Origin of the sequence: Haemophilus sp. HMSC066D02 (genome assembly GCF_001810545.1) — a bacterium.
Lineage (GTDB): Bacteria > Pseudomonadota > Gammaproteobacteria > Enterobacterales > Pasteurellaceae > Haemophilus_D.
The window spans coordinates 1-57,671 of the sequence record NZ_KV801828.1; the positions used below are offsets into that span (position 1 = coordinate 1).

A 57,671-nucleotide genomic window follows, 5' to 3' on the forward strand; every position below is an offset into this window, starting at 1 on the left:
GAAAACACTGTGCTTCATTTTGTGGAAAGCCAAGTGAGGCCTCTTTTTCCCCCTCTAAACGCACATTCGCGGATTGCGTTTGCTGGGCTAAAATAGCCGCATCTTGTTCCGCTTGCTGTTTTTGTTGTTGGGCATCGATTTGTTTTTCTACATTTGCATTTGGTGAGCTGGGTGCTGCCAAAGCGAAAGAGGAAATAAATAATAAACTAGAAAGAAAAGAGCGAGATAAGTTCTTCATTATACTTCAGAGATTAAGTTATTGATAAATTTGCAATATGATATCAAAAGTTGTTTTAAAATTCTATAAACTAATATTCTCAATACAAAAGTGCAGTCAGTTTTTAAGAGGTTTTAAAACTCTTTGAAAATTGACCGCACTTTATCTCCGCTTTTTAAATACTATTTCACCAAAACAGATATTTTAAAGTATATTATTAGAAACATTTCCCACTGGAAATAATGGACTCCCTAAATCTAGGGCTAAATTATTTTCTAAAAAAATATTATTTACTTTATCTATAAACATCACCCATCTGTGATCTTTTTCATTAAATTCTTCATATCCATATAAACCACATTCTTCGCATATTTTTACCAATTTAGCTGTACCATCAAAAAACTCACAACTCCATACCTTATGCTGTAATTGTGTACCCAAGCGCTTCCATTCATAAATACCAATAGGCGAATTAGCTAAAAAAGAAGCGTAATCTTCTAATGTACCTGGCTGTTCAGATAAAAAAATTGAACCATTTAAAAACATAATTAAATCACATTTTAAACATCTATAAATAAACTCAATACTTACTTGGTTATACATTATTTCTGCTTCATAGGATATACCTTGTCCATAAGGAAAAAAACTACTAATGGAAAAATCCTCTTGGCTACACCATTGCAACTGTTCATAAAGTCGATTTATATAATTATTCATATTATTACTTCACCTCACTTTTGACTGGAAACTTTAACTTCAATTGCTGATTCCTATTTATATCCCTTAACTCTTGACTATTTATTTCAACAGTTGCAGTTGTAGTAGTTGTCTTTCTGCTAGCATTTCCCGCTGGTCGGTATAAAATTGTCTCCCCCCATTCTTAGCCCCTCCATTAATATCATATCGATGGATTCCATTATCTATTTGAGGCTTGGGTACTTATACCTTTTAGATTCACCAGCATAATTCAGGATAAATAGAACAAATAAAATCAATCCTTACGGCTTCTTCAGGCATTATTGACCACAATAACTCCCCAATTTTCTGGTAAATTTCTTGTTCTTTCATTTTTAATTTCCTATTGGCATATTTTTATGATTCTTTCAAATTGCTTACCATCAACTGAATAAGGTAAAAATCCCAACACCAAAGAATATCACAGAAGTATTGTCTAACCATATCCTCCAAGCATTATAAGATTCACTTAAAGTAAAACACCATAGATAACCTGCCGTTTTTTACAATATATTTGCTATAAAAAATAAGCGGTTATAGAATACCTATAGCAAGCTGAAATTAATGAGATTAAATTGGTATGAATAACGTACAAAAGAAATATTTTATTGGCCTGACCCATTTTTTGGGAAATGTTCTCGGCCCTAAATACGAAGTCGTATTTCATTCTTTTGATAAGAATAAGGCTCATATGGAAGCCATTGCAAATAGCCATGTTAGCGGGCGGACCCTTTCCTCTCCACTTAGTTCTTTTGCTTCAAGTTTGTTGCAGGATAAAGTGTATTTAGATAAGGATTTTATCTTTAACTACAAAGCGGTGGCAGATTCCGAAAAGGTCATTCGAGGTGCAACTTATTTCATTAAAAATGGGGATAAATTAGAAGGCATCCTTTGTATTAATCATGATACCTCTGAGTTGGTTGATGTGATGACCAAATTAATTTCACTAGAAAACCTTGGAAACTTCGTCAATATTTTAGGTATTGATGCAGCCTTTGCTGAAGTGGAAGAAGCCGAAATAATTAATAAAGAAAAACTCGAAAACTCCATCGAAGATATCCTTTGTGAATACCTTGATTTCACCCTATTACATTCCGATAAACCACTCAGTTTAAGACAACGGGAAAACGCCATTAAAGTCTTATTTGATAAAGGTATTTTCAATATCAAAGGTGCCATTCCAATGGTGGCGAAATATTTGAAAATCTCAGAACCTAGCGTATATCGCTATCTTAAAGCAATTAAAGAGAAAGCATAAAAAAGTGCGGTTAAAAACACTCTGATTTTTAACCGCACTTTTTTATTTTAATCGTGTTATTAACCCACTACTTCAGGCAATATACCTAATTTAATTAGGAATGGGATACTCACGATAATAATCCCTAGAATTGAGACAAAGAGTAGGAGCCCTGAACCACCCGGCACACGATAAGGTAAGTTTGGATGTTGATGGCGAGCTTTCCAAACCAATGCTGCCGGCAATACCACTGCATAGAAAGCAAACATTTGTCCTGCATAACCTAATGCAAGGATGAAGCCTTCTGGATAGAAGAATGCAAAGAGCAATGGCGGAAGGAATGTTAAGAAACCTAAACTTAAACGGTTTGCTGAAATATTGAAGGCGCGTTTTAACAAGTCGTCAATACATTCTAGTAAGCCTAGTGCGACCCCTAGGAATGAGGTAATCAGTGCTAAGGCAGAGAAGATTTTCACGACAGCCGCAATAATGGTGCTGCCTGTAATCACTCGAACGGCTTCAATCAATCCATTTAATGTTGGATCTTGATTAAGGATTTCTAAGAATCGGCTTTGGCTTAACACACCGTGAGTAGAAAATTGCCATAAAAGATAACCCACTAATGTGATTGCAGAGCCCACAATAATAGAAAATCTTAAGGCTTTTACATCACCTTCTAAATATTTATTTAAGCAAGGAATTGAGCCGTGGAAACCAAAAGCGGTAAAGAAAACCGGACTAGCCGAAATCAATAGTGCTTTATCAATTGGCATGGCCATTAAGTTATCGATTTTAATTTCTGGAATCATCAATCCAAGCACAATGAATAGCGCTGCAATCATCGCGATAAATAAGAAGCGATTTAAGGCATCCACAAAGCTTGTGCCAATTGCTACGAAGATACCAAAGAAGATCGTAAATGCTAGGATAGAACCTTTCATTTTGAGATCAGGCGTCGCAAAATCAGGTAAAGTTGAAGCAAGAATTGCACCACCACCGGTTACATAGGCGGAAAGTAATGCATAAAGGAAAATCATTAATACGCTAGTTGCGACAATTCGTCCTGGTCGACCAAAATACTGTGCTGCAAGCGTGCCAATACCGGCATCATGTTCAGCGGTTTGATAAACCTCAACAAATAATAATGCGCTATAGGTGAGCAGAATCCATAAAAGAACAAGTAGAACAACTGTAAACGTGAAACCTATTCCTGCAGAGGTGAGAGGCATGGCAAGCATCCCTGCCCCAATCATCGTCCCTGAGGTAATCAAGGTACTTCCCAATGTTTTGTTCATAAGTTTTCTCCTTTCCGATTATCGTAGAAAGGCTAGTCACTTCCTTATTTGACAATACATCAAACTACAATGTCATTAGAATGTTTTCGCATTTTTCTCATTAACCAAATATTTTTTAGATACAAAAAGCCCTTACCCCGTTACTGAGGTAAGGGCGGTAGGCCTATTTTTGTTCAAAACGTGCAGTGAAGAAACGTAATTGTTTTGGTTCATACACGAAACGAAGCCCTTTAATATCCTCTTTATGTTTGAATAAATGGATAATACCATCAGCAACTAAATCCATGTGTGCATAGGTGTAAACACGACGCGGAATAGTAATACGTACAGTTTCAAGTTTTGGATGATGGTTTTCGCCAGTTTTGATATCACGACCAGCTGAAATAATACCACGTTCCATTGTACGCACACCGCATTCAACATAGATTGCTGCCGCTAATGCTTGTGCTGGGAAGTCTTCTTCTTGTTTCAAATGTGGACAGAAACGACGTGCATCTAAGAACACCGCATGACCACCAATTGGTTCAACAATCGGTACACCCGCTGCTTTTAATTTTTCACCGAGATAACGTACTTGTTTAACACGGTGTTCAATGTACTCTTCCTGAGTTGCTTCTTTCAAACCGATCGCCATTGCTTCCATATCACGACCAGCCATACCACCGTAAGACGGCATACCTTCGAACACAACAACCAATTCTTTCGCTTTCATGAACAATTCTTCATCATTCATACATAAGAAACCACCGATATTGGTTAAGCAGTCTTTTTTACCACTCATTGTACAACCATCTGCATAGCTGAACATTTCTTGAACGATAGATTTGATTGAGCGATCTTGATAGCCTGGTTCTTGTTCTTTAATGAAATAAGCATTTTCAATACAACGAGTTGCATCGTAGAACACTTTAATGCCGTGTTTTGCGGTTAATTCACGAACAGCTTTCATGTTTGCGATAGAAACCGGTTGACCACCCGCTAAGTTTACTGTTACCGCCAAGCACACATAAGCAATATTTTCAGCGCCTTTTTCGTTAATTAATTTTTCTAATTTTTTAACATCAATATCACCTTTGAATGGGATATCTAATGTCGCATCATGTGCTTCATCACGAATAATATCGTAGAAAATACCGCCATTGGCTTCTTGGTGGAAACGTGTAGTAGTGAAATACATATTACCTGGTACGTATTGACCCGGTTTAATCGCGATACGAGAAAGAATATTTTCAGCACCACGTCCTTGGTGAGTTGGCACAATATGTTTGAAACCAAATAAGTCTTGAACTGTTTCTTCTAAATGATAGAAGTTGCGGCTACCTGCATAAGCTTCATCACCCATCATAATACCGGCCCATTGACGGTCACTCATTGCATTTGTACCGCTATCGGTTAAAAGGTCGATATAAACATCTTTTGAATCAAGTAAGAAGGTATTGAAGCCTGCCGCTTTCATCGCTTTTTCACGTTCTGATTTTGGTAAGATTGAAACAGGTTCAACACTTTTAATACGGAACGGTTCTGCTGGATAGTATGCCATAATAAATCTCCTATTATGTTAGGTTTAAAGTCCATGATTATTAACCCGCTACTAAAAACATCTATCATCGAGTTGCAAGCATAGTACTGAATTTTTTTCTGTAATACTGTGATCAAAGTCACAAATCAATAAAAATTTATCAAATTTATGTAAAAATATTTCAATTTAATAATTTTATATCAAAAAATCATAAACATACTGATTCTTAGAGCGATTGAACAAGCCAGGTTGGACTATCCCGTTTTCTCAACAGAACAAGTGGACGTAAAAGGAATGGTATTGCAGGCGGGATTGCAATAGGAAGGAGATATTTGGCGGAAGAAGTATCAAAAATACAAAAGTGCGGTCAATTTTTGAGAGGTTTTAAAACTCTTTGAAAATTGACAGCACTTTATAGGTTTACGCTATCTTTAAAAAGAAATTCACATACCATTTTAACGTTATTTTGAACACTATCATTTTTTCATAGTGTGGATACAATCCATAACTTTCAAACTTATGACCTCTCGTTCCTCATTTGTCTTATCAGGAAGATTTTTATATTTCTCATAACATGATTCAAAAGTTTTTTGTTCCTCATATGTCCTTTTAGGTATCACATCCCCATTCCAGAATCGAACAAAATGACTATTAGAAGAAACACATGCTGTCAAAATACTACAAAGTAAAAAGAGACTGAGATTTATCTTTTTCATTTTTATCTCCAAAATATTTTTTCATTTCAACTACTCTAATCTCGCTTAAAAAAGAGAAGATATATCGGCAAAGCAACCACCTGAAATTTTAGAGACATAAGTAAAGCTTCTTTCATAAGAACTGCATATTGCAAATTATTCCTTCCCATATCGAACTGAACTATCACCATAAACAAGAAAAAAATGAATGCAACAGCTATAAAAAACTTTAATATTTTTAAAATCATTATGTTTATCTTCTGTTATACAGTACAACACCCGCAATAAATACACTAATAACTGACGATGAAATTAAAATAAATTCTACATCTTCAAAATTAATATAAAAGGAAATACCTAAATCAGTATGAATTAAAACATAAACATTTCTAACAACTAGAATAGATAAAAATAAAGCCATAGATATATAAATAAAAAATATAATAAAATTTATTAAAAACACCTTAATCATTTATATTTTCTCGCTTATTAAATTTTTTAGTAATAGTGCCGATAACTTATACTACAATCTAGTGATAATTAAACCACTCTCATTAAAAAATAGTTTTACTAATTTTAATGCTTTTTCCTGATAGAAACTCCTCCAACCATCCCATTCTTCAGGTCTTCCTACCATCTCCCACTCATCAAGGGCTAAGGCATTTAATATTTCCATATTAAGCCAGCTATCTAAATGACCATAATCTTTCTCCATTTTATGGACAAACTCGTTATAGAGAAAAATATGACTTGTAATATCTAATTCATTATCTTTCATAGGTAAAATTCATAAAAAATAAATATAAAACCACTACAACTTGGAATCACTAATTTTGTATTATTCATTTTTATTTTTCCTTGAGTATCAAGTTCTCTAAAACTAAAACAGAAAAAAGTCTGGAACTCTTTGTAAGATTTTTTCTGAAAAATCTATTAATTTAAGTTCAATGATCTATCTTCTCTTTAGCTAAAATCGCAAACACTGCAATAACAAAAGCATAAGGATAAACATCTTCTAGAAAATCTACAAAATTTTCTACATGCCCATACCAAACCCACTCGGTTATATATAAAATAATAACACAAGATAAGACAGCAATAGATAATTTAAATATTTCTATAATAAATTTCATTAAATATCCTTATTTTCTTCCTGTAAGAAGATAACTACCTAAAATTGCTGGTATGGGAATCAATAATGATAACAATATCTCAGCCTTTGAAGAAAAAACAACCTTTATAGAAAACTCACCATTGGCTAAAAAATCAAGTAACAAATTTATCGATAGTAATAGCAAAAAAATACAAGGAACTATTAATAAATAAAATTTTATTAGTTTCAATATCATTATTACTCTCCAATTTAATAGTATTCATCAGCAATCATACCAAAATTTGTTCATTCTTAAACCAATTAAACAAGGCATTTGAACTAACTAATTTTCCAAACAGTCAAAGCAATCGTAAAAGGAATGCTTTTACACGCCGGATTGCATAAGTGCTTAGGCAAGCAATCCCGACAAAAATAGAGGAGTAGATTTATGAAATCTAAATTGATGAAAGGGTTAGTGATTGTTGCATTAGCAGGAAGCTTAACCGCTTGTGAAATGGACAAACAACAACGTCATACTGCAACAGGTGCAGCAATCGGCGGTGTAGCCGGTGGTTTATTAGGTGGTGATATTGCCACAACACTCGGCGGCGCGGCATTAGGTGGTGTAATAGGTAGTCAAGTGAATAAAGGCGGAGACTACGATGACAGAGAATATCGCCATCATAAAAAACATAAAAAACATCACCATCACAGAAGACATCGTGATTGGGATGACGACTGGGATGATTAATTCAAAATACAGATAAAAATGACCGCACTTTTGAGATACAAATCAAAGTGCGGTCGTTTTTTAGGGATTATTTATGAATTAATAAGGATTACCACCAGCCAAGGAGTTTCATCCATAATCCACCCACACCAAACCAAATCACTAATGAAAGGATGGAAACAATAAAGCTCACGCCCCACCATTGACCGGTTGAGTTATAACCTGAACCGTATAAAGCAGGGCCAGGACCACCGGCGTATTGTGTTAAACTCATGGATAATGTTGAGGTGTAACCTAAACCAATTGCAGCAATGATTGGTGGTGTACCCACAGCAATAGCCGCAGCCACGAAAGCGAGATACATTGCGGAAATATGCGCCATGGCTGAAGCAAAGAAATAGCGGGTATAGAAGTACACCAACACTAAAATAGTAAAGGCAATTGGCCAGCTGAAACCACCCACAGATGAAGAAATGTGGGTAGAAATCCAAGTAATAGCACCGTATTTATTGAGTGCATTTGCCATCATGACCAATACTGCAAACCAGAACATCGTATCCCATGCGGTGGTTTCTGCTACGATATTTTTCCAGCTCATAATATTGGTTAATAATAAAATCACTAAACCAATAAACGCTGAAATTGTTGCTGGGATATGGAAGACTAAATCACCCACAGTCCATAGGAATAAAAGAAGAATAAAGTCTAGGGCAAGAATCCATTCCGCTTTGCTCATTGGGCCCATGCTTTTTAATTCTTCACGTGCCATTTCTGCCATTTTAGGCGTATCTTTTAATTCTGGCGGATAAATTAAATACACGAAATAAGGCAAGACGATCAAGCTCACAATACCCGGTACAATCGCCCCTAAGAACCATGTCATCCAAGTGATTTCCACACCTTGGCTTTTCGCGAGTTCTGCAATTAACGGGTTACCCGCCATGGCGGTTAAGAACATGGTACAAATAATGGTATCGATTTGAGAGACAGCAATCGCTAAGAAAGCACCTGCACGACGAGCAGTTGGACCCGGTTTGGACTCATATGCATCAGCAATAGATTGCATAATAGGGTACATAATACCGCCCCCACGCGCAGAAGCCGAAGGAATACCCGGACCGATAACGACATCAGCCAACGCCATACCATAGGCCACACCCATCATTTTTTTACCAAAACGACCAACGAAGTACAGCGCGATACGTTTACCTAAACCGGTTTTAATCACCGCGCGAGATAAAAACATAGCAATAGCAATCAACCAAATTGTGCCGTTTGCAAAACCGGATAACATGCCGACATCACCTTGTTTTGGCGAAATTGGCGTAAGCCCAGTCAAGCCACTAATCACTAAGGCAACGAGCGTTGCAGCACCCATAGGCATGGCTTTAGCGATAATAGCCACAATGGTTGCCACAAACAGTGATAGCATTCCCCATGCTTTTGCGGATAAGCCTTCTGGCGTTGGGATTAACCAAATCCCTAAACCAACGATGACGGCTATCAGCAGCCCTTGCCATTTAAAGCCAAGTTTGACTTCTACTGCTGGAATTTTACTTTCCATAGGATAACTCCTAGATAAATGAACAAAAAATAATTCATCACGTATAACGGCCGTGACGCAATCGATTAAATAAACGAGTATAAAGATACCACTTATTTAGTACGAGTAAAGATTTAAGCGCATTTTTTTAATAGAATTGAGTAAAAATTTGATATAAATAAAAAATAAACCGCACTTTGATGGATAAAATCAAAGTGCGGTTTATTTTTAGGTTAGAAAGTGAATGATTAATACATGCCTTCTCGCTCTTCACGGGTGCTGATGAAGATATTTTTCACCTGTGTATAAGCGTCAAGCATCATTTTATGGGTTTCACGACCTATACCAGAGGTTTTATAACCACCGAAAGGAGCTCCAGCTGGTAAACGGTTATAACAGTTCACCCAAACTCGACCAGTTTCAAGTGCACGTGCAACTCGTAGCGCACGGTTAATGTTATATGTCCACACCGCACCACCTAGGCCATAATCACTGTCATTTGCCATTTTAATTACATCTGCTTCATCCTTGAATTTGATTACCACAGCAACCGGACCAAAAATTTCTTCTTGTGCCACGCGTTTTTTGTTATCAGGCGCTAAAATTAAGGTTGGTTGGAAAAATTCGCCTCGAGCCAATGCAGGGTCGGTTGATTTACCTCCACCAAGGATGATTTGACACCCTTCTTCTTTAGCAATATCAACATACTTGCTAATAACCTTAACTTGATTTCCGTTTACTTGCGCCCCCATTTGCGTGTCATCTTCCCAAGGTAAGCCGACTTTAACTTTCTTAAATTCTTCTTTTAGTGCCGCGATAAATTTATCGTAAACGCTTTCTTGTACGAAAATACGTGAACCGGCACAACACACTTGCCCTTGGTTGAAGAGAATTCCTTTTTGTGCGCCCTCCAATGCTTTATCAAATGGCATATCGTCAAAGAAAATATTGGCTGATTTACCACCCAATTCCAAGGTGGATGGAATCAACATTTCAGCAGCAGCTATACCAATTTTTCTACCAATTTCGGTGGAACCGGTGAATGCCAGTTTGTTAAATCCAGTATGGTGCAACATGTATTCGCCAGATTTAGAACCCTTACCAGTAATGACATTGAAGACACCTTTCGGTAATAAATGATTAATTTTTTGAGCTAAGGAAAGTAAGCTCAATGAAGTAGAGGAAGATGGGTGAATCACGACGGTACAACCTGCTGCCAATGCAGGTGCTATTTTCCATGCAGCCATTAAGAACGGAAAGTTCCATGGAATAATTTGACCAACAACGCCAATAGGCTCGCGTAAAATCAACGACAAATCTTCGCTATCCAGTTGGTTTGCGACACCTTCTTCGGCGCGAATAACACTGGCAAAATAACGGAAATGATCTGATGCCAACGGAATATCTGCTGCGCGTGTTTCTCGAATCGGTTTACCGTTATCCAACGTTTCTTGTAAAGCGAATAATTCAGTATTTTCGTCAATAATATCTGCAATTTTATTCAAAATTGTAGCTCGTTCCGTTGCGCTGGTATTTTTCCAGGTTTTAAAAGCCTCTTTCGCAGCATTCACTGCAGCATCGACATCTGCATCCGTAGCGTCAATAAAGGTGGCTAAGGTTTCACCATTTGCAGGGTTATATGCTGTTAAGGTATTACCCTCAGAGCCATTTGTCCATTCGCCGTTGATCAATAAACCATAGTGTTTATCAAAGACATTAAGATCTTTTGTCATCTATTTTCTCCTTTTTTCTACGTTGTGAATCAAAGTAATACCTGATCTTTTTACACCATCAGGTCTTTAATATTTTGTCCGTAAAAGAGGACTATGGGTTGATTTTAGTACAAGACAAGACTTAAAACTGGGAGACAGATCACATTTTGGTGGTGAGAAGGAAAGGTAGAGAAAATTGATTTGATAGGTGAAAAAAAACAAAGTACAGAAAAACTTATTGAAAAAAGACCGCACCTGAATGGATAAAATCAAAGTGCGGTGGCGATTTTCTTCATTTTTGACATAGACACTCCAACTATACAAACGACAAAAGTATAACTATAAATAAGTATTATGGATTGTAGGGATATAGTGAGAAAGAAACTATGATCTTGCTCAATAAAAGGTTAAACAGTCATGAGATAAAAATAAAAAAACACTATATAAATAAATATATAATGTTTTAAATTTAATCTAATTAGGGAAGTTTAAGAATGAAGAAATTGATTCACGTGTTCAAGTACGGCTTTTCTCACGTTATCCTTTTCAAAAAGAATTTCATGTTTTGCTTGAGGTACAAGCATGGATTCTGCATGCGGAAAAAGTGCGGTCAATTTTTCAAGATTTTTGTTATCCACAATTTTTTCTTTTTCTGCTTGTAAAATAAGCACAGGTGTTTCCACTCTTGGAATGATTTTAGGGAGCGCTTTGATTGCATTTAAACACAAATGTACCCAACGGAATGTCGGGCCGCCTAAGTGAATAGCTGCGCGTTTTCGATTAACTCGGTTCATCCATTTCATTCGCGTTTTAGAATGGCTAAGTTCATTAAGGTTTAAATCTGCCGGTTTGTAATGTCCTTTACCAAAAACATATCGATGACCTTGACCAAATGCCATCATCGTTGCAATGATGACTTCATCTCGTAATGGGTGTTTCATGGGAACGCCAAAGAAAGGCGAAGAAAGCACAGCCTTTTTAATATGATGATCGTAATTGGCCAGATAATAGGTGGAAATCAAAGCGCCGAGTGAATGCGCAAGAATATATTGCGCTTGATAAGCATAAAGTGCGGTCGCTTTTTCAATGATTTTTGCCATATCATCGGTATAAAAACGAAACTCATCTAAATGCCCTTTTTGAGGAATAATACGCTGTGAATAGCCTTGTCCTCGGTGATCGAAAAGTAATACATCATAACCTTGTTGGTAAAAGTCGTAAGCTAACTCAGTCCATTTCAGCATATTTTCTGCTCGACCATTCACCAAAATCATCAATTTTCTGACAGTGCTTTCAGGCTGAACCAAATGGCGATAAGCCAATTTGATATTTCGTTCGCCAGAAAGATATTGCGTAGGAAATTGCTCAAAAAAAGGCAATAACTCTGCAAGAGCAAATTGATGAAAATGAGGTTCTCTGATCATAATTTTCTAATGAAAAGGGCGTAGTAAATACGCCCTTTGTAGTGAAAGTAAAACTTATGCCACCAATTGTTTTAAGATACGGCGAACTGGCTCTGCAGCACCCCATAATAATTGGTCACCTACAGTGAATGCCGCTAAGTATTCCGGACCCATTGCCAATTTACGTAAACGACCAACTGGTACGCTTAATGTACCTGTTACTTTAGCTGGGGTTAATTCACGTAATGTGGTTTCTTTGTCATTTGGAATCACTTTCACCCATTCGTTGTGAGACGCTAAAATTTGTTCAATTTCTTCTAATGGTAAGTCTTTTTTCAGTTTGATGGTGAACGCTTGGCTATGGCAACGTAATGCACCAATACGCACACATAAACCATCAACAGGAATTGGATTGTCGCTTAAACCTAAGATTTTATTGGTTTCTGCATAGCCTTTCCATTCTTCTTTAGTTTGTCCTGTTTCTGGAAGAAGTTTGTCAATCCAAGGGATTAAGCTACCACCTAATGCTGCGCCGAAGTTATCCGTTGGGAAACTATCAGAACGCATTTCTGCTGTCACTTTACGTTCAATATCTAAAATTGACGAAGCAGGGTCTTTTAATTCGCTTGAAACTGCTTGTTCTAATAAACCCATTTGTGAAAGTAATTCACGCATATTTTTTGCGCCTGCACCTGAAGCCGCTTGGTAAGTTGCGACAGATACCCATTCCACTAAATCTTTTTCAAATAAACCACCGATAGCCATTAACATTAAGCTCACGGTACAGTTACCACCCACGAAAGTTTTAATGCCTTTTTTCAAGCCTTCAGAAATCACGTGTTGGTTTACCGGATCAAGCACGATAATCGCATCATCTTTCATACGTAGTGCAGAAGCAGCATCAACCCAATAACCATCCCAACCTGTTGCTTTTAATTTTGGATAGACTTCATTGGTATAGTCGCCACCTTGGCAGGTCACGATAATATCTAATTTTTTAAGTTCTTCAATGTCGAATGCATTTTTAAGCTCACCTGCCTCTTTACCTGCAAATACAGGGGCTTTTTGACCTGCTTGAGAAGTGGTGAAGAAAACTGGATTAATATTGGCAAAATCTTGCTCTTGCACCATACGATCCATTAATACGGAACCGACCATTCCGCGCCAACCGATAAAACCGACGTTTTTCATGAGTTTTTCCTTATTTTATGTTGTGTTGAATGGGTCTATTAATTACAGGCTTTATGCCACAAAATCAAGTTTTTTTAAAAAAAATGAGGCTTTGTTTAATTTTTCTCAATAAAAAATCCCCTTTCGGGGATTTATTGATTATTTATCTGCTTTTTTCGTGGTTTTCTTTACCGTTTTTTTCGGCTCAGATTCACCTTCAGATTTGACCGCACTTTTCTTTGTTGTAGTAGACTTTGTAGTCTTCTCTTTTGTCGTTGCGGATTTAGTTGCTTTTTTCTTTGGCTTTTCAGCTAAATTTGCCGCTTTCCATTCCTCAAATTTTTCAAGTAATACTTTACCCATTGGGCTTGGATCGCCTGTAAACAAGGTTTGTAAACCATTATTTTCAATGATATGACGGCGAAGTTCTAAACGTTCTTGATGGTTTTCTGCTAAACGAATTGCACGTTCAACATATTCATCTACCGTATTTGCAATTAACCATTCCGGTAAACCTAAACGTTTAAATAACCCTTCATCAATATGTTCATGGACTTCTGCACCGGTTTTACATACCCCCACTAAACCTAATGTCACCATATCAATAATGCCATTCGTGTTACCGAATGGGAATGGGTTTACCATCATATCACAGTTATGCAAAATACGAAGATATTGATCATAAGGCGCATGTGGATGAGCTGTCGCATCATTGCCTAAATAAGACTTAATAAAACGCTCAACATAAGGATGTGTCACGCCACTAGATTGACCTAACGCAAAGTGGAAATGCACTTTCACGTTAGCACGATCACGAATAGCCTTTAATGCCGCCAAGAAATAGGGATTAAGCTTCATTGTAGTAGAAGCAATACCAATATTTACCACTTCAGGATTTTCACGTAAACGATACTCTACGTGTTGCGGTGCAAGAGCTGAAGGTACATAAGGAAGAGCATCTTTTGGTAAACGCAATAATTGCTCACTGAAGCATTTTTCAGAACCCACATAATCATCTTCTACAATCACATATTCAATAAAATCAGAATGTGTCGTAGCAGGGTGGCCTAAAGCAATTACTTGAACCGGTGCAAGACGCGTGTTACTTGCAAAAATAGTGGTTAAATCCATCCCAATACTTGGCATATAAAGAACCGCTGCACCATTTTTCTCACAAATCTCTTTTAATTCATTCAATTTACTAAAAATATTATCGCCTTTTAATAAATGGAATTCATCAAACACCGCTTGGCCTACTGCATCTACAGCTTCATTACCCACACCAATTAAATGAAAACGCTCACGCGCGGCAATCATTGAAGTAGAATGCGTACGATAAATTGAATGAGATGAATGGAAATGCTCCAATAATACAACCATGACAGGTTTGCCATTACGTTCACCTAATTTCGTAACATCGCGATCAATCCATCCACCTTGTAATAAATGACGGCGAATAACTTGGTTTAATGCTTTTTTCACCCAGTGTTTATTTTCAGCAATATCGTAGCTGCAATGCATATACACATCGTGTGAAATTGCGCTTGGCACATTATTTAAGTTTTCAATTGTTGCCAATTTTTCAGGGAACCATTGTAAAAGCGTACCACGCTTAGAGAACGCTTGATCGGTACCGATAAAACGGGGTGATTGTAATGCAAAACAAAGAGATGCACATAATTCAGGATCTAAATTCCATAAAGCATCAAGATTAACATTCACATTAGATTCTGGCAGATAGAAAATACAGAATTTAATTAATGATGATCTCGCATTATCTAAATGAAAATCGGATAAATTAGCCTTATCTGGATTGCGATTATAAGTCTGCAACACATGATCCGCATTTACAAATGGCGATGATGCGAAAATCATGTTAATCCAACGTTGTAAGGTAAAGAAACGTTGTGCTCCGCCTTCAGAAATATCTAATTTAGGATCAGAAAATAGCTCGCTCATTGCTACCGCTACACGGGTACAAAAATGCTCAACTTTCTCTTGTACTAATTCATCATTTAATTGACTAGGATAATCAATTTCAATGCCTTCAACGCCACCAAAATTAGTATCTATTTTGCTTAAAATATCGAGCAATTCTACGCAAGCTGCTTCATAATTTTTTGCTGCAACTTCTTGTTCAAAACGGATAACACTGGGTTGTTTTTGTGTTTCTGCCATTTCTAAATTCCTTTGGTAAAAAATAAATAAGATTAATAATTAACAGGTTCCCCATAGATCATATTCATCTGAATGGGTAATGGTTACTTTAATAAATTCGCCTACTTTCACTGGCGTGCCACTTAGATTTTCAATATAAACTAAGCCATCAACTTCTGGTGCATCAGCTTTTGTACGCCCGATAATACCTTCGTCATCAATTTCATCCACAATTACATCAAGCGTTTGACCAATTTTTTGTTTTAATCGTTCAGCCGAAATTTCTTGTTGTAACTGCATAAAGCGGTGGAAACGTTCTTCTTTTACATCTTCAGGCACTTGATCTGCCATTTCAGTTGCAGGAGCGCCTTCTACTGGGCTAAATTTGAAACAGCCCACACGATCAAGTTGTGCTTCTTTTAAGAAATCCAATAACATTTGGAAATCTTCTTCTGTTTCACCTGGGAAACCTACAATGAAAGTTGAACGCAAGGTTAAATCCGGACAAATTTCACGCCATTGCTTGATACGCTCTAAAGTGCGGTCAATTTTTCCTGGTCTTTTCATCGCTTTTAAAATTTTTGGACTCGCGTGTTGCAATGGAATATCCAAATAAGGCAACAATAGACCTTCCGCCATTAATGGAATTAAATCATCCACGTGCGGATAAGGATAAACGTAATGTAAACGCACCCAAATGCCTAATTTACCAAGCTGTTTGCACAAGGTCATTAAGTCATTTTTAATTGGCATACCATTCCAGAAAGCGGTTTTCACGCCACCTTCTTTGCGTTGTGTATCCATCGCATAAGCTGAAGTATCTTGTGAAACAACCAACAATTCCTTCACACCCGCATCAGAAAGGCGTTTTGCTTCATCCAATACTTGCGTGATAGAACGGCTTTCTAAATCCCCACGTAATGAAGGGATTATACAGAATGTACAACGATGATCACAGCCTTCTGAGATTTTCAAATAAGCATAGTGTTTTGGTGTTAATTTCACCCCTTGTTTTGGTACAAGGCTGGTGTATGGATTATGTTCTGGTTTTGGTACATATTTATGTACTTGTGCCATGACTGTTTCATAACTGTGCGGACCGCTCACTTCCAATACTTTCGGGTGAACTTGGCGAATTTGATCTTCTTTCGCCCCTAAACAGCCGGTCACAATCACGCGTCCGTTTTCTTCCAACGCCTCTCCAATGGCTTCTAGGGATTCCTGCACGGCACTATCAATAAAGCCGCAAGTATTCACAATGACCAAGTCTACATTTTCATAACTTGGCACAATGTTATATCCGTCAGTACGTAATTCAGTCAAAATACGTTCGGAATCCACTAAATTTTTAGGACAACCTAAACTTACAAAGCCAATATTCGGCGTTGATTTTTGCATACATTTATTCTCAGCTATCATCATCTTTCAAAACTTTAGATTTTACTCAATTTCAAGCAGAAAGGCGATAAATTAAAGGTAAATTGATTGTAAATTTGCCCATTAAAGTCCTTTTTTCAGGTAGAATAACGCCCGTTTTTTTATTTACTTATATTCATTATTAACATGGAAAATTCTTTTCTTTTTTCGACCGCTCTTGAACAGACGGCTTACTTACTTATCCTAGGGAAAATGCTACTCGCACTTGTACTTGGCGGGATTATTGGCTTAGAACGCGAACTTAAACACAAACCGGTTGGGGTCAAAACCTGTGCCATTATTGCGGTGACGACTTGTGTACTGACGATTGTCTCCATTCAAGCCGCAGAACATTATGCGCAAGTTTCAGATAATATTCGAACTGACCCTATGCGACTTGCCGCACAAGTAATCAGTGGCATTGGTTTCTTAGGTGCAGGGGTAATTTTACACAAGAAAAATGATGCCATTTCAGGCTTAACCACTGCAGCAATTATTTGGGCTGCAGCGGCTATCGGTGTGGCAACAGGTGCAGGCTTTATTTTTGATGCAATTATTGCCACTTTAATGATTTTAATCGCTATCCGTATCAGCCCTATTGTGCAACGTTATGTTCGTCGTAAAACCTATAAAAAACGTACTCGATTGGCTATTCAACTAAGTTCTGCGAACGGCATCAGTAAAGTGACAGATTTATTATTGAAACATGATTACCGCATTGAAAATATCTCAGTAAAAGACCAAGCAAGTGGCGAAGTTCGCTTGCAAGTGCGATGCTACAACATTGATAATGAAATGCTAAAAGATGTCTATACGCTGTTAAAAACAGAAGATGAAGTGCTGAGTGTGGATGTAGAAAATTAAAATCAGCTTAAAGTAACACATTACTTATATCGTAAAACCACTACTTGCTAGACAAAAAGTTAAATACTTAAACTGGATAACGTCATGAATTTACAAGATAATTTCGAGCAGCATACGCCGATGATGCAGCAATATCTCAAGTTAAAAGCAGAAAATCCTGATATTTTGTTATTTTATCGAATGGGGGATTTTTATGAGCTTTTTTATGATGATGCAAAAAAAGCGGCAGCATTGTTAGATATTTCTTTAACGAAACGTGGGCAATCAGCAGGTAATCCCATTCCCATGGCGGGTGTGCCTTATCATGCGGTAGAAGGTTATTTAGCAAAATTAGTGCAATTAGGTGAACCTGTAGCCATTTGTGAGCAAGTAGGTGATCCCGCTACATCAAAAGGGCCGGTTGAACGCAAAATTGTACGAATTGTGACACCAGGTACGGTAAGTGATGAAGCCCTTTTACCTGAACGCCAAGATAACTTAATTGTGGCGGTTTATCAGGAAAAAGAAAAATTCGGTCTAGCTACATTAGACATGACATCTGGACGCTTCCAGCTTTGTGAACCTCATTCAAAAGAAGCCTTGCAAGCTGAATTACAGCGTATTAATCCCGTAGAATTACTTTATTGTGAAGATTTTGCCGAAATGTCCATTATCGAACCTTATAAAGGTCTACGCCGTCGCCCAATTTGGGAATTTGAACTCAGTACGGCGATTTCAGAACTTAATCGTCAATTTGGTACGAAAGATTTACGTGCATTTGGTGTAGAAAAATCACCCCTTGGCTTGGCAGCAGCAGGTTGTTTATTGCAATATGCAAAAGAAACACAAAGGGCTTCTCTTCCACATATTCAAAGCATCAGTGTTATTCAAAATAACGATAATATTCAATTAGATGCCGCAACACGCCGAAATTTAGAACTTACTCAAAATCTTGCGGGTGGCACAGAAAATACACTTGCTTCGGTATTAGATAAATGTGTTACACCAATGGGTAGCCGTTTGTTAAAACGTTGGATTCATCAACCTATCCGTCAAACAGACATTCTATTAAAACGCCAAAAAACCATTGGTGAAATTATTGAGCAAGATTTGTATCACGAATTGCAGCCTTATTTGCAACAAGTGGGGGATATGGAACGAGTTCTTGCTCGTGTAGCACTGCGTTCTGCTCGTCCTCGTGATCTCACACGTTTACGAACTGCATTAGAACAAATTGAACCGATAAAATCGCTAATTCATACAAAAACATCGTCAAATTTGACCGCACTTTCCGCACAAATTGATGATTTTTCCGCGCAAATAGCGTTACTTCAAAAAGCAATTATTGAAACTCCTCCGTTATTAATTCGCGATGGTGGCGTTATTGCTGAAGGCTATAATGCAGAATTAGATGAATGGCGAACCCTTTCCGCTGATGCAACGCAATATTTAGAAAATTTAGAACAACGCGAACGAGAAAGTACGGGCATTGATACCTTAAAAATTGGCTTTAATGCGGTACATGGCTATTATATTCAAATCAGCCAAGGACAAGCCCATAAAGCACCGATTCATTATGTTCGCCGTCAAACCTTAAAAAATGCCGAGCGCTATATTATTCCTGAATTAAAAGAATACGAAGATAAGGTTTTAAAATCAAAAGGCGCGGCGCTTGCTTTAGAAAAGCAACTTTATGATGAATTATTTGATTTATTGCTGCCACATTTAGTCCAATTACAATTAGCCAGCTTGGCATTGTCTGAATTGGATGTGTTAGTTAACTTGGCAGAGCGAGCAGAAACCTTAAATTATGTTGCACCACAATTTAGCGATGAAATTGGCGTAAAAATTGAAAATGGTCGCCATCCTGTGGTGGAACAAGTCTTAAAAGACCCCTTTATTGCTAACCCTGTTAATCTCAATCAGCAGCGTCATTTACTGATTATTACTGGCCCCAATATGGGCGGTAAAAGTACCTATATGCGTCAAACGGCTTTAATTACGTTAATGGCGTATATAGGCAGTTTTGTGCCGGCTGATAGTGCGGTTATCGGGCAAATTGATCGTATTTTCACTCGAATTGGCGCCTCTGATGATTTAACTTCCGGTCGTTCTACATTTATGGTGGAAATGACAGAAATGGCGAACATTCTTCATCAAGCCACTTCACAAAGTTTGGTTCTGATTGATGAAATTGGACGAGGTACGTCTACTTATGATGGGCTTTCTTTAGCTTGGGCTTGTGCCGAATGGTTAGCAAAGAAAACCCGTTCACTTACATTATTTGCGACCCATTATTTTGAACTCACCGCACTGCCAGAACAAATTGAAGGTATTGCTAATATTCATTTAGATGCATTAGAACATAACAATACCATCGCCTTTATGCATGCGGTTCAAGACGGTGCAGCAAGTAAAAGTTATGGTCTTGCTGTTGCAGCGCTGGCTGGTGTGCCTCAATCCGTGATTAAACTGGCGAAGCAAAAATTACATCAGTTAGAAAAATTGTCGGCACAAAATGGTGATCAACAAATTCAACATTTAAGAGCGTTAAATAAACATCAAGGTGAATTGGCTTTTGAAGCGGAACCGGATGCTTTACGTGAAGCCATTGAGCAGCTTGATCCAGATGAATTAAGTCCAAAACAAGCCTTAGCTTATTTGTATCAATTGAAGAAAATGCTGTAAGAAATAAAAAAAGAGCGGTCAAAAAATTCATTGTTTTTTATGACCGCTCTTTTATTTTCACTAATTTCTTAAAATCTCATAGATTTCAGAATCTTTTCTATCAAGATAATGGATAGATTGGATTTTACGAATGGTGCGTGATTTACCACGAATTAATAAGGTTTCTGTGGTTGCCAAGTTGCCACGGCGAGAAATTCCTTTGAGTAATTCACCGTGCGTAATTCCCGTTGCGGCAAAAACAAGGTTATCATCACGTACTAAATCCTCTAATTTTAAGATTTCATTGACCTTCACACCTAAGGCTTCACAACGTTGAACTTCTTTTGCGGCAATTTTACGGTTTTCTTCTTTATCGCCTTTCACTTCATTACGTGGAATAAGGCGAGCTTGCATATCCCCACCTAATGCGCGAATTGCAGCGGCAGCTGCCACACCTTCAGGTGCACCACCAATGCCATAAACCATATCCACTTCAGCATCCGGTAAGCAACATAAAACCGAAGCAGCAACATCACCATCTGGAATAGCCATCACACGAATACCAAGATTATGCATTTGCTTAATCACTTCATCATGACGTGGTTTAGCGAGCACCATCACGGTTAAATCCGATAAGGATTTACCTAAACGAGAAGCCACACGGCGAAGATTTTGTTCAATAGGTAAACTTAAATCAATCATGCCTTTCACTTCAGGACCAACAACCAATTTTTCCATATACATATCTGGCGCTTTTAAGAAGGTTCGTTTACCGCCAGCAGCCAATACTGAAATCGCATTTGATTGGCCCATTGCTGTCATTCTTGTGCCATCAATTGGATCAACCGCAATAGAAACGAGTTCACCATTACCTGACCCTACTTTTTCGCCAATATAAAGCATTGGGGCTTCGTCAATTTCCCCTTCACCAATCACAATTTCACCGTCCATATGGATTAAATTCAGCATATAACGCATGGCTTTGACTGCCGCCTCATCTGCCGCATTTTTATTACCACGTCCAAGCCAAGTATAAGCCGCTAATGCAGCTGCTTCGGTTACTCTTGAAAATTCAATAGCTAATGCACGATTCATTTTTTTCTCCCAATGCAAAAAGTCTCGTTATTTTATCATTAAGCAAACGTTTGCATAATAAATTTTGACAAGAGGCTTTTAAAAATAGGATTAAGTGGGTAGAATAAAGCCGTTTCGGACTTATTTTAAAAAAGGAAATCACTATGTCTTTAGAAATTTTAGATCAGCTTGAAGAAAAAATTAGACAAGCAGTAGAAACCATTCAATTACTTCAACTTGAAGTGGAAGAATTAAAAGAACAAAAAAATCAATCTCAACAAGCGGTAGAAGCGTTGCAACATGAAAACGAGCAACTTAGAAATGAACACCGCAACTGGCAAGAACACATTCGTTCATTGTTGGGTAAATTTGACAACGTATAATGACTATAAAGGCTTAGAAAATCTAAGCCTTTTTTCTTATTAGGAAACAATATGAATATTTGCGTGATTTCAGGCAGCACATTAGGCAGCGCTGAATATGTGGCGGAGCATTTAGAAGAGGTGTTAAAAACACAAGATTTTTCTACCGCACTTTTCCACGGACCAGAACTTGATGATGTGATTGATGAAAATATTTGGTTGATTGTCACTTCAACACATGGTGCTGGTGAATTACCTGATAATTTGAAACCACTCTTTGAACAAATTGCGGCATCAGATAAAGATTTATCTTCCCTCCGCTTTGCCGTTGTAGGCTTAGGTAATTCAGATTACGATACATTCTGTCATGCCGTGAATAAAGTCGAAACACAATTAAGTGAAAAAAGTGCGGTCAAAATTTGTGAGAGTTTAAAAATTGATGTCTTACATATTAATGATCAAGAGCAATTTGCTGAAGATTGGCTACCACAATTTATTCATGCACTTTAGTCATAATAAAGCGATAATTTGAGTTATCGCTTTTTCTTTATCCATTATCCAAAAAAATTACCTGTGTATAACTTTGATAAAACCTGTCAAAAACTTGTTCTTTTCCACTGAGTAAATATGATGATTGTCTTAGCTGTGGATAAAATTAAAGGTTATCCACAAGAAAAAGCCTCCAAACTGATGACATTTCAACATAGTCTAAAATGATCTAACTTCTTCATTTAAAAAAGGAAAAGGATCTTATTAACAAGGTAAAAGGATCATAATAGTAACAATAATAAGATCTTTATATATAAATAGATCTTATCTTTATTACCTCTCAATCTTCTCTCATCACAGATTGAATTCTTACTTTCAAGCACACGTAATTTTCAGTAGAATAGCGCCTATTTTTAGATCGAAGATCAAATTGAAGACGAAGAGAGAGATATGTTTTACACCGAAAATTATGATGTGATCGTTGTTGGTGGCGGTCATGCCGGTACAGAAGCCGCATTGGCACCAGCACGTATGGGATTAAAAACCCTGTTATTGACACATAATGTTGATACCCTTGGACAAATGTCATGTAACCCTGCTATTGGTGGTATTGGTAAAGGCCATTTAGTGAAAGAAGTGGATGCGATGGGCGGCTTAATGGCGCATGCTGCAGATAAGGCGGGTATTCAATTTCGTACTTTAAACAGCAGTAAAGGGCCTGCTGTACGTGCAACTCGTGCTCAAGCTGACCGCGTGTTATATCGCCAAGCCGTACGTATCGCACTTGAAAACCAACCAAATTTAGATATTTTCCAACAAGAAGTAACCGATATTTTAATTGAACAAGATCGCATTTGTGGTGTGGAAACCAAAATGGGGCTTAAATTCTGTGCTAAATCGGTCATTTTAACAGCCGGTACTTTCTTAGCGGGTAAGATCCATATTGGTTTAGAACATTATGAAGGTGGTCGAGCTGGTGATCCGGCATCTGTTACACTTTCTCATCGTTTACGTGATCTGAATTTACGTGTTGATCGTTTAAAAACGGGTACGCCACCGCGTATTGATGCACGCACGATCAATTTTGATATATTGGCTAAACAACATGGTGATGCTGTATTACCTGTATTTTCTTTTATGGGATCGGTATCTGATCACCCTCAACAAATTCCTTGTTATATCACCCATACCAATGAACAAACCCATGAAGTGATCCGTAATAACTTGGATCGCAGTCCAATGTATACTGGAGTGATTGAAGGGATCGGTCCACGTTATTGTCCATCCATTGAAGATAAAGTGATGCGTTTTGCGGATCGTAATTCACATCAAATTTATTTGGAACCGGAAGGCTTAACCAGTAATGAAGTGTATCCAAACGGGATTTCTACCAGTTTACCGTTTGACGTGCAAATGGGCATTGTGAATTCTATGAAAGGTTTGGAAAAAGCGCGCATCATTAAACCAGGTTATGCCATTGAATATGATTATTTTGATCCACGTGACTTAAAACCAACGTTAGAAACTAAATCGATTTCGGGTTTATTCTTTGCGGGTCAAATTAACGGTACAACGGGTTATGAAGAAGCGGCGGCACAAGGCTTATTGGCGGGGATTAACGCAGGTCTTTACGTACAAGATAAAGAGGCATGGTATCCACGTCGCGATCAATCTTATACAGGTGTATTAGTGGATGATCTTTGCACGCTTGGCACCAAAGAACCGTATCGCGTATTTACTTCTCGTGCTGAATACCGTTTGTTATTACGTGAAGACAATGCAGACATTCGTTTAACGCCAATTGCCCATAAATTAGGTTTGATTGATGAGGCTCGTTGGGCGCGCTTTAATCAAAAAATGGAAAATATTGAACAGGAACGCCAACGCTTACGCAGTATTTGGTTGCATCCACGTTCTGAATATTTAGAAGAAGCGAATAAAGTACTTGGAAGCCCACTTGTGCGTGAAGCCAATGGTGAAGATTTATTACGCCGTCCGGAAATGACTTACGATATTTTGACTTCTTTAACGCCATACAAACCGGCAATGGAAGATCGAGAAGCCGTAGAACAAGTAGAAATTGCTATTAAGTATCAAGGCTATATTGAGCATCAACAAGAAGAAATTGAAAAACAAAAACGCCATGAAAATACAGCTATTCCGGCTAACTTTGATTACAGCAAAGTGTCTGGTTTATCTAATGAAGTACGCGCGAAGTTGGAACAGCATCGTCCGGTTTCCATTGGTCAAGCAAGCCGAATTTCAGGCGTTACTCCTGCAGCAATTTCAATTATTCTGGTTAATTTGAAAAAACAAGGCATGCTAAAACGTGGGGAATAAACTTCTCAGGTATTGAAAGCAAAAGTGCGGTGAATTTTCATCGCACTTTTTTATATTACAAATTAAAAAGATGTATTGGTAGGCTAAATTTTTGCTGAAATAAAAACACTAAGGATTTTAACCGCACTTTCAAGTAGAATGGCAACAAATAGATAAAATAGATAGAAAAATGAAAGCAAAACTCGAAAATTTACTGGCTCAAGCAGAAATTCAATTAACCGATCTGCAAAAAGATCAGCTGATTAAGTTGGTACAATTACTCAATAAATGGAACAAGGCTTATAATTTAACCTCTGTACGTGATCCACAAGAAATGTTAGTGAAACATATCTTGGATAGTATTGTTGTTAGTCCTTATTTACAAGGGGATCGTTTTATAGATGTTGGAACGGGTCCAGGCTTGCCAGGCCTGCCTTTAGCCATTATTAACCCTACCAAGCAATTTGTCTTGTTAGATAGTTTAGGTAAGCGTATTAGCTTCATTCGAAATGCAGTACGTGAGTTAGGACTAACAAATGTAGAACCCGTTCTTAGCCGTGTCGAAGAATACCAACCTGAACAAAAATTCGACGGTGTATTAAGTCGTGCATTTGCTTCGTTAAAAGATATGACAGATTGGTGCCATCATTTGCCAAAAGAAAATGGGTATTTTTATGCCTTAAAAGGCATTTATCACGAAGATGAAGTTCAAGAACTAGACAAAAAATTCGAAGTAAAAGACGTGATAACTTTACATGTACCAGAGCTTATAGGTGAGCGACATTTAATCGTTTTACGATAAAACACACTTTTTTTATGACTATTTTGTTAATTATTTTTTAAAAGTGTGATTTGTTTAACATTTTTTAGTGGTTTAAAAGTTGAAACTCTTTGTAGCACGGGTATAATTAGATAGTTTTTGTATTTTAAAAAAATAAGATAATGTCTAAGGTTTTAACACAGGCTAAAAATCGATATCAAAAGGCGATAATCATTGAGTCGGTTTGTCTTGTTGTTTTGGGATTATTCCTTGCAATTTGGCAAGGTGAAAGAGTGGTAGATTTTAGTTTAGGATTTATCAGTGCTTTTGTACCATTTTGTGCTTTTGCTTATATTGTTTTTTTTCGCAAACAAGATTTTTCAACAAAATTAACGGCATTTTATCGTGGTGAAGCGTTAAAGTTTATTCTAACGATTGTGCTTGTGGGTATGTCCTTTAAATGGCTTGCTATCTCGCATTTTATTTTGTTTTTTGTTGGTTTTTTTACAGCATTAGCGTTGAATAATTTTATTCCGTTTTTGTTAAATAGATCTTAATTTTTTTCTACAAAGGGTTGACTATGTCTGGACAAACAACTTCCGAATATATTAGTCACCACTTGTCTTTCTTGAAGACAGGTGATGGTTTCTGGAACGTTCACTTCGATACGCTTTTTTTCTCAATTGTATCGGCAGTGATTTTCTTGTTTATCTTTTCTCGTGTTGCAAAAAATGCCACTACAGGCGTACCAGGCAAAATGCAATGTTTGGTTGAAATTGTTGTAGGTTGGGTTGATGGCATTGTGAAAGAAAACTTTCATGGTCCGCGTAATGTGGTCGCACCAATTGCTTTAACCATTTTCTGCTGGGTATTTATTATGAATGCTATTGACTTAATCCCAGTTGATTTTCTTCCTCAATTTGCCGGTCTTTTTGGTATTCATTATTTAAGAGCAGTACCAACAGCAGATATTAGTGCAACATTAGGTATGTCAATCTGTGTATTCTTCCTTATTCTTTTCTATACAATTAAATCAAAAGGTTTTGGTGGTTTAGTTAAAGAATATACACTCCACCCTTTTAATCATTGGGCGTTTATTCCTGTAAACTTTATTCTTGAAACAGTAACTTTATTAGCTAAACCTATTTCTCTTGCTTTCCGTCTTTTCGGTAATATGTATGCAGGGGAATTAATCTTTATTCTTATCGCTGTGATGTACTCTGCAAATGTGGCCATTGCAGCATTGGGAATCCCATTACACCTAGCTTGGGCTATTTTCCATATTTTGGTTATTACGTTACAAGCATTCATCTTTATGATGTTAACGGTGGTTTATTTAAGTATTGCTTATAACAAAGCAGAACATTAATTTTTTATTAACCGGCTCTAGGGCTAAACTTAACTTCTATCTATTGGAGAACATTATGGAAACTGTAATTACAGCGACAATCATTGGTGCATCAATTCTTCTTGCATTTGCTGCATTAGGTACTGCAATCGGCTTTGCGATCTTAGGTGGTAAATTCTTAGAATCATCTGCTCGCCAACCTGAATTAGCATCTAGCCTACAAACTAAAATGTTTATCGTGGCTGGTCTTTTGGATGCGATTGCAATGATTGCTGTTGGTATTTCATTACTTTTCATTTTCGCAAACCCATTCATCGGTTTATTACAATAATCACCTTATTTGCTTATCAACGTAAAACAAGCATAGTAAGGAGGACGTTGTGAATTTAAATGCAACATTGATTGGTCAACTTATTGCGTTCGCACTTTTCGTGTGGTTCTGCATGAAGTTTGTTTGGCCACCAATTATTAATGCGATTGAAACACGTCAAAGCCAAATTGCGAACGCGTTAGCGTCAGCTGAAGCAGCGAAAAAAGAGCAAGCAGATACTAAAAATCTTGTTGAACAAGAACTTTTATCTGCCAAAGTACAAGCTCAAGAAATTTTAGATGCTGCGAATAAACGTCGCAATGAAGTGTTAGACGAAGTGAAGGCAGAAGCTGAAGAACTAAAAGCAAAAATTATTGCTCAAGGTTATGCTGAAGTAGAAGCAGAACGTAAACGTGTTCAAGAAGAATTACGTGTTAAAGTGGCTTCATTAGCAGTAGCGGGTGCTGAGAAAATTGTGGGTCGTTCTATTGATGAAGCGGCAAACAATGACATTATTGATAAATTAGTTGCAGAGTTATAAGAGGCTTAGCTTATGTCAGAATTAACTACAATAGCTCGCCCTTATGCAAAAGCTGCATTCGACTTTGCCATTGAACAAAGTGCGGTTGAAAAATGGACTGAAATGTTAGGTTTTGCTGCAGCTGTAGCTGAAGATGAAACGGTAAAAGCTTACTTAAGTAGTTCTCTTTCTGCACAGAAATTAGCTGATACAGTAATTTCTATTTGTGGCGAACAATTGGATCAATATGGGCAAAATCTTATTCGGTTAATGGCTGAAAATAAGCGTTTGAGTGCGATTCCTACCGTGTTTGAAGAATTTAAACATTATGTGGAAGAACACCAAGCTATTGCAGAAGTTGAAGTAACTTCAGCACAACCATTGAATGCAACACAAATCGAAAAAATTGCAGCTGCAATGGAAAAAAGATTAGCTCGCAAAGTGAAATTAAATTGCAATGTAGATAGCTCACTGATTGCCGGTGTAGTGATTCGTACAGAAGATTTTGTGATTGACGGAAGTAGTCGTGGACAACTTGCTCGTCTCGCAAATGAGTTGCAATTATAAGAGGAATACAAGATGCAACTAAATTCAACTGAAATTAGTGAATTGATTAAAAAACGCATCGCTCAATTTGACGTGGTGAGCGAAGCCCGTAATACAGGGACTATTGTTTCTGTAAGCGACGGGATTATTCGTATTCATGGCTTAAGCGATGTGATGCAAGGCGAAATGATCGCCTTACCGGGCAACCGTTACGCAATGGCACTTAACCTTGAACGTGATTCTGTTGGTGCAGTAGTAATGGGTCCTTACGCAGATTTAGCGGAAGGTATGGAAGTACAATGTACTGGCCGTATTCTTGAAGTACCAGTTGGCCGTGGTTTATTAGGTCGTGTGGTAAATACGCTTGGTCAACCAATCGATGGTAAAGGTGAAATTGAAAACGATGGTTTCTCTCCTGTTGAAGTCATTGCACCAGGTGTTATCGATCGTAAATCGGTTGATCAGCCTGTACAAACCGGTTATAAAGCGGTTGACTCCATGGTTCCAATCGGTCGTGGTCAACGTGAGTTAATCATTGGTGACCGTCAAACTGGTAAAACAGCATTAGCAATCGACGCAATTATTAACCAACGTGATTCAGGTATTAAATGTATCTATGTAGCGATCGGTCAAAAAGCGTCGACTATTGCAAACGTAGTGCGTAAATTAGAAGAGCACGGTGCGCTTGAAAACACAATCGTTGTTGCAGCATCAGCATCTGAATCAGCTGCGTTACAATATTTAGCACCTTACGCTGGTTGTGCAATGGGTGAATATTTCCGTGATCGCGGTGAAGATGCGTTAATCGTTTACGATGACTTATCAAAACAAGCCGTTGCTTATCGTCAAATTTCATTATTATTACGTCGTCCACCAGGTCGTGAAGCCTATCCAGGTGACGTATTCTATCTACACTCACGTTTACTTGAACGTGCAGCGCGTGTAAATGAAGAATACGTAGAAAAATTCACTCAAGGTGCAGTAAAAGGAAAAACAGGTTCTTTAACCGCTCTTCCAATTATTGAAACTCAAGCAGGTGACGTTTCAGCATTCGTTCCAACCAACGTAATTTCGATTACCGATGGTCAGATTTTCTTAGAATCTAACTTATTTAACTCTGGTATTCGTCCAGCGGTAAACCCTGGTATTTCGGTATCTCGTGTGGGTGGTTCTGCACAAACTAAAGTAGTGAAAAAATTAGCTGGTGGTATCCGTACCGCATTAGCTCAATATCGTGAATTAGCGGCGTTTGCTCAGTTCGCATCTGACCTTGATGATGCTACCCGCAAACAACTTTCTCACGGTGAAAAAGTCACTGAATTATTGAAACAAAAACAATATGTACCGCTTAGCGTAGCAGAGCAATCTGTGTTGCTTTTCGCGGTTGAGTTTGGCTATTTAGAAGATGTGGAATTGCAAAAAATTGCAAGTTTTGAAGCTGCACTTTTAGATTACGCTCGCCGTAACCACAGCGAGTTTATGGCTGAATTGACCAAAACCGGTAATTACAATGATGAAGTTAAAGCATCATTGAAATCGATTTTGGATAACTTTAAAGCCAACAGCGCGTGGTAAAAGTAACGGAGAAATAAGATGGCAGGTGCAAAAGAGATAAAAACCAAAATTGCCAGTGTACAAAGTACACAAAAAATTACAAAGGCAATGGAAATGGTGGCGACCTCGAAAATGCGTAAAACGCAGGATCGTATGTCGGCTTCTCGTCCGTATTCTGAAACAATACGAAATGTTATCAGCCACGTCTCTAAAGCAAGTGTTGGTTATAAACACCCATTTTTAATTCAACGCGAAGTAAAAAAAGTCGGGATCTTAGTGGTCTCGACTGACCGCGGAATGTGTGGTGGTTTGAACATTAACTTGTTTAAAACCGTCATGACAGAAATCAAACAATGGAAAGATAAAGGTGTTAATGTTGAATTGGGTTTAATTGGCTCGAAAGGCATTAGTTTCTTCCGTTCATTAGGATTACCTGTTCGTGCACAACTTTCCGGTTTGGGTGATAATCCGACAATGGAAGATTTAATTGGTGTTGCAAACGGTATGTTTGGTAGCTATAAAGACGAAGAAGTAGACGCAGTTTATATTGCCTACAATAAATTCGTTAATACAATGGCGCAAAAACCTGTTTATCAACAATTAATACCATTACCGGCATTAGAAACCGATAATTTAGAGCAAAGACAAAGCACTTGGGATTACCTTTACGAGCCAGAGCCAAAAGTCTTATTAGACAGTTTGCTTACTCGTTATTTGGAATCACAAGTGTATCAATCTGTGGTAGATAACCTTGCTTCCGAGCAAGCTGCTAGAATGGTAGCAATGAAAGCGGCAACTGATAATGCAGGTAATTTAATCAATGACTTGCGATTAGTTTACAATAAAGCCCGTCAAGCAAGTATTACAAATGAATTAAACGAAATCGTCGCCGGCGCGGCAGCGATTTAATGAAAGAGGAACGGTAATGTCAGCAGGAAAAATTGTACAAATCATCGGTGCGGTGATTGACGTTGAATTCCCACAAGATGCAGTACCAAAAGTTTACGATGCATTAAAAGTTGAATCAGGTTTAACCCTTGAAGTTCAACAACAATTAGGTGGCGGTGTAGTTCGCTGTATCGCATTAGGTACATCTGACGGCTTAAAACGTGGCTTAAAAGTAGAAAATACGGGTAACCCGATTCAAGTTCCAGTAGGGACTAAAACTTTAGGCCGTATTATGAACGTATTGGGTGAACCAATCGATGAGCAAGGTGAAATTGGCGCGGAAGAAAATTGGGCTATCCATCGTCCAGCACCAAGCTATGAAGAACAATCTAACAGTACGGAATTATTAGAAACCGGTATCAAAGTTATCGACTTAATTTGTCCATTCGCAAAAGGTGGTAAAGTGGGTCTATTCGGTGGTGCAGGTGTAGGTAAAACCGTTAACATGATGGAATTAATCCGTAATATTGCGATTGAGCACTCAGGTTACTCTGTATTTGCGGGTGTAGGTGAGCGTACTCGTGAAGGTAACGACTTCTATCATGAAATGAAAGATTCTAACGTATTGGATAAAGTATCATTAGTTTACGGGCAAATGAATGAGCCACCAGGTAACCGTTTACGTGTTGCGTTAACCGGTTTAACTATGGCTGAAAAATTCCGTGATGAAGGTCGTGATGTATTATTCTTCGTAGATAATATCTATCGTTATACTCTTGCTGGTACTGAAGTATCTGCGTTATTAGGTCGTATGCCATCTGCGGTAGGTTACCAACCGACATTAGCAGAAGAAATGGGTGTGTTACAAGAACGTATCACTTCAACCAAAACAGGTTCTATCACCTCTGTACAAGCGGTATACGTACCTGCGGATGACTTAACCGACCCATCTCCGGCAACAACCTTTGCGCACTTAGACTCAACAGTTGTATTAAGTCGTCAAATTGCGTCTTTAGGTATTTATCCTGCGGTTGATCCATTAGATTCAACTTCACGCCAATTAGACCCACTCGTTGTTGGTCAAGAGCACTATGATGTAGCACGTGGCGTACAAGGTATCTTACAACGTTATAAAGAATTAAAAGATATTATCGCAATTCTTGGTATGGACGAGTTATCTGAAGATGACAAACTTGTGGTAGCACGTGCACGTAAAATTGAACGTTTCTTATCACAACCATTCTTCGTTGCTGAGGTATTTAACGGTACTCCAGGTAAATACGTTTCTTTAAAAGAAACTATCCGCGGCTTTAAAGGTATTTTAAACGGCGAATACGACCATATTCCAGAACAAGCGTTCTACATGGTCGGTACAATCGACGAAGCGCTAGAAAAAGCCAAAAATATGTAATCACTTCAAGTCATTTGAAGGAGAACAAAAATGGCGACATTTAACCTAATAATAGTCAGCGCAGAACGAAAAATCTTTGAAGGTGCTGTGAAACAAATCCAAGCAACAGGTGTGGAAGGTGAACTTGGTATTTTACCAAACCACACCCCTTTGATGACGGCGATTAAGCCAGGGATTGTTAAACTCACCCTTGAAGATGGCAATGAAGAAGTTATCTATGTTTCAGGTGGCTTTTTAGAAGTTCAACCTAAAGTAGTAACGGTACTTGCCGATGTTGCAATTCGCGGTAGCGAGTTAGATGCAGATCGTATTCGTGAAGCAAAACGTAAAGCGGAAGAAAATATTGTGAATCACGCTGTTGATGTGGATCATGATTTACTTGTAGCTAAACTTTCTAAAGAGTTGGCAAAACTTCGTGCTTACGAACTTACTGAAAGACTTGTTAAATCAAAACGATAAGTTTTTAATTTTTTAATAATAAAAAAGAGCGGTTATTTTGACCGCTCTTTTTGTTTTTCTATCGTAAGAAATATCGATACGCTTTACTTTCAGTTACATCTTCATAAACATAACCGAGTTCTGCTAAAGCTTGTTCAAATTCTGCGTTATCTTTTTCGCTTAATTGGAAAGCCGCAAGAATATTACCATAATCAGCTCCATGTGCACGATAATGGAATAATGAAATATTCCAACGTTTACCCAAAATTTCTAAGAATTTAAGTAAAGCGCCTTTTTGTTCTGGAAATTCAAAGCTATAAAGTCGTTCATGATGATTAGAAACTCGTCCACCCATTAAATAACGCACGTGAGTTTTCGCAATATCATCATCAGACATATCTTCTACATCAAAGCCGTTTTTCGTTAAATCAGCAATAATTTCCGATTTTTCAGCTTCATTAGCCGTGCGCACACCAACGAAAATACAGGCTTTTTGATTATCTGCATAACGATAACTGAATTCTGTTACTGCACGATTACCAATAACATGAGCAAATTTTAAGAAACTACCTGGTTGTTCAGGCATGGTTACAGCCAGTAAAGCTTCACGGTTTTCACCAATTTCACAACGTTCTGAAACATAACGCAATGTATGGAAGTTAAGGTTAGCACCAGATAAAATTGCTGCCATATTTTTACCTTCCAAATTGTTTTGTTTCACATATTTCTTCAAACCAGCTAATCCTAGGGCGCCAGAAGGTTCTGCGACAGCACGCACGTTTTCAAATAAATCTTTCATTGCTGCGCAAACTTCATCGCTGTCTACTAATACCATACCGTCTAAATATTTTTGGCATAAACGGAATGTTTCGTCACCAATACGTTTTACTGCTACGCCATCGGCAAATAAGCCAACATGTGATAAATCGGTAGGTCCACCTTTTTCTAAGGCTGCATTCAAACAAGCTGAATCTTTGGACTCGACACCAATGACTTTAATTTCCGGCATAAATTGTTTGAGCAAAATGGCTACGCCAGCGGCGAGACCACCGCCTCCGACTTGCACAAAGACATAATCTAAATCGGCAACTTGTTGCAACATTTCCATCGCCAATGTGCCTTGACCTGCGATAACCAATGGATGATCAAACGGCGGAATAAATGTCATATGCTTAGATTTTGAAAGCTCAATGGCTTTGGCTTTAGCCTCATCAAAATTGGCTCCGTGTAACAGCACTTCGCCACCAAAACCACGAACAGCATCCACTTTAATGCTCGGTGTATTTTGTGGCATCACAATTAATGCTTTTAAGCCGAGTTGTTTAGCGGATAAAGCAACACCTTGTGCATGGTTACCTGCAGAAGCGGCAATGACACCTGCTTGTTTTTGTTCATCAGAAAGGCTGGAAATCATTGCATAGGCACCACGTAGTTTAAAGCTATTTACTGGCTGGCGGTCTTCACGCTTAATCCAAATATTATTATGTAGGCGATCAGACAATTTGCCCATTTTTTGTAGTGGCGTTACGGTAGCGGCTTCATATACTCTGGAGCCAAGTTTGACAATCGCGTTAATGTAATCCGATTGAGAGGGTTGAGGATTGGTGAGTAGGTTTTTCATGGTATTTGTTGTTTATGATGAAGTGCGGGTAATTTTTTCTTTGTTTTATTTCTCCCTCTCATAAAAGAGAGGGAGAATCAGACACTATTTTAAAAGTGTTTTATCACGAACGGCACCTTTATCCGCAGAAGTGGCAAAGTGGCCAAACACTTTTAAAGCGAAGGACACTTCACGTTCACGGTGAGCTGGTTGCCAGCCTTTGGCATCTTGCTCGGTACGGCGTTTTGCTAATTCTTCATCGCTGACTTTGAGATTAATCGCGCGATTTGGAATATCGATTTCGATAATATCGTCATCATGTACTAAGCCGATCGCACCGCCAGAAGCTGCTTCAGGAGAAGCGTGACCAATAGATAAACCAGATGTACCGCCAGAGAAACGACCATCTGTTAATAAAGCACATTTTTTACCTAAGCCCATGGATTTTAAGTAGCTGGTTGGATACAACATTTCTTGCATGCCAGGGCCGCCTTTTGGACCTTCGTAGCGGATGACTACCACATGGCCTTCTTTCACTTTGCCACCTAAAATACCAGCTACTGCATCTTCTTGGCTTTCAAATACGATTGCACGGCCAGTGAATTTCCAGATAGATTCATCCACACCCGCAGTTTTTACGATACAACCATCTTTAGCGATGTTACCGAACAATACGGCTAAGCCGCCTTCTTGAGAAATCGCATTTTCTTTATTACGAATACAACCGCCTACACGGTCATCATCTACGCTATTCCAACGGCAATCTTGCGAGAAGGCTTGCGTGGTGCGAATACCTGCCGGACCTGCACGGAAGAATTTATGTAGTTCTTCATCTTTATTACGAATGATATCGTATTGATTTAATTGCTCTTCTAAAGTCATACCTAACACAGTTTTGGTGTTACGGTGGATTAATCCTGCGCGATCTAATTCACCTAATAAGCCCATAATGCCACCTGCACGGTGTACATCTTCCATGTGGTATTTATTGGTGTTTGGTGCGATTTTGCTTAAGCAAGGCACAACGCGTGATAAGCGGTCAATATCCGACATTTTGAAGTCTACACCAGCTTCTTGAGCAGCCGCTAATAAGTGTAAAACGGTATTACTTGAACCACCCATCGCAATATCTAAACTCATTGCATTTTCAAAGGCTTCAAAGGTGCCGATTGAACGTGGTAATACGCTTTCATCGTCTTGCTCGTAATAGCGTTTACAAAGCTCAACAATTTGACGACCTGCTTGTAAGAATAATTCTTTACGGTCAGCATGGGTCGCCAACATCGAGCCATTGCCTGGTAAAGATAAACCTAAGGCTTCGGTTAAGCAGTTCATTGAGTTAGCAGTGAACATCCCTGAGCAAGAACCACAGGTTGGACAAGCGCTGCGCTCAATGGCATCAACATCTTTATCGCTGACATTCACGTCAGCGCTTTGGATCATGGCATCAATTAAGTCTAATTTGATGAGCTGGTCGGAAAGTTTGGTTTTACCCGCTTCCATCGGACCACCTGAAACGAAGATGGTTGGAATGTTTAAACGCATTGCGGCCATCAACATTCCTGGGGTGATTTTGTCACAGTTGGAAATACACACCATTGCATCTGCACAATGAGCATTAACCATATATTCTACGCTGTCTGCGATTAAATCACGGCTTGGTAAGGAATAAAGCATCCCGCCGTGGCCCATCGCGATACCGTCATCTACTGCGATAGTATTGAATTCTTTTGCTACGCCACCAGCTTTTTCAATTTCAGCGGCAACCAGCTGACCCATATCTTTTAAATGAACATGCCCTGGTACGAATTGGGTGAATGAGTTCACCACCGCAATAATCGGTTTACCAAAGTCATTTTCTTTCATCCCTGTTGCACGCCATAAGGCACGTGCACCTGCCATATTACGACCTTGAGTACTGGTCGCTGAACGTAGTTTTGGCATAAATAATCTCTCCAAGTAAATTTTTAGGGTTCGTTGAATTATTCGATATAATTAAGTTTATAAATACAATTATTTAGATAAAGAATCTACAGCTTGAAATGGTAATGTAATAATTGCTAATGGAATCATAAGAATAGCAACACCTCCCCAAACTAAAGCCATTGAAGCTCCATCTGAGGTTCCTTCATAATCAAAACTTGTTGATTTTTTATATTCAATAAAATTTGTTTTTAATGGTTTAGATAGCTTTCCTTTAATTAATATCTCATCTTTATTCTGAAGTTTTACAAGCTCACCATGACTTATTTCAAAAAGTAAGTCAGGATTTCCCTCAGATGATTTGTAAACATCACGTTTATTAAATAAACTTTCTATCTCTTTTTTAGCCAATTTTTTGCTATCAAGTTCAATAAATATCAATGCCTTAATTTTGTTATCTTCACTATTTTTTTCAATACGATCTATGCGTGCTTCTTTAAAAGCTTTCATATCTTTAGAATTTAAAAAATTAATGAAATTTTGCACATCTTCTGATTTAGAAGAAGAGAACTGATAGCTATTTAAATCTCCTACAGCATAAATATTATTATTTGCAATAAAAAAGGCTTGAATCACCTCTGTTTGCTTAGATATTTCTTTTTCTTGTATTGTTGTACATCCAAATACAAATAAAATAGAAATGACAAGTAAGATAAATTTTTTCATTATTTTATTTCTATAACATTCGGCAATTTTGCTAACTGATTCACCAACAGATCAAAAGTGCGGTCAGATTTTACAGTGATTTTTAACCGCACTTGAGTATCTACCAATGCCATATCCATATTAGTCACAGTGAAGCCACGTAAACGAATAACGCGTAATACACGTTCTAAAACCTCTGGGCGATGTTGAGCGATCAAGTCAAAAGTATATTGGTTCATCTTAAATTTCCTCCAGCATGTCCGTGTTGCATGCACCTGGTGGCACTAATGGCCATACACATTCTTCAGGTGGAATGCATACTTGCAATAAATAGGCAGTTTCACTATTTAATAAACGATTAAGTGCCGCATCTACATCATCAGCGCGCTCAATGCGTTCAGCTGGAATATCAAAGGCTTTCGCCAACATCACGAAATCAGGGTTATCTTCTAGAATGGTTTCAGAGCGGCGTTTGTTCCAGAAAAGGTCTTGCCATTGACGTACCATACCAAGACGTTGGTTATCTAACAGCAAAATTTTTACAGGCAATTTGCCGCGTTTGATTGAACCTAATTCTTGGATGTTCATCATCAATGAACCATCGCCTGTCACCAAAATCACTTCATCATGAGGGCGTGCTTTTTTCGCGCCCACCGCTGCAGGTAAACCAAATCCCATGGTGCCGAACCCCGCGGAGGTAATATAGTTTTCTGGTGCGAAATGACGCATATGTTGCGCAGACCACATTTGATGTTGGCCCACATCGGTACAAATCACCGCATTTTGAGGTTTACGCTGAGAAAGCGTGTTGAGTAATGACCAAGAGTCAATTGGTCGGTTACCAGCATTGTCGATGTAAGTGAAATCGAGTTTGGCTTTCAGCGCTTGAATATGTGCACGCCAATCATCAATCGCAAGTGGGATGCTTAAAGCCTCTAAGGCTTGAATTAAATCACCCTGAAGGGCAACATTTGCCACACGAAGTTTATTGATTTCTGCTGCATCAATATCACAATGGATCACTTTCGCGTGTGGTGCAAAACTATCTAATTTACCCGTTACACGGTCATCAAAACGCGCACCGCATACTAACAATAAATCACATTCTTGTACGGCAACATTTGCAGCTCTTGTGCCGTGCATACCAATCATGCCCATATAAACGGGATCGGTTGGGTCAATTGAGCCTAAACCTTTCAATGTTGAAACAGATGGCATTTGGGTGATTTGTAGGAATTTTTTGATCGCTTGTGTAGCTTTCGCCATGCCTACACCACCACCCACATAAAGCACAGGTTTTTTCGCTTGCGCCAATAATGCTTTTGCTTCCGCTAATTTTAATTCTGAAAGTGCGGTTGGTTTTACGGTTGGTTTTACAATGGGTTTGATGTGTTCTGGTACATCGCCAACTTGGATGTTACGAGGGACATCGATGAGAACAGGGCCTGGTCTGCCACTTTGTGCAATTTGGAAAGCAGAGGCAATAATTTCGGGGAGTTCTTCGATGGATTGCACAATGTAGCTGTGCTTGGTGCAAGCAAGAGATAAACCTAAAACATCAGCTTCTTGGAAAGCATCCGTACCGATAAGGGGAGCAGCTACTTGGCCAGTAAATGCTACGAGAGGCACAGAATCAGCAAAGGCATCACCTAAACCTGTAATTAAATTGGTTGCACCTGGGCCTGACGTTGCGACACATACGCCGACTTTGCCTGTAGAGCGTGCATAACCAATTGCGGCCATTGCGGCACCTTGTTCGTTACGACAAAGGAGATGGTCAAGACCTGAGTCATAGATGGCATCATAGGTTGGCATGATTGCCCCGCCTGGGTAGCCGAAAAGATCGGTTACACCGTGCGCTTTTAAACATTCAATAATGAGTTGTGCGCCTGTCATGTTGCTTCCCGTTTTTATGATAATTAAATAATTTTATGACTATTGAAGTTCAGCATTGTAGCGGAATTTTTCGCCTTTGGTTAGGTTTTCGCGAAAAAACAAACGAAAAAAACACGATAACTAAGATTATCGTGTTTTTGAATGAAAAGTGCGGTCAGAAAACGTAATGTTTTCTACGCACAAAATTAGAAGCCTGCTTGTTTTTCTAATTGTTCAACAAGCGCATCGTCTAAGCCTAATGCTTTTGCTAAGTCTGCTAAGAAAATGATTTCTTTGCGAGATAAATCTTTGCTTACTAAACGAGCGGCTAAGTACACATTACTTGCAAGTGCAGTATCGTTACCTACAAGACGTGCAATTTCATTGATAGAAATTGGATTTTGGATTTCTTGTTCAAGCCATTGCGCTAATTCAGGGTTGTTACCTGCTTCGTTTGCAATAGTTTGTTTTTCATCTTCAGTAATTTCACCGTCTGCTGCCGCTGCGGCGATCATGGTGCGTAAAATTAATTCGCCTGCATCGACATGGCTTGATGAATTTAGTACATCAAATGCATTTTCTGAGATGTTTGGTTGGCTGTTTTGTTGGGATTTTTGATAGTTTTGGTAAGCTTGATAAGCAAGGTTACCTAAAACGGCAAGTGAGCCTAATTTTGCTAAGCTTGCACCACCGCTACGGCCTAAAATCATGGATAAAATACCACCTAAGGCTGCACCACCGCCTACTTTGGTGAGAGAGTCGATAGTTTGGTTGCCTGTTTCAAGTTTGCTTGCAGAGTTTTTAGCCACATCTAAAACTTGATTTAAAATGCTGTTGAGATCCATAAATGTTTCCTTTTGGTTATTAATAGAGATTAAATTCCGCCTTTAGACAGTGATATTAAAAAAAAATTCATTATTTTTAACCGCACTTTAAATCAAATTCTTGACTAGGTTTTAGAATTCATTATATTGAAACCTTTCTTCATTCAAAAGGAACTTAATATGACGCAGTCAAACGCAAAGCGTGAGACCTTTTCTGGTCGGAATGCATTTATTATGGCAGCGATTGGATCCGCTGTTGGCTTAGGAAACATCTGGCGTTTCCCTTACACCACTTATGAAAACGGTGGCGGTGCATTTATTATCCCTTACCTTATTGCACTTTTAACCGCTGGTATTCCATTGCTTTTCTTAGATTACGCAATCGGTCATCGCCATCGTGGTGGTGCACCGCTTTCTTATCGTCGCTTTAACCCACACTTTGAAGTGTTTGGTTGGTGGCAAGTAATGGTGAATGTCATCATCGGTCTTTACTACGCGGTAGTATTAGGTTGGGCGGCAAGCTATACCTATTTCTCACTTAATTCTGCTTGGGGCGACCAACCGATTGATTTCTTCCTACATGAATTCTTAAAAATGGGTGATATCAGTAACGGCGTGAGCTTCGAGTTTGTAGGCATGGTAACTGGCCCATTAATTGCTGTATGGTTAGTGGCATTAGGCGTGCTTTCTTTAGGTATTCAAAAAGGGATTTCTAAATCTTCAGATATCTTAATGCCTGTTTTAGTGGTGATGTTTGTAGCCTTGGTAGTTTATTCTTTATTCTTACCAGGTGCAGAAAAAGGCTTAAACGCACTATTTACACCAGACTGGTCAAAACTCTCTAATCCGAGCGTGTGGATTGCGGCTTACGGTCAAATCTTCTTCTCTCTTTCCATCTGTTTCGGGATTATGATTACGTATGCATCGTACTTGAAAAAAGATTCTGATTTAACAGGTAGCGGTTTGGTTGTTGGCTTTGCAAACTCGAGCTTTGAAGTACTTGCCGGTATCGGTGTATTTGCGGCATTAGGTTTCATCGCAACTGCACAAGGCGTAGAAGTGAGCGAAGTGGCAAAAGGTGGTATTGGTTTAGCCTTCTTTGCATTCCCAACTATTATTAACAAAGCACCATTCGGTGAAGTATTAGGGGTATTGTTCTTTGGTTCATTAACCTTTGCGGCATTAACCTCATTTATCTCTGTTATTGAAGTAATTATTTCAGCGATTCAAGATAAACTCCGTTTACGTCGAGCAAAAGCGACCTTTGTTGTTGGTTTACCAATGATGGTGGTATCAGTCATTTTATTTGGTACGACAACCGGCTTACCAATGCTTGATGTGTTGGATAAATTTGTAAACTACTTCGGTATTGTAGCAGTGGCATTTGTTTCATTAATTGTGATTGTAGCAAATGAAAAATTAGGCTTATTAGGCAACCACTTAAATCAAAGCTCTTCATTCAAAGTGGGATTCCTATGGCGTTTATGCATTGTCATCACAACTGGTATTCTTGCCTTTATGTTATTGAGTGAAGGTGCAAAAGTATTTACAGAAGGTTATGAAGGCTATCCAAGCTGGTTTGTAAATATCTTTGGTTGGGGTATGGCAATTTCGCTAGTGGTGGTTTCATTCATTCTTTCTCGTTTAAAATGGAAAAATGAAGATAACTTCAAGCTTGAAGAAAAAGGAGAATAAAGATGACAAGTATTGCAATTACAATGATGATTGTGGCGCTTTTTGTGATTTGGGGCGGCTTGATCTTTTCCTTAATCAGACTTCCAAAAGAAGAAAAATAAGGTCAAAATTGACCGCACTTTGAAATAAGTAGGGCGTGCTGAGCACGCCCTTTTTTGTTATTTCGATAAATCGATTTGATATACCGCAAATCCCACTTCATCGGTGCCGACTTTCTTCATTGGGTATTGGGCATTGTCTTGAATAAATTTCGCTGCTTGTTCGCTTGGCGAAGTTTCAAAACGCACGTCTAATTTATCGTTACCTTTAATCGGTGCAAAGCGCCAGTTTTTATCCGCACTTGGGTTTACATGGCCATGTTTTTCGCTTTCTGCTTTGATGTAATCCGCAAGAATTTGGCGGTTTTCATCTGGAGAAGCGTAAACAATGTGTGCATCGCCCGTGCCTGGGAATTTATTACCGTAAGCACGATAGTTGTTAGTCGCAATTAAGAATTCTGCTTTTGGATCAACTGGTTTACCTTGGTAAGTTAAATTCACTACACGGTGTGAGTTCGGGTTAATCAATTTACATTCGCCGTCATAACGCGGTGGTTGAGTCAGGTCGAATTCATAATTTACGCCGTCAATCACATCGTAGTTATAAGTACGGAAACCGTCCCAATCAAGTAAAGATTGTGGTTTGTCACTTGTAGGGTCAATTTGTTTAAACATACCTGCGCTACATTCCAACCATTCTTTCAATTCTTCACCCGTTGCTTTCACCACAACTAAGGTATTTGGATAGAGGTATAAATCTGCTGCATTACGGAAGGTTAATTCACCTTTGTTCACTTCAGTATAGCCCGTTGGGTCATTTTTACGTCCGCCTGCTTTAAATGGTGCACCTGCACTTAAAATTGGTAAGCCAGCCATTGCTGCAACACTTGGTGCCACTTTTTCAACGTAAGCTTTTTGTGCTTGGTTCACAATTTGAATGGTTGGGTCATCTTGTACTAGGGCTAAGTAGCTATACATGTTATCCGTCGCTTTACCGATTGGCTGAGCCACGAATTCACGGGTTGCTTCATGCACAGGTTTTAAAAGTGCGGTCAATTCGGCATCACTTTCTGTGGTCGCTTTTTTGTTTTCTGCATCGTAAATTGGACGAAGTACCGCTTTACCATCAGCCACTAACCATTTTCCGTTGTGTTGAGCAAGGGTTAAGTCAATCACGCTGATGTTGTTTGCCCAGTAGCCAGCCATACTTTCAGGTACGCCTTTTACAGTACCTTTAGCAATATCTGCATTTGGTGATTTTGCGAACTCTTTATTCGGGAATAAACGGTGAGAGTGACCGAAAACAATAGCATCAATGTGTGGTACATCAGCAAGATAGAATGCTGAGTTTTCTGCACCTTCTTGATATGGTTCATCAGATGGGCCAGTGTGTGCAAGTGCCACAATAATATCGGCGCCTTTTTGTTTCATTTCTGGCACATATTTTTGTGCAGTTTTCACGATATCGCGCGTTTCAACTTTGCCTTGTAAATTTGCTTTATCCCACACCATAATTTGTGGTGGCACAAAACCGATATAACCGATGTTTAGTTTATGTGTTTTACCTTGGCTATCCACCACTTCTTTGGTTTGAATCACATAAGGTGTGAAATAGGGCTCTTCAGTACCGACTTTCACTACGTTAGCATTGATGATTGGGAATTTCGCTTGTTTAATTGCATCAGCTAAATAATCTAAGCCATAGTTAAACTCGTGGTTACCTAATGTGCCCACTTCATAGTGCATTGCATTTAAGCAATCCACAGCTGGGTTTGATTTGCCTTCTTTGTAACCTTTAGCAGCTTGATAGTCAGCAATTGGGTTACCTTGGATTAAGTCACCGTTATCAACTAAAACGCTGTTTTTCACCTCTTGACGCGCTTGGCGAATCAAGCTTGCTGCACGGGTAAAACCGAATTTCTCAGTAGGTGCATCTTTGTAGTAATCGAAGTCAGTCAAAAAACTGTGAATATCGGTCGTTGCTACGATACGTAAATTGACTTGGGTGTCGCTTTTTGCAAAAGCAAAACGGCTCGCACTCAACGCTAAAATACTGCTTGCGCCAAGTTGGATGAAATCTCTTCTGTTGATCATATGTGCTCCTGTTGTGTGAGAATCGACAGGATTTTAAATCTCTTTTATATATAAAGAAAGCGCAATATAAAGTTCTGAAATGAAGTGTGATGCGCATCACAAAATAAAGGATTGAATTCAGTTGCAAAACTCCGCATTTGGGACAAAAATAGGCTATCCAATCCACTAAAAATTAAGTCATTCACAGTAAGGTAGCCTGCATTTATTGATGGCATCCGATAAGGAGATCGCTATGGCTTTTAATCTTAAAAATAGACACCTATTGAGTCTTGTTCATCATTCAGAACGCGAAATTAATTATTTGTTAGATTTATCGCGTGATTTAAAACGTGCTAAATATGCAGGGACAGAGCAGCAACAACTTAAAGGTAAAAATATTGCACTCATTTTTGAAAAAACTTCAACACGTACTCGTTGTGCCTTTGAAGTAGCGGCTCATGATCAAGGTGCACAAGTGACTTACATTGATCCAAATTCCTCTCAGATTGGACATAAAGAAAGCATGAAAGATACTGCGAGAGTTCTCGGGCGAATGTATGATGCGATTGAGTATCGAGGTTTTAAACAAAGTACTGTGCAAGAACTTGCGGATTATGCTGGAGTGCCCGTGTTTAATGGTTTAACGGATGAGTTTCATCCTACACAAATGCTCGCGGATGTTCTCACGATGATTGAGCACTGTGACAAGCCACTTCATCAAATAAGTTATGTGTATATTGGTGACGCACGCAATAACATGGGGAATTCTCTTTTACTAATTGGATCAAAACTCGGGATGGATGTGCGAATTTGTGGCCCTAAAGCCCTATTACCAGAAGCCAGTTTTATTGAAATGTGTAAAGGTTTTGCCAAAGAAAGTGGTGCGCGCCTTACCGTAACTGAAGATATTGATAAAGCGGTAAAAGGTGCCGATTTTGTGCATACTGATGTTTGGGTTTCAATGGGCGAGCCATTAGAAGCCTGGGGAGAACGCATTAAGTTATTGCTTCCTTATCAAGTAACACCAGAGCTCATGAAGCGTACGTGTAATCCGAAAGTAAAATTCATGCACTGTTTACCTGCATTCCACAATAGTGAAACTAAAGTGGGTCGCCAAATTGCTGAAAAGTATCCTGAATTAGCAAACGGTATTGAAGTGACTGAAGAGGTATTTGAATCACCGATGAATATTGCCTTTGAGCAAGCAGAAAACCGTATGCATACGATTAAAGCAGTCATGGTAGCGAGTTTAGCTTAGGAAAGATCTCGATAAATGAGTACATTTATTCATCATCTATTTCAAGAATAATTTATTTCCATACTTTTTGTGGTTTTATTTTTATATAAAAATAAGATTTATTTTTTGATAATGATCACATTTTTTGAAAAATATTATTGACATGATGTTTACACAAGCAGAGAATATACCTAACTAAGGTTAGTTTAGATAGAAAGAGGGACTTTTTCTATGCTATTTCGTACATATATACACAGATACGTCCATACGAAAGTATTGAGACTTTTACGGTTTAATCCGATAAAAGGTCGTTCTTTGATGGCGCATATCCGTCGTACACGCCATATTATGATGCCATCGCATCGCTCTTGCTTCTCATACTCAGTATTCGCTTCTCAAAATAAACCATCCAACACGGCTCTCTAAACAGAGTTGTTCTCTCTGTTTAGAGAGTCTCCACAGATTAATTTCTGAATATTTTTGTATTGTCTAGAACAGGCAAGAAATATTTTGTGAAATTAACTTAATCTTATTTAATTTAAAATAAAAATTCTTACTTTAGTTTCTTATATTAAAAAACTAGAGCAAGTTGTTTTATTCTAAATAAATCTATTGCGTTATTAAAATTAATAGCGCAGGGTAACTTTACGTCAAAAAAATAAATAAAAGGAGTTTATTATGCCAAACTTAAAAATTGCATATAGTCCAAAAGTTGAACAATATTTCTCTACAAATAGAGAATTAGTTGAAATTACCAAAACAGACTTTACTGATGTTGCCGCTATTGTGTTGACATCAGGGGATGTAGGTGAATACCTTGAACGTATTCAAGCAACAAATTTTGGTATCCCAGTATTTGTTGTTCAAACAGAAGAAGAACAAGTTGATCCGAAATTCTATGATGCTATTTATCATATTCAAGATTTAAATGGTTATGACATTAAGCTTTATAGCCGTCAAATCGAAACTGCTGCAAGACTTTATGAAGAAAAAATGTTACCTCCATTCTTCAAAATGTTAAGTGAATATGTAGAAATGGGTAATATTGCTTTTGACTGCCCGGGACACCAAGGTGGTCAATACTACCGTAAACACCCAGCAGGTCGTTTCCTTTATGACTTCTATGGTGAAAACATTTTCCGTTCAGATATTTGTAATGCTGACGTGAAATTAGGTGACTTGTTGATTCACGAAGGTGCAGCTTGTGATGCACAAAAATATGCTGCTCAAGTATTCAATGCAGATAAAACTTACTTCGTATTAAATGGTACATCTTCTTCAAACAAAGTTGCATTAAACGCAGTACTTGCTCCGGGCGATTTAGTATTATTTGACCGTAATAACCATAAATCAAACCACCATGGTGCATTAATTCAAGCGGGTGCAACCCCAATTTACTTAGAAACTGCACGTAACCCATTTGGTTTCATTGGTGGTATCGACAGTCACTGCTTCGAAGAAGATTATTTGAAATCATTAATTAAAGAAGTCGCACCTGAAAAATTAAACCAAAAACGTCCATTCCGTTTAGCTGTTATTCAATTAGGTACTTATGACGGTACAATTTATAACGCACGTCAAGTGGTAGATAAAATTGGTCATCTTTGTGACTACATCTTATTCGACTCTGCATGGGTAGGTTATGAACAATTCATTCCAATGATGAAAGACTGCTCTCCATTATTGCTTGAATTAAATGAAAATGACCCTGGTATTTTAGTGACTCAATCTGTTCACAAACAACAAGCAGGTTTCTCACAAACTTCACAAATTCACAAAAAAGATAAACACATTAAAGGTCAAGATCGTTATGTAAACCACAAACGTTTCAATAATGCCTTTATGTTACATGCGTCAACCAGTCCGTTCTATCCATTATTTGCGGCGTTAGATGTGAATGCAAAAATTCAAGGTAGCGAAGCAGGTCGTCGTTTATGGCATGAATGTGTGAAAGTCGGTATCGAAGCACGTAAATTAGTATTAAATCACTGTGAATTAATTCGTCCATTTATTCCAACCACAATTAAAGGTAAAAAATGGCAAGATTATGACACAGAAGAAATCGCAACTAATCTCGAATTCTTCAAATTCCACCCAACAGATACATGGCATAAATTTGAAGGCTATGCTGACGAACAATATTTCGTTGACCCATGTAAATTCTTGCTTACCACTCCAGGTATTAGCTTAGAAACAGGCGAATATGAAAAATTTGGTGTACCAGCAACTATTCTTGCTAACTACTTACGTGAAAACGGTATTATTCCGGAAAAATGTGACTTGAACTCAATCTTATTCTTGCTCACTCCGGCAGAAACCCTCACCAAAATGCAAACTTTGGTCGCTCAAATCGCCTTGTTTGAAAAACACATTAAACAAGATTCTTTATTAAAAGATGTATTGCCAACTGTGTATAAAAACAATGAAGACCGTTACAAAGGCTACACCATCCGTCAATTATGCCAAGAAATGCATGACCTTTATGTAAGCCGTAATGTAAAACAACTTCAAAAAGACCTATTCCGCAAAGCAACATTACCGGAATATGCGTTAAATCCACACGATGCGAATATTGAATTTGTTCGTAACAAAGTTGAACTTGTTCCATTAACAGACATTGTTGGTCGTGTAGCGGCGGAAGGTGCATTACCTTATCCTCCAGGTGTGTTATGTGTGGTTCCAGGGGAAAGATGGAGTCCAACTGCACAAAAATACTTCCTTGCATTAGAAGAAGGTATCAACACATTACCTGGCTTCGCACCTGAAATCCAAGGGGTTTACTTACAAAAAGACCCTGATGGACGTACTCGTGCATATGGCTATGTTTTAACTGACTATTAATAAAGTGAGGTTGTGAGGATTTTCCTCATAACCCTCTCAGCACAAACAAAAGAAAGTGCGGTTAAAAACATCTGATTTTTTGACCGCACTTGTAGGAGTATAAATTATGAGTGCTAAAAGTAATAAAATTGGTGTGGTACAACTCACCATTCTTACCATGGTTAATATGATGGGTTCTGGTATCATTATGTTACCGACCAAGTTAGCCGAAATTGGGACTATTTCCATCGTTTCTTGGCTTGTAACAGCCGTTGGTTCAACAGCCTTAGCTTACGCATTCGCACAATGCGGTATGTTCAGTAAAAAATCTGGTGGAATGGGCGGTTATGCGGAATACTCTTTCGGTAAAGCCGGTAACTTCATGGCAAACTACACTTACGGTGTATCATTAGTTATTGCGAATACAGCTATCGCAATTTCTGCTGTGGGTTATGGCTCAGAGTTCCTTGGTGCAACCCTTTCTCCACTTTCTATCGCATTATGGACAATCTTCACCCTTTGGCTTGCAACCGTTCTTAACTTTGGTGGTGCAAGAATCACTGGTAATATCAGTTCATTCACCATTTGGGGCGTAATCATTCCTGTGGTTGGTATTTCAATCATTGGTTGGAAATGGTTTGATGGTACAATGTATGTAAATTCTTGGAACCCACACAATGTACCTACTTTTGAAGCGATCGGTGTATCTATTTCAATGACATTATGGGCGTTCTTAGGATTAGAATCAGCTTGTGCAAACGCAGATGCTGTTGAAAATCCAGAGAAAAACGTACCAATCGCAGTACTTGGTGGTACTTTAGGGGCAGCGGTAATTTATATCGTTTCAACTAACGTGATCGCAGGTATTGTACCTAACCTTGAACTCGCTAATTCAACAGCGCCATTCGGTTTAGCTTTTGCTCATATGTTTGATGAAACAATCGGTAAAGTCATCATGGGCTTAATGGTGATGTCTTGCTTTGGTTCATTATTAGGCTGGCAGTTCACAATTGCCCAAGTATTTAAATCTTCAGCAGAAGAAGGTTATTTCCCAGCATTCTTCAAAAAAGTTACCAGTAAAGATGCACCAATCGTTGGTATGGTGACCATTACTGCATTACAAACTTTACTTTCTTTGATGACAATTAGTCCATCATTAAATAAACAATTCAATGTGTTGGTAGACTTAGCGGTAGTAACAAATGTTATTCCATACTTGCTCTCAATGGCTGCACTTGCCGTGTTGTTGAAAGCAGAGAATGTTGCGCCACAAAAATATAAAACAACCGTCTTTGTTGCCTTTATTGGTTCACTCTATAGTATCTATGCCCTTTATGCGGCAGGTGAACAAGCGATGTTATATGGTTCAATTGTGACCTTTATCGGTTGGACATTGTATGGTTTTGTTTCTTACAAATTTGACCTTAAAAAATCACAAGCAAATTAAAAAAGAGAAGCCTACATCTTCATGTAGGCCTTTCGAGTTGCAATAAACTTAAAGTATAAAAGAGCGGTTGAAAATTACGGTATTATGTAGCAGTTGCACAAAGTCCGAAAATTGACTAATTTACCGCATAAATTTAAATGCCTTTCCGAATGAAAATCGTGAAAGGCATTTCTTTTACCTCAAATTCTAACTTTAACCTCGCAATTTTTTACATCAATTTTCCATTTTTTTAAACTCAAGGAGTAGCTATTCTGCTCAACCTTCATTCAGGTAAGCTATTTCTTTCTATCTAGTCTATTAGCTTCTATTCGGTTCTATGCTGCCATCAGAATTTCATCGTATGCAGCTTGTTCTTCAAGTCGCTTAAAGTAGTGTGATGAAATTTCGTTAGGTGCAAAGGCTTTCATACCGAGAAGCTCACCTTCACGATGATTTCCTTGCCAGTAACCGATCCATTCTTTGAGCGGCAATACCCATAAGCAACGTTTGAGGACATCTTCAAAGAGTTCCCCATTTGATTTACGGCGGTTATCTGAAAAGAATGCAGCTTGATTGGCATAGTGTAAGGCATATTTATTATCGGTTTTATGGTGTGTACCACGCATTAAGTCGCGCATTCTGGCATTAAAAGATTCCGCAAGGTTATTATTTACACCTTTCGCACTATAAGCCTCTTGATGATTCACCGACCAACGGGTGTAATGAAAATCAAGACTTTTATAAGCAGGGTTTTCATCACACATAATATCACTGCCTGCTTTGACAAAGCGTTGATTTAATGCAAAAACAGTATCCGCATTTTCGGTGTAATCCATTGCAACAATGGTACGGTTTGCTCCCCATATATTGCTATCATTTGCAGCTCGTTGTGTAATGGCGTATAGACAACGTTTAGTCGCTCTAAATTTGGGATATTTGCGACCTTTCTCATCGGCTTTTTGACGTTGTTTATAATTGTTTTTACGGAAATTAGTTGGGCGCAAGGTAAAGTTGATCCACATTCCATCTTCGTGAACTTCGCCTGACAATGGACTTAAATCGCGCGTTTTAAATAAAGCTTCGCGAACTTTCCCACAAAGTACAAATGCCGTTTTGTAGTTCAAATTAAGATGACGACTAACATCAATCGCACTAATGCCTTTTGAGCTATTTACCATCATTAAGATGACAGCAAGAATATCGACTAAATCAACCTTATGAAAGGCAAAGGCTGTATTTGTTGTAATATAAAAATGGCGTTTGCAATGTTTACAACACCAACGTTTACGAGAAGCAAGGAAATAGGCTTCGTGGCGAATACCGCAATGCGGACAGCATACATCACGAACATTATCAGGGTTTCCCCAACGGTGAGTTTTTAAAAGGTAAAAAGCATCTTCTTCTGTAAGGCGTAAAATATCTTTTAAATTGATGTTTTTGGATTTGCTTGAAAGTAAATAATGTTGAGCCATTGCGAATTTCCTTGTGTAGTACAAGGCATTCGAGATTTGCTAAACGCCAGACATAAAAAATCGCCCACTTGAAAATTTCAAGTCGGCTCAAAGCGTTTATGCCTCGAATACCGTTACCCACAAGGAACTTGTGGAAGGCTCATTTTAAATGAGTGAAATTGCGATTGTTAAAACAGGAAATTTACAAGATGAAATTTGCTGCCACCTAAACATTCGCTACACACCTGTTAATGTGTATTAATTGGTGATTGAATAAAGTTGTATTCCTTGGCTAATTATATAATTTGTAGTAAGTTTTCCCTGCAAATTAGTGTAAATATAGTCCTTTGAAAATTTTTCGTCAAATAAAAAAAGCAATTCCTCACGAAGTTGCTTTTATCTATTATCTGTTATCGCTAGTGTCCGTAATTATTTATTCGATATTACAGGATTTTCGCCAAATTTATTCGATTCGGCACTACCTTGCACAACTCCGATGACGATTGATATGATGATTGCAATCGCTTCACCAATAACAGGAATTAACATAATTAACATATATAAAGTAAACCAACCCGATAAATTTATATCGTGTAATCTACGGACTGTTAGGGATATTGAAGGTGGTAAGGTAACAACAAAAACTACTAAAAAAAGTATTACTCCAATACCTGTAAAAGCAAAAGCACCTAAAATAGCGAATATTAACGCATAAAATAAAGTAAATCCCCAATACTCTTTTCGTCTAGCGCGCCCTTTAAAGTTTGCATAGTTTTTAGTAAATGCTTCAATAAAGTATGTAAATAACGATTTTTCAATCATAACCAATCCTCTTAATGTGAATGTTTATTTTCAATATAATCTGTTGGATTATCAGCAGTTAAATCTTTTTTACTATTAACCTGCTTGAGAAATGCATTTTTTGCTAGATGCCCTAACTCATGTGAAACTGAACCATAATAGAGAACAAGTAAAAATGGTAGTAACAAAATCTCAATAGGAAACGCTATAAATAATAATAACAAATCAAGGATTATTAAAAGCAATACTGTGACTAGATAAAAAATATAAAATTTTAAGAAATTATGTAAATTAGCCATTAGAAATAAGATGTTTTTCGGTATATTTAATAATTCTAACCATTTTCCAGTTAATGCATATCTAATGATTCCACATTGAAGAATTGGATTTGAGATCATGCCCCATATAAAGTAGATAAATAACGTTGCAATATAATCCTCAATGTAATCCGTAAGATAGCCTGTTAATCCGTCTTGTATAAATTCTAGTATATCTAAGAACAATCCTAGAATACCTTTTAGTCCTAATAAATAACAAAAAGCTGTTGGAATCATCCAATATATAATCGTAACTCCTGTTATTTGTAACCCTTTCAGAACTATTTTCTTTATTTGTAATGATTGCAACGGCTTATCTAGCATAATATCTTCAACCATCTGAACCTGCCATCCTTTAATAAATATTATGCCGAATGGATACTTTATAAATGGAAAAAATAGTAATAAAGGAATAATCCAAAGCTTCTTATAGAAACTTCTATCAGAAAAGAGATATAAGTATCCTTCTTGATATTCTTTAAGCAAATTTTTAAACATTCTCGTGTTATACCTAAAATTTAAAGAGTATTGAGGACTTTGCAAGGCTGATTCTTGGTAATTACAATGGGTTTATATAAACAACTTCCACAAACACTTCCATATTGAAGGATATATAGTTTTTTACCATTAATCATAAATTCGTAAGTTGATGATGTGTATCCTTGATTATTTGATAAAGGAGATGAACATTTTTCACCTGCTTTACTCTCTTTAACAAAGATTTTATGGCGTTTTAATTCATTACTTAATAATTCAACTTGGTCGTAGTCATAATTTACTTCATTTTCTTGAATTAAAGTATTATGGTTTAATGCCTTAAAGAGCATAAGATCGGATGTTTCCATCTTTATAGATGAACCTACTGCTTTACCTTGAGATAGATTAACCAAACTGTTATATAAAGATGAATCAGTGGTTTGCTCCGTTCTAAATGGATTGCCAACTCTTTTCTTCACAAATGTACCTTGTGAAATATCTCGAAGTCCCTCTGTAACTTCTGTACAAGAAGTTAATGATAAGGTTAGCATTACTACCTTAAGTATTTTTCTCATAATATTTCCCTTATTGATATTGCTTGATACAAGAAGCTAAGTTTTTCTTATAACTATATCCTTGTTCAGTAATTACATCTGATACTAAGCATTGGTTGTTTTTACATTCCAGTTGATAGACTAAATTAATGATTTTCTTCTTATTTTTTAGCGTGACATTTACCTGCTCATTAATAATTTTTATGATAGGTTTTACTTCAACTTGATTTCTCACCATTCCATAGAGCCAAAATTCGGAAAGGCATGTTCCGCCGTATTCATATTCATTTTCGTTATGAATATCTGTTGCTTTCATTTGCAAATCTGCAAACTCTTTTGTTGAATAGCGTTCTAAATCATTGGTTTGATAGACCTTTGCAACGGTATCTACTTTAGCTTGTTCTAAAGGTGACAAAGCGAAAACGTTTATAGATACGAATACTGTAGATAAAGATAGAAGTAGCTTATTCATAATAAAAAACCTATAATGATTAACATAAGAAATTTAGGGAAATTTTCAGTAAGAACCCGCATTAAACCTAGCTATAATACATAATTTGGTTGTTTCGCTGTAGCAACTGGCAATCTCTATCAACTACCACTAGCAGTGGGTATTCAAGAAATTTTACAGGTACAAAATGAGTGTCAATGAGAAGATTCGGAAGTTCCGAGAAGCAAAGGATTGGTCGCAAGAACAGATGGCAGAAAAGCTGAATATGTCGTTAAATGGCTATGCTAAAATTGAGCGTGGTGAAAGTAAAATTTACCTAGACAAACTCGAACAAATTGCACAAGTATTTGACATTGATGTAATTGAGTTAATGCAATCAGATGGTAGGAATATCTGTTTTCAAATTGAATCGCCACAAGGTGCTGTGTATCAAGGTGTAGGCGAAGTTTCGTTATTGATTGAGGTTGAAAGATTGAAATCAGCACTTTCTCATGCAGCTGAGAAGGAGGTTTTGTTGAATAAGTTGCTTGAACAGAAAGATAGAGAGCTTAATACATTAAAAGAACTACTTAATGTAAAATTCTCTCCCATAGATGCTCAATAGTTTTTTATGCTTTATCTTATAAGCTTTAGGAGCATAGTAAATGTATGACTAGCTTGGGCGTATAAAGATAGTACGATAATCTAACGCATGAAATTTACTATTTATTGACAAGTATGTTTTTTTAATGTATTATTGAACGAGCTTGTTTTTAGACAGGAATCCTGTTCTTATATAAGAAGATAAGCTAGTTCTAAAGAGATTATAATTTTAATTGGATTAAAAAGGGCAATAGGTGGTTACTTATTGTCCTTTTTAATGAAAAAAATGAAAGATAGAAAGCCTAATTTAAAATTTCTTTTTGAATCTTATTTTAATAAAAAAGTTTCATTTGATATTTTTGAAAATATATCCATAGAAAAGAGTTATTATAAGATCTGTAAGGATCAAAAAGATATATATATTCCTAATGATGAGCTAAAATTAATTTTGTCGTTTTTATCTCATTTTATATTCAAAAGTCTTCCAATAGAAAATGATGTAGCCTTTGCCTATAGAAAAGGCATTAATGTTAAGGATTGCTTATTACCGCATGTAAATAGCAATTTTTTTTATAAAACAGATATAATAAACTTTTTCCCATCCATATCAACTTCTTTAATAAAAGAAAATCTTCATCAAGATATTTCAAAATTATCGTATTTAGATCAAGAAAACTTGATGTTTTATTTAGATAAAATATTAAGCTTAGTAACTATCGATGATAAGTTACCTATTGGTTTTCCTACATCTCCTTTTATTAGTAATTATATTATGAGAAAATATGATATAAATATAAAGTCTTTTTGTAATAACAATAACTTTATTTACACAAGATATTCAGATGATATTATTATTTCATCTAATGATGACATAGACAAAGATTATATAACAAGTAATATTAAGTCTATCTTACAACAAGAGTATAGTCCGTTTTATTTAAATAATTCTAAGACAAAAATTTTTACTAAAAAGAATAAAATAAAAATACTTGGATTAACAATTAACAATCAAGAAATTAGTGTAGATAGAAAAATAAAAGATGAAATTGAGGTGGGAATATATTTTTTCACAAAAGATAGATTAAAATTTATAGATTATTTTAGTGACAATGAACTATCAGCTAAAAGAAAATTAGCTGGAAATATTTCTTATGCAATAAATATAGAACCTGACTATCTACAAAAATTAGCTAGAAAATATGGATTATCAACAATAAAAGAAATTCTCAAGGTTAATTTATGAAAATGTTTATAAATATAAATAAACTACAACATATAGAAAATGGAATAATTAAGTTAGATATGACAGATAGAAATATTATCTGTATCGTGGGGAAAAATGGAGTAGGTAAAACAAGCATTATTAAATCAATGTATCTAACACAAGATATTGATGTATTTAAGGAAAATAAATCTTTATCCATAGATAAAGATACTACCATCTCCATATCTATTCATAAGAATGGTACTGAATTTGAATGTTTAAATTATTATTATGATAATAACATTCAGTATTTAAATACAAGAAATATAATCAAATCAAAATTATGCATCGAGTTACCAATACCATTTGGTAACCGTTTTACTACATACCCAACCTTATCAAAAATTGATCGTGATCTCAGAGAGATTTATCTTAAAAATCAATATAGTAAAGATGAAGATATTATCGAATTTTTAAATAAAATTTATCCCAATAGTAGTAAGTTTAATGAGCTTAAAAAAGTTGAAATTAAAGGTAAAAAATATTATTTCTTGACTAATAAAGATGGCGGGTATATTCGAGAGGACTATTTTAGTTCAGGGGAATATTTCATAATAAATATATATAAGATGCTCTCATCTGAAGAGCAAGATATTGTTATTATTGACGAGATTGATATTTCATTGGATGCTTCAACTCAAGTTAATTTAGTGAGAGAGCTAAATAATTTATGCAATAAATATCATAAGAAAATTATTTTTACTTCTCATTCTCTTGTAATTATGAAAACGCTATATAATGAATTTCGAACTCCCATTTATTACTTATCAAACGATAATGGAAAAATGAGAATTATTGAAACATCATATGGATTTGTTGCTGGAGAAATGTTTGGGTTTCAAGAGTATGATAAATACATTATTGTTGAAGATATTGTACTAGAAAAATATATCCAATATTTATTAGACTCCTTAAAAGGAGAATACCCTGAAAAGAAAATCAGAACACTTTATATTGGTGGTGCAGAAGAGGTAAAAGATTTTCTACAAGGTTCAAGGTTTAGTATTTTGAATAAAGATAAAAAGGATGTTATAGCTATTCTTGATGGAGATAAGAAAACAGTTAAGCTAAAAAATAGAATACTACATATTCCTTTTGATAGCGTAGAGAAAGAATTACTAAGAAAATGTAAGGGCAATGAGAAAAAATATAATCTTCCTTCTAATTTTGTTTACCCAGAAAACTTAAAGAATCCTAAAGTGTATTATGAACTTTTGATTAATACTGGATTTGAATATTTGTCTATTATTGAAATAATTGAGAGAGACTGGCCATCCGAAATCGAAGATGTAAAAGATAAAATATTAAATTTCCTAAAATGTTAAAATAATTATTGAAAAGCGAGTTTAGGATAAGCTCGCTTATTTATTAACTTACTGATTCATCATATAAAATTTGAGCTACTCTTTGCAAAATTCGTTTACTAGAATCAGTAATTACGCGATATTTCCCTATCAAACTAATTTCATCAGGAAGAAAATCATTTTGAGCAACATCTGAAATAAACATTTTACCTTCGCCACTCACGAGCCAATTCAAATTTACTCCTGCTTTAGCAATGCCTGTCATTCCTTCTGCATTGGGTTCACGTTCACCACCGATATAACCTTGCATCGTACGATAAGCTATTCCTGCCCGATCTGCAAAATCTGTAATTTTCCAATTTTTAGCTTCACAAACTTGTCTTAATCTTTCTGATATGCACATTTGAGCGTTCCATTTTCAATTTACAATTGACAAATTACGCAAATGAGCGTATATTTGTTTTCGGTTTAAACGCATTTTATCACGTTTGAGCATATTTAAAATCTCTATTAACATAAATTTTAAACAAGACGATGACTCAGCATTTCTTACTTTCTAGCAAAGCTCGCACGCTTTCTTCCTACGAGATTGCACAACTCTCGGAAGAAGAGGCGTACAATTTGCTTTGTGAATTAAGATGGGGTGGAAAAGAGTTCATCACTTGCCCTAAATGTGGGGTACAACACAAGCCTTATTATATTTCTACACGTAAACAATGGCGCTGCAAACATTGTAATCACACTTTTAGTGTCACTTCTGGCACCATTTTTGCTAATCGCAAGAAACCGATTAAGGTTTATCTCTATGCTTTAATGGAATGGGTAAATGCCGTCAAAGGCTTATCTTCCCTTCAATTAGCACGTAATGCAAAACTTAATCCTCGCACGGCATTTGTTTTATCACATAAATTCCGCAAGGCATTATTAGAAAGTCGTGATATGAAACCCCTTTCAGGCGTAGTGGATATGGACGGCACTTATGTTCATCCTGCACCACGTAAAGCAAACAAGAAAGCTGACCGCATTGACTATCGTTTAAAGGAAAATCAGAATCCTGATAAACGTTGTGTCATGGTTGCACGTGAGCATTATTCGCCAGAAGAAAAAGCCAGTAATGCGCTGCATTGTGGAGCAAAACGCTCTCACGTTTTTGTGGCACATACTGAATCGCAATCGGTAGTGAAAAGTTTTGCCAATAAATTCATTAAACCTAATACGCAAATCAATACCGATGAAAGTACGGCTTATGATGTCTTGTTGCCTTACTATAACTTGAGAACTGTAAACCATAAAGAAGAATATCGTAGTGACTTAGGTGTAACAAACAATCAGGCAGAAAGTTTGTTCAGTCGTTTCAAACGTATGTACTACGGACAAGTTCACCGTATCAGCAACGAATACTTGCTTAACTATGCTAATGAAATTGCGTACCGTGAGGACAATCGCCGTACCTCAAATAAAGCGCAGTTTATTGATGTATTAAGCCGATGTTTGAAAACCACCAACGATAACAATGAATGGTGCGGTTATTGGCAGCGGAAGATTATTCATCAAGAAGTGATTTGGCAGTAGATATATGGCATACAACCTAGATAAGAAGCTCAAAGAATTTGAGTTTGAACGTAAACAGGTATTGCATCATCTTGCGTTACTTGATGCGAACATTGCCACATTAAAACGTGCCATTGAGCTTACTCAACAGGAAATTGATGTAGCTCTTTATAATACGGACAACTTTGTGTACCGTTCTAAGTATAAGCTCTTTAAAGGGAAAATTCGTAAATACATCGTACAAATGATGCG

The 57,671-nt window shown here is 37.3% G+C and carries 53 protein-coding genes and 1 pseudogene (1 of these 54 running past the window's edge); 28 read left to right on the plus strand and 26 right to left on the minus strand.

Features of this window, described 5'->3' with window-relative positions:
* Both HMPREF2750_RS09040 and HMPREF2750_RS09045 read right to left on the minus strand, forming a co-directional pair.
* Positions 1–238, minus strand: a pseudogene (locus tag HMPREF2750_RS09040) (ShlB/FhaC/HecB family hemolysin secretion/activation protein); the annotation flags it as partial.
* Between the two features lie 183 nt (positions 239–421).
* On the minus strand, positions 422–934 hold the full coding sequence (locus tag HMPREF2750_RS09045) for a hypothetical protein (protein WP_070583581.1): 513 nt from the start codon (positions 932–934) through the stop codon (positions 422–424).
* A 598-nt stretch (positions 935–1,532) separates the two neighbouring features.
* On the opposite strand from HMPREF2750_RS09045, the gene HMPREF2750_RS09050 reads away from it, so the two are divergent.
* Positions 1,533–2,210, plus strand: coding sequence for a helix-turn-helix transcriptional regulator (locus tag HMPREF2750_RS09050; RefSeq protein WP_070583582.1), 678 nt, complete (start codon positions 1,533–1,535; stop codon positions 2,208–2,210).
* A 59-nt stretch (positions 2,211–2,269) separates the two neighbouring features.
* Here the strand turns inward: HMPREF2750_RS09050 and HMPREF2750_RS09055 are convergent, their stop codons facing one another.
* The 4 genes from HMPREF2750_RS09055 to HMPREF2750_RS09085 form a co-directional block, all read right to left on the minus strand.
* Complete coding sequence (locus HMPREF2750_RS09055) at positions 2,270–3,484, minus strand: aromatic amino acid transporter (RefSeq protein ID WP_049384237.1); 1,215 nt, start codon at positions 3,482–3,484, stop codon at positions 2,270–2,272.
* Between the two features lie 163 nt (positions 3,485–3,647).
* Positions 3,648–5,024 (minus strand): tyrosine phenol-lyase, encoded by a 1,377-nt coding sequence (locus HMPREF2750_RS09060; RefSeq protein ID WP_070583584.1) that lies wholly within the window; start codon positions 5,022–5,024, stop codon positions 3,648–3,650.
* A 1,197-nt stretch (positions 5,025–6,221) separates the two neighbouring features.
* Positions 6,222–6,476, minus strand: coding sequence for a hypothetical protein (locus HMPREF2750_RS09080; protein ID WP_070583590.1), 255 nt, complete (start codon positions 6,474–6,476; stop codon positions 6,222–6,224).
* 166 nt (positions 6,477–6,642) lie between these two features.
* Complete coding sequence (locus tag HMPREF2750_RS09085; RefSeq protein ID WP_049384802.1) at positions 6,643–6,831, minus strand: hypothetical protein; 189 nt, start codon at positions 6,829–6,831, stop codon at positions 6,643–6,645.
* Between the two features lie 408 nt (positions 6,832–7,239).
* Between HMPREF2750_RS09085 and HMPREF2750_RS09095 the strand changes: the two genes are divergently transcribed.
* Positions 7,240–7,542 carry a hypothetical protein gene (locus HMPREF2750_RS09095; RefSeq protein ID WP_070583595.1) on the plus strand — a complete coding sequence of 101 codons (303 nt, stop codon included), beginning with the start codon at positions 7,240–7,242 and terminating at the stop codon, positions 7,540–7,542.
* Between the two features lie 88 nt (positions 7,543–7,630).
* Here HMPREF2750_RS09095 and HMPREF2750_RS09100 read toward each other — a convergent pair whose 3' ends face one another.
* The 6 genes from HMPREF2750_RS09100 to rimO form a co-directional block, all read right to left on the minus strand.
* Positions 7,631–9,085 carry a DASS family sodium-coupled anion symporter gene (locus HMPREF2750_RS09100; protein WP_070583597.1) on the minus strand — a complete coding sequence of 485 codons (1,455 nt, stop codon included), beginning with the start codon at positions 9,083–9,085 and terminating at the stop codon, positions 7,631–7,633.
* Positions 9,086–9,312: 227 nt separating this feature from the next.
* Entirely contained in the window at positions 9,313–10,797 is a 1,485-nt protein-coding gene (locus HMPREF2750_RS09105; protein ID WP_070583599.1) for an aldehyde dehydrogenase family protein, read from the minus strand.
* 467 nt (positions 10,798–11,264) lie between these two features.
* Positions 11,265–12,200 carry an alpha/beta fold hydrolase gene (locus HMPREF2750_RS09110; RefSeq protein WP_070583601.1) on the minus strand — a complete coding sequence of 312 codons (936 nt, stop codon included), beginning with the start codon at positions 12,198–12,200 and terminating at the stop codon, positions 11,265–11,267.
* 54 nt (positions 12,201–12,254) lie between these two features.
* Complete coding sequence (asd, locus tag HMPREF2750_RS09115; protein WP_049372011.1) at positions 12,255–13,370, minus strand: aspartate-semialdehyde dehydrogenase; 1,116 nt, start codon at positions 13,368–13,370, stop codon at positions 12,255–12,257.
* 138 nt (positions 13,371–13,508) lie between these two features.
* Positions 13,509–15,527 (minus strand): UDP-glucose:protein N-beta-glucosyltransferase, encoded by a 2,019-nt coding sequence (locus HMPREF2750_RS09120; protein WP_070583603.1) that lies wholly within the window; start codon positions 15,525–15,527, stop codon positions 13,509–13,511.
* 39 nt (positions 15,528–15,566) lie between these two features.
* Entirely contained in the window at positions 15,567–16,904 is a 1,338-nt protein-coding gene (rimO, locus tag HMPREF2750_RS09125; protein ID WP_070583606.1) for a 30S ribosomal protein S12 methylthiotransferase RimO, read from the minus strand.
* Positions 16,905–17,069: 165 nt separating this feature from the next.
* Between rimO and HMPREF2750_RS09130 the strand changes: the two genes are divergently transcribed.
* Positions 17,070–17,786 (plus strand): MgtC/SapB family protein, encoded by a 717-nt coding sequence (locus tag HMPREF2750_RS09130; RefSeq protein ID WP_014064479.1) that lies wholly within the window; start codon positions 17,070–17,072, stop codon positions 17,784–17,786.
* 84 nt (positions 17,787–17,870) lie between these two features.
* A complete protein-coding gene (gene mutS / locus HMPREF2750_RS09135; protein ID WP_070583608.1) occupies positions 17,871–20,453 on the plus strand; it encodes a DNA mismatch repair protein MutS in 2,583 nt (860 codons plus the stop codon).
* 60 nt (positions 20,454–20,513) lie between these two features.
* Here mutS and glpX read toward each other — a convergent pair whose 3' ends face one another.
* Entirely contained in the window at positions 20,514–21,527 is a 1,014-nt protein-coding gene (glpX, locus tag HMPREF2750_RS09140; protein WP_070583610.1) for a class II fructose-bisphosphatase, read from the minus strand.
* 143 nt (positions 21,528–21,670) lie between these two features.
* Here glpX and HMPREF2750_RS09145 point away from each other — a divergent pair, with 143 nt between their 5' ends.
* The 13 genes from HMPREF2750_RS09145 (at position 21,671) to HMPREF2750_RS09205 (ending at position 32,472) form a co-directional block, all read left to right on the plus strand.
* A complete protein-coding gene (locus tag HMPREF2750_RS09145) occupies positions 21,671–21,889 on the plus strand; it encodes a cell division protein ZapB (RefSeq protein WP_014064476.1) in 219 nt (72 codons plus the stop codon).
* A 51-nt stretch (positions 21,890–21,940) separates the two neighbouring features.
* Entirely contained in the window at positions 21,941–22,378 is a 438-nt protein-coding gene (mioC, locus tag HMPREF2750_RS09150; protein ID WP_070583611.1) for an FMN-binding protein MioC, read from the plus strand.
* Positions 22,379–22,807: 429 nt separating this feature from the next.
* A complete protein-coding gene (gene mnmG, locus HMPREF2750_RS09155; protein WP_070583613.1) occupies positions 22,808–24,697 on the plus strand; it encodes a tRNA uridine-5-carboxymethylaminomethyl(34) synthesis enzyme MnmG in 1,890 nt (629 codons plus the stop codon).
* 169 nt (positions 24,698–24,866) lie between these two features.
* Complete coding sequence (rsmG, locus tag HMPREF2750_RS09160) at positions 24,867–25,478, plus strand: 16S rRNA (guanine(527)-N(7))-methyltransferase RsmG (protein ID WP_070583615.1); 612 nt, start codon at positions 24,867–24,869, stop codon at positions 25,476–25,478.
* 140 nt (positions 25,479–25,618) lie between these two features.
* A complete protein-coding gene (locus tag HMPREF2750_RS09165; protein ID WP_070583617.1) occupies positions 25,619–25,993 on the plus strand; it encodes an ATP synthase subunit I in 375 nt (124 codons plus the stop codon).
* A 23-nt stretch (positions 25,994–26,016) separates the two neighbouring features.
* Positions 26,017–26,805 (plus strand): F0F1 ATP synthase subunit A, encoded by a 789-nt coding sequence (gene atpB, locus HMPREF2750_RS09170; RefSeq protein ID WP_014064469.1) that lies wholly within the window; start codon positions 26,017–26,019, stop codon positions 26,803–26,805.
* A gap of 55 nt (positions 26,806–26,860) precedes the next feature.
* On the plus strand, positions 26,861–27,115 hold the full coding sequence (gene atpE / locus HMPREF2750_RS09175; protein WP_005539567.1) for a F0F1 ATP synthase subunit C: 255 nt from the start codon (positions 26,861–26,863) through the stop codon (positions 27,113–27,115).
* A 49-nt stretch (positions 27,116–27,164) separates the two neighbouring features.
* Positions 27,165–27,635, plus strand: coding sequence for a F0F1 ATP synthase subunit B (atpF, locus tag HMPREF2750_RS09180; protein WP_005699161.1), 471 nt, complete (start codon positions 27,165–27,167; stop codon positions 27,633–27,635).
* 12 nt (positions 27,636–27,647) lie between these two features.
* Entirely contained in the window at positions 27,648–28,181 is a 534-nt protein-coding gene (atpH, locus tag HMPREF2750_RS09185) for a F0F1 ATP synthase subunit delta (RefSeq protein WP_014064468.1), read from the plus strand.
* Between the two features lie 12 nt (positions 28,182–28,193).
* Complete coding sequence (atpA, locus tag HMPREF2750_RS09190) at positions 28,194–29,735, plus strand: F0F1 ATP synthase subunit alpha (protein ID WP_049365101.1); 1,542 nt, start codon at positions 28,194–28,196, stop codon at positions 29,733–29,735.
* A gap of 18 nt (positions 29,736–29,753) precedes the next feature.
* Complete coding sequence (gene atpG, locus HMPREF2750_RS09195; protein WP_005694946.1) at positions 29,754–30,623, plus strand: F0F1 ATP synthase subunit gamma; 870 nt, start codon at positions 29,754–29,756, stop codon at positions 30,621–30,623.
* A gap of 16 nt (positions 30,624–30,639) precedes the next feature.
* Positions 30,640–32,013, plus strand: a complete 1,374-nt coding sequence (gene atpD, locus HMPREF2750_RS09200) for a F0F1 ATP synthase subunit beta (protein ID WP_049364245.1) — start codon at positions 30,640–30,642, stop codon at positions 32,011–32,013.
* A 30-nt stretch (positions 32,014–32,043) separates the two neighbouring features.
* Positions 32,044–32,472, plus strand: a complete 429-nt coding sequence (locus tag HMPREF2750_RS09205; RefSeq protein ID WP_070583618.1) for a F0F1 ATP synthase subunit epsilon — start codon at positions 32,044–32,046, stop codon at positions 32,470–32,472.
* A gap of 58 nt (positions 32,473–32,530) precedes the next feature.
* Here the strand turns inward: HMPREF2750_RS09205 and ilvA are convergent, their stop codons facing one another.
* The 6 genes from ilvA to HMPREF2750_RS09235 all read right to left on the minus strand — a co-directional run bounded on the left by ilvA (position 32,531) and on the right by HMPREF2750_RS09235 (position 39,399).
* A complete protein-coding gene (gene ilvA, locus HMPREF2750_RS09210) occupies positions 32,531–34,072 on the minus strand; it encodes a threonine ammonia-lyase, biosynthetic (RefSeq protein WP_070583620.1) in 1,542 nt (513 codons plus the stop codon).
* Positions 34,073–34,156: 84 nt separating this feature from the next.
* Entirely contained in the window at positions 34,157–35,995 is a 1,839-nt protein-coding gene (gene ilvD, locus HMPREF2750_RS09215) for a dihydroxy-acid dehydratase (RefSeq protein WP_070583622.1), read from the minus strand.
* Between the two features lie 69 nt (positions 35,996–36,064).
* Complete coding sequence (locus HMPREF2750_RS09220) at positions 36,065–36,700, minus strand: hypothetical protein (protein ID WP_070583624.1); 636 nt, start codon at positions 36,698–36,700, stop codon at positions 36,065–36,067.
* Positions 36,700–36,918, minus strand: a complete 219-nt coding sequence (gene ilvM / locus HMPREF2750_RS09225; protein ID WP_070583626.1) for an acetolactate synthase 2 small subunit — start codon at positions 36,916–36,918, stop codon at positions 36,700–36,702. The genes HMPREF2750_RS09220 and ilvM overlap by 1 nt, the downstream gene beginning before the upstream one ends.
* Position 36,919: 1 nt before the next feature.
* Entirely contained in the window at positions 36,920–38,575 is a 1,656-nt protein-coding gene (gene ilvG / locus HMPREF2750_RS09230) for an acetolactate synthase 2 catalytic subunit (protein ID WP_070583628.1), read from the minus strand.
* 185 nt (positions 38,576–38,760) lie between these two features.
* The gene (locus HMPREF2750_RS09235) at positions 38,761–39,399 is read right to left on the minus strand and encodes a tellurite resistance TerB family protein (protein WP_070583630.1); all 639 of its coding nucleotides are present in this window, start codon (positions 39,397–39,399) and stop codon (positions 38,761–38,763) included.
* A gap of 159 nt (positions 39,400–39,558) precedes the next feature.
* Between HMPREF2750_RS09235 and HMPREF2750_RS09240 the strand changes: the two genes are divergently transcribed.
* Entirely contained in the window at positions 39,559–41,073 is a 1,515-nt protein-coding gene (locus tag HMPREF2750_RS09240) for a sodium-dependent transporter (RefSeq protein ID WP_070583632.1), read from the plus strand.
* Positions 41,074–41,075: 2 nt separating this feature from the next.
* A complete protein-coding gene (locus HMPREF2750_RS09915) occupies positions 41,076–41,174 on the plus strand; it encodes a methionine/alanine import family NSS transporter small subunit (RefSeq protein ID WP_032827301.1) in 99 nt (32 codons plus the stop codon).
* A 57-nt stretch (positions 41,175–41,231) separates the two neighbouring features.
* Here the strand turns inward: HMPREF2750_RS09915 and cpdB are convergent, their stop codons facing one another.
* Positions 41,232–43,205 carry a 2',3'-cyclic-nucleotide 2'-phosphodiesterase gene (cpdB, locus tag HMPREF2750_RS09245; RefSeq protein WP_070583634.1) on the minus strand — a complete coding sequence of 658 codons (1,974 nt, stop codon included), beginning with the start codon at positions 43,203–43,205 and terminating at the stop codon, positions 41,232–41,234.
* A 232-nt stretch (positions 43,206–43,437) separates the two neighbouring features.
* On the opposite strand from cpdB, the gene HMPREF2750_RS09250 reads away from it, so the two are divergent.
* From HMPREF2750_RS09250 to potE, 4 genes are all read left to right on the plus strand, one after another.
* On the plus strand, positions 43,438–44,442 hold the full coding sequence (locus HMPREF2750_RS09250; protein ID WP_070583636.1) for an ornithine carbamoyltransferase: 1,005 nt from the start codon (positions 43,438–43,440) through the stop codon (positions 44,440–44,442).
* A 210-nt stretch (positions 44,443–44,652) separates the two neighbouring features.
* Positions 44,653–44,847, plus strand: a complete 195-nt coding sequence (gene speFL, locus HMPREF2750_RS09995) for a leader peptide SpeFL (RefSeq protein WP_148129979.1) — start codon at positions 44,653–44,655, stop codon at positions 44,845–44,847.
* 252 nt (positions 44,848–45,099) lie between these two features.
* Positions 45,100–47,262 carry an ornithine decarboxylase SpeF gene (gene speF / locus HMPREF2750_RS09255; protein WP_070583638.1) on the plus strand — a complete coding sequence of 721 codons (2,163 nt, stop codon included), beginning with the start codon at positions 45,100–45,102 and terminating at the stop codon, positions 47,260–47,262.
* Between the two features lie 106 nt (positions 47,263–47,368).
* Entirely contained in the window at positions 47,369–48,688 is a 1,320-nt protein-coding gene (gene potE / locus HMPREF2750_RS09260) for a putrescine-ornithine antiporter (RefSeq protein ID WP_049365111.1), read from the plus strand.
* Between the two features lie 314 nt (positions 48,689–49,002).
* Here the strand turns inward: potE and HMPREF2750_RS09265 are convergent, their stop codons facing one another.
* The 5 genes from HMPREF2750_RS09265 to HMPREF2750_RS09285 form a co-directional block, all read right to left on the minus strand.
* A complete protein-coding gene (locus tag HMPREF2750_RS09265; protein ID WP_070583640.1) occupies positions 49,003–50,139 on the minus strand; it encodes an IS1595 family transposase in 1,137 nt (378 codons plus the stop codon).
* Positions 50,140–50,547: 408 nt separating this feature from the next.
* Positions 50,548–50,940: a DUF805 domain-containing protein gene (locus tag HMPREF2750_RS09270; RefSeq protein WP_049367240.1), complete on the minus strand. Its 393-nt coding sequence runs from the start codon at positions 50,938–50,940 to the stop codon at positions 50,548–50,550.
* Between the two features lie 11 nt (positions 50,941–50,951).
* Positions 50,952–51,734 (minus strand): DUF4013 domain-containing protein, encoded by a 783-nt coding sequence (locus tag HMPREF2750_RS09275; protein ID WP_070583642.1) that lies wholly within the window; start codon positions 51,732–51,734, stop codon positions 50,952–50,954.
* 20 nt (positions 51,735–51,754) lie between these two features.
* Complete coding sequence (locus HMPREF2750_RS09280) at positions 51,755–52,288, minus strand: hypothetical protein (RefSeq protein WP_070583644.1); 534 nt, start codon at positions 52,286–52,288, stop codon at positions 51,755–51,757.
* 10 nt (positions 52,289–52,298) lie between these two features.
* A complete protein-coding gene (locus HMPREF2750_RS09285) occupies positions 52,299–52,739 on the minus strand; it encodes a hypothetical protein (RefSeq protein ID WP_070583646.1) in 441 nt (146 codons plus the stop codon).
* Positions 52,740–52,905: 166 nt separating this feature from the next.
* On the opposite strand from HMPREF2750_RS09285, the gene HMPREF2750_RS09290 reads away from it, so the two are divergent.
* From HMPREF2750_RS09290 to HMPREF2750_RS09300, 3 genes are all read left to right on the plus strand, one after another.
* Positions 52,906–53,322: a helix-turn-helix domain-containing protein gene (locus HMPREF2750_RS09290; RefSeq protein WP_070583648.1), complete on the plus strand. Its 417-nt coding sequence runs from the start codon at positions 52,906–52,908 to the stop codon at positions 53,320–53,322.
* A gap of 264 nt (positions 53,323–53,586) precedes the next feature.
* Complete coding sequence (locus HMPREF2750_RS09295) at positions 53,587–54,543, plus strand: reverse transcriptase domain-containing protein (protein WP_070583797.1); 957 nt, start codon at positions 53,587–53,589, stop codon at positions 54,541–54,543.
* A complete protein-coding gene (locus HMPREF2750_RS09300; RefSeq protein ID WP_070583650.1) occupies positions 54,540–55,889 on the plus strand; it encodes an AAA family ATPase in 1,350 nt (449 codons plus the stop codon). Before HMPREF2750_RS09295 ends, HMPREF2750_RS09300 begins: the two co-directional genes overlap by 4 nt.
* A gap of 43 nt (positions 55,890–55,932) precedes the next feature.
* Here the strand turns inward: HMPREF2750_RS09300 and HMPREF2750_RS09305 are convergent, their stop codons facing one another.
* Positions 55,933–56,271 carry a helix-turn-helix domain-containing protein gene (locus HMPREF2750_RS09305; RefSeq protein ID WP_070583652.1) on the minus strand — a complete coding sequence of 113 codons (339 nt, stop codon included), beginning with the start codon at positions 56,269–56,271 and terminating at the stop codon, positions 55,933–55,935.
* 131 nt (positions 56,272–56,402) lie between these two features.
* Between HMPREF2750_RS09305 and HMPREF2750_RS09310 the strand changes: the two genes are divergently transcribed.
* Complete coding sequence (locus tag HMPREF2750_RS09310) at positions 56,403–57,440, plus strand: IS1595 family transposase (protein WP_070583653.1); 1,038 nt, start codon at positions 56,403–56,405, stop codon at positions 57,438–57,440.
* Positions 57,441–57,444: 4 nt separating this feature from the next.
* Positions 57,445–57,671, plus strand: partial view of a hypothetical protein gene (locus tag HMPREF2750_RS09315; protein WP_070583655.1) — the 5' portion only. 196 nt of this gene lie beyond the right edge of the window; 227 of the gene's 423 nt are visible here — the first part of the coding sequence; its start codon is at positions 57,445–57,447; its stop codon lies off the right edge, out of view.

Excerpts from the sequence above, each read along its gene's own strand:
- atpE (WP_005539567.1), top strand. The coding sequence starts at position 26,861 with ATGGAAACTGTAATTACAGCGACAATCATTGGTGCATCAATTCTTCTT.
- ilvA (WP_070583620.1), bottom strand. The coding sequence starts at position 34,072 with ATGAAAAACCTACTCACCAATCCTCAACCCTCTCAATCGGATTACATT.
- atpA (WP_049365101.1), top strand. The coding sequence starts at position 28,194 with ATGCAACTAAATTCAACTGAAATTAGTGAATTGATTAAAAAACGCATC.
- HMPREF2750_RS09080 (WP_070583590.1), bottom strand. The coding sequence starts at position 6,476 with ATGAAAGATAATGAATTAGATATTACAAGTCATATTTTTCTCTATAAC.
- HMPREF2750_RS09275 (WP_070583642.1), bottom strand. The coding sequence starts at position 51,734 with ATGTTTAAAAATTTGCTTAAAGAATATCAAGAAGGATACTTATATCTC.
- HMPREF2750_RS09240 (WP_070583632.1), top strand. The coding sequence starts at position 39,559 with ATGACGCAGTCAAACGCAAAGCGTGAGACCTTTTCTGGTCGGAATGCA.
- HMPREF2750_RS09290 (WP_070583648.1), top strand. The coding sequence starts at position 52,906 with ATGAGTGTCAATGAGAAGATTCGGAAGTTCCGAGAAGCAAAGGATTGG.
- HMPREF2750_RS09105 (WP_070583599.1), bottom strand. The coding sequence starts at position 10,797 with ATGACAAAAGATCTTAATGTCTTTGATAAACACTATGGTTTATTGATC.
- HMPREF2750_RS09120 (WP_070583603.1), bottom strand. The coding sequence starts at position 15,527 with ATGGCAGAAACACAAAAACAACCCAGTGTTATCCGTTTTGAACAAGAA.
- HMPREF2750_RS09100 (WP_070583597.1), bottom strand. The coding sequence starts at position 9,085 with ATGGAAAGTAAAATTCCAGCAGTAGAAGTCAAACTTGGCTTTAAATGG.
- speFL (WP_148129979.1), top strand. The coding sequence starts at position 44,653 with ATGCTATTTCGTACATATATACACAGATACGTCCATACGAAAGTATTG.
- HMPREF2750_RS09165 (WP_070583617.1), top strand. The coding sequence starts at position 25,619 with ATGTCTAAGGTTTTAACACAGGCTAAAAATCGATATCAAAAGGCGATA.
- HMPREF2750_RS09145 (WP_014064476.1), top strand. The coding sequence starts at position 21,671 with ATGTCTTTAGAAATTTTAGATCAGCTTGAAGAAAAAATTAGACAAGCA.
- HMPREF2750_RS09235 (WP_070583630.1), bottom strand. The coding sequence starts at position 39,399 with ATGGATCTCAACAGCATTTTAAATCAAGTTTTAGATGTGGCTAAAAAC.
- atpH (WP_014064468.1), top strand. The coding sequence starts at position 27,648 with ATGTCAGAATTAACTACAATAGCTCGCCCTTATGCAAAAGCTGCATTC.
- asd (WP_049372011.1), bottom strand. The coding sequence starts at position 13,370 with ATGAAAAACGTCGGTTTTATCGGTTGGCGCGGAATGGTCGGTTCCGTA.
- atpB (WP_014064469.1), top strand. The coding sequence starts at position 26,017 with ATGTCTGGACAAACAACTTCCGAATATATTAGTCACCACTTGTCTTTC.
- HMPREF2750_RS09095 (WP_070583595.1), top strand. The coding sequence starts at position 7,240 with ATGAAATCTAAATTGATGAAAGGGTTAGTGATTGTTGCATTAGCAGGA.
- mioC (WP_070583611.1), top strand. The coding sequence starts at position 21,941 with ATGAATATTTGCGTGATTTCAGGCAGCACATTAGGCAGCGCTGAATAT.
- ilvD (WP_070583622.1), bottom strand. The coding sequence starts at position 35,995 with ATGCCAAAACTACGTTCAGCGACCAGTACTCAAGGTCGTAATATGGCA.
- HMPREF2750_RS09265 (WP_070583640.1), bottom strand. The coding sequence starts at position 50,139 with ATGGCTCAACATTATTTACTTTCAAGCAAATCCAAAAACATCAATTTA.
- HMPREF2750_RS09915 (WP_032827301.1), top strand. The coding sequence starts at position 41,076 with ATGACAAGTATTGCAATTACAATGATGATTGTGGCGCTTTTTGTGATT.
- HMPREF2750_RS09270 (WP_049367240.1), bottom strand. The coding sequence starts at position 50,940 with ATGATTGAAAAATCGTTATTTACATACTTTATTGAAGCATTTACTAAA.
- HMPREF2750_RS09285 (WP_070583646.1), bottom strand. The coding sequence starts at position 52,739 with ATGAATAAGCTACTTCTATCTTTATCTACAGTATTCGTATCTATAAAC.
- cpdB (WP_070583634.1), bottom strand. The coding sequence starts at position 43,205 with ATGATCAACAGAAGAGATTTCATCCAACTTGGCGCAAGCAGTATTTTA.
- HMPREF2750_RS09130 (WP_014064479.1), top strand. The coding sequence starts at position 17,070 with ATGGAAAATTCTTTTCTTTTTTCGACCGCTCTTGAACAGACGGCTTAC.
- atpD (WP_049364245.1), top strand. The coding sequence starts at position 30,640 with ATGTCAGCAGGAAAAATTGTACAAATCATCGGTGCGGTGATTGACGTT.
- HMPREF2750_RS09085 (WP_049384802.1), bottom strand. The coding sequence starts at position 6,831 with ATGAAATTTATTATAGAAATATTTAAATTATCTATTGCTGTCTTATCT.
- mnmG (WP_070583613.1), top strand. The coding sequence starts at position 22,808 with ATGTTTTACACCGAAAATTATGATGTGATCGTTGTTGGTGGCGGTCAT.
- ilvM (WP_070583626.1), bottom strand. The coding sequence starts at position 36,918 with ATGAACCAATATACTTTTGACTTGATCGCTCAACATCGCCCAGAGGTT.
- HMPREF2750_RS09050 (WP_070583582.1), top strand. The coding sequence starts at position 1,533 with ATGAATAACGTACAAAAGAAATATTTTATTGGCCTGACCCATTTTTTG.
- HMPREF2750_RS09110 (WP_070583601.1), bottom strand. The coding sequence starts at position 12,200 with ATGATCAGAGAACCTCATTTTCATCAATTTGCTCTTGCAGAGTTATTG.
- atpG (WP_005694946.1), top strand. The coding sequence starts at position 29,754 with ATGGCAGGTGCAAAAGAGATAAAAACCAAAATTGCCAGTGTACAAAGT.
- speF (WP_070583638.1), top strand. The coding sequence starts at position 45,100 with ATGCCAAACTTAAAAATTGCATATAGTCCAAAAGTTGAACAATATTTC.
- HMPREF2750_RS09300 (WP_070583650.1), top strand. The coding sequence starts at position 54,540 with ATGAAAATGTTTATAAATATAAATAAACTACAACATATAGAAAATGGA.
- HMPREF2750_RS09295 (WP_070583797.1), top strand. The coding sequence starts at position 53,587 with ATGAAAGATAGAAAGCCTAATTTAAAATTTCTTTTTGAATCTTATTTT.
- HMPREF2750_RS09055 (WP_049384237.1), bottom strand. The coding sequence starts at position 3,484 with ATGAACAAAACATTGGGAAGTACCTTGATTACCTCAGGGACGATGATT.
- rimO (WP_070583606.1), bottom strand. The coding sequence starts at position 16,904 with ATGCAAAAATCAACGCCGAATATTGGCTTTGTAAGTTTAGGTTGTCCT.
- ilvG (WP_070583628.1), bottom strand. The coding sequence starts at position 38,575 with ATGACAGGCGCACAACTCATTATTGAATGTTTAAAAGCGCACGGTGTA.
- HMPREF2750_RS09310 (WP_070583653.1), top strand. The coding sequence starts at position 56,403 with ATGACTCAGCATTTCTTACTTTCTAGCAAAGCTCGCACGCTTTCTTCC.
- mutS (WP_070583608.1), top strand. The coding sequence starts at position 17,871 with ATGAATTTACAAGATAATTTCGAGCAGCATACGCCGATGATGCAGCAA.
- rsmG (WP_070583615.1), top strand. The coding sequence starts at position 24,867 with ATGAAAGCAAAACTCGAAAATTTACTGGCTCAAGCAGAAATTCAATTA.
- HMPREF2750_RS09250 (WP_070583636.1), top strand. The coding sequence starts at position 43,438 with ATGGCTTTTAATCTTAAAAATAGACACCTATTGAGTCTTGTTCATCAT.
- HMPREF2750_RS09045 (WP_070583581.1), bottom strand. The coding sequence starts at position 934 with ATGAATAATTATATAAATCGACTTTATGAACAGTTGCAATGGTGTAGC.
- HMPREF2750_RS09280 (WP_070583644.1), bottom strand. The coding sequence starts at position 52,288 with ATGAGAAAAATACTTAAGGTAGTAATGCTAACCTTATCATTAACTTCT.
- glpX (WP_070583610.1), bottom strand. The coding sequence starts at position 21,527 with ATGAATCGTGCATTAGCTATTGAATTTTCAAGAGTAACCGAAGCAGCT.
- HMPREF2750_RS09220 (WP_070583624.1), bottom strand. The coding sequence starts at position 36,700 with ATGAAAAAATTTATCTTACTTGTCATTTCTATTTTATTTGTATTTGGA.
- potE (WP_049365111.1), top strand. The coding sequence starts at position 47,369 with ATGAGTGCTAAAAGTAATAAAATTGGTGTGGTACAACTCACCATTCTT.
- HMPREF2750_RS09205 (WP_070583618.1), top strand. The coding sequence starts at position 32,044 with ATGGCGACATTTAACCTAATAATAGTCAGCGCAGAACGAAAAATCTTT.
- HMPREF2750_RS09060 (WP_070583584.1), bottom strand. The coding sequence starts at position 5,024 with ATGGCATACTATCCAGCAGAACCGTTCCGTATTAAAAGTGTTGAACCT.
- HMPREF2750_RS09305 (WP_070583652.1), bottom strand. The coding sequence starts at position 56,271 with ATGTGCATATCAGAAAGATTAAGACAAGTTTGTGAAGCTAAAAATTGG.